Source organism: Clostridium sp. KNHs205 (genome assembly GCF_000702945.1).
Taxonomy (GTDB): domain Bacteria; phylum Bacillota; class Clostridia; order Lachnospirales; family Lachnospiraceae; genus Anaerocolumna.
In genome coordinates, this window is record NZ_JNLE01000003.1 from 535,172 (window position 1) to 592,842 (window position 57,671).

Genomic DNA, 57,671 nt, shown 5'->3' on the forward strand with positions numbered 1-57,671 from the left:
CAAACGGGTTAGGTGGGTACTCCTCTTTAACAGCCATTGGTTCTAATGCTCGTAATGACCATGCATTGTTAATGGCATGCACCATAGCTCCCAATCACAGATATCATCTGGTTACAAGGCTGGATGAGCAGCTTGAAATTGGAGAAGAAGGTAAAATAGAGTTATCCAGTCAGACATATGTTAATCAAGCGAAAGACCAGACTGGGTTTAAATATCTGAATCAGTTTTCCTTTGAGCATTATCCTACCTGGACATATCAGGTAGATGCAGTTGAAATAAAAAAGTCAGCGGTAATGGCTTATGGGGAAAATACAATCGGTATTCGCTATTTCATTACTAACAGTGGCAGTAAAAACGTTAAATTAAGCCTTACACCTATGCTCCAATTTGTTCAAAAGGGTGAAATCCTGAATAAGAATCAGAGCTTTACCTTAAAAGAGAATGAAATTTATAGCAATGGAATCACTCTCAAATATACTACCAATGGTAAGGTGAGCAGCTATGGTACAGAATATATCAGTGATCTGTATTATGGCTATGATGCAAGGGATGGCAGAGATGCAATTGGCGTAACCGCCCATAATCATAATATTTCCATGATAGTGAGTGGAAATGAAGAGAAGGTTCTTGATTTAATATATAGCCTGGAAAATACGAACCATTCCATAGACGAATTAATTCATGCAGAGACTGCAAGGCAAAACAGTCTGGTAGAGCAAGCTCAGATGAAAGACGAGTTAGGGAAACAGCTGGTAAAAAGTGCTGATCAATATCTGGTAGACCGGGCATCTACCAAGGGTAAAACCCTCATGGCAGGTTATCCTTTCTTTGCTGACTGGGGACGGGATACCATGATATCTATGGTGGGATGCTGTATTTCTACTAAACGGTTTGAGGAAGCCAAGAGCATTTTCCGAACCTTTATGTTATACAGTAAAAATGGTTTAATGCCAAATATGTTTCCGGAAGGCGGAAATGATCCCTTATATAATACGGTGGATGCGTCTCTCTTATTTATTGGTGCTGTATATGAGTACTATCAGGAGAGCGGTGATCTTGACTTTGTAAAAGAAGCATACCCTGTTATGGAAGACATCATAAAGTGGTATAAACAAGGTACGGATTATCATATAAAGATGGATACGGATGGACTGATTATGGCAGGCAGTGGCTTGGAACAAGTAACCTGGATGGATGTACGTTTTGGTGAAATTCTGCCTACCCCAAGGCATGGTAAACCTGTTGAAATCAATGCCTATTGGTATAATGACTTAAGGATTATGGGTGTTTTTGCTAGACTTTTAGAGAAGGAAGACAGACCGTATGAGGAACTTGCCGAACTGGTAAGCAGGAGTTTTACGGAACAGTTCTGGAATAAGGATGAGAATTGCCTGAAAGATCTTGTATCAGGTGAAGCAGCGGATTATCAAATACGTTGTAATCAGATATGGGCCGTATCACAGCCCTTTTCTATCTTGGAGAAGGAGAAGGAGAAACAGGTAGTAAATAAAGTCTATGAAACCCTTTATACTCCTTATGGGTTAAGAAGCTTAAGCAAATATGATAAGGACTTTAAACCGGTTTACGGTGGGTCGCATTTTAACAGGGATATGGCTTATCATCAGGGTACAGTTTGGGCATTTCCTCTGGGAGCATATTACCTGGCCTATCTAAAAGTAAATGAGTATAGCGACAGTTCGGTGACAAGAGTAAGAGAGCAGCTGGAGGTCTTAGAGCCTTGTATGAGAGAGGGCTGTGTCGGACAAATAGCTGAAATCTATGATGGTTTAAACCCCACGATTTCACAGGGGTGTTTTGCACAAGCTTGGAGTGTAAGTGAACTTTTAAGAGTCTTTGCCAAACTTGAAAGATGTAAATAAAAAACTATAAATAGAAAGCTGTCAGTTGTAGAGAATATAAGAATAATTACAGGGAATTTATGAAGACTCTTTCACTTTTTACTTCCGTATAAGGGGAAACAAGTATGGCATAAAAAGTTGTCTTATATGCCCAAAATAAAAGAATAACTATAAATAATATAAATCGAAACAGTATGAGGAATTCAGCATGAATAAAAAATGGTGGCACAGTTCAGTTGTTTATCAAATATATCCAAGAAGCTTCTATGATACCAATGGTGATGGAATAGGAGATTTACAAGGTATCATAGAAAAATTGGACTATTTATCTGATTTGGGAATTGATGTTATATGGTTAAGCCCTGTGTTTAAATCCCCCAATGATGATAACGGCTATGATATCAGTGATTATGAGGATATCATGGAGGACTTCGGCACACTTTCGGATATGGAAAGGCTGCTGGAGGAAGGAAATAAAAGAAATATCAAGATTCTTATGGATCTGGTGGCGAATCATACCTCTGATGAGCATAAATGGTTTATAGAGTCAAAGAAATCAAAGGATAATGCCTACAGAGACTATTATGTATGGAGAGATGCAGTAGCTGGTGGTGTCCCTAACGATTTAGGGTCCATCTTCTCCGGAAGTGCGTGGGAATGGGATGAGTCCACGAAGCAATATTATTTACATTTATTCAGTAAAAAGCAACCGGACTTAAATTGGGAGAATCCCAAGGTAAGACAAGAACTATATAGCTTTATGAATTTCTGGATTGATAAAGGAATTGGCGGTTTCCGTATGGATGTAATTGACCTTATCGGAAAGATTCCTGATGAGAAAATCACCGGAAATGGGCCAAAGCTCCATGAGTATATTCGTGAAATGAATGAGAATACCTTTGGAAATAAAGACCTGTTAACAGTAGGAGAATGCTGGGGAGCCACCCCTGAGATTGCCAAGATGTACTCGAATCCTGAGAATAAGGAATTGAGTATGGTATTCCAATTTGAGCATATTGGACTTGATCAGCAGCCCGGTAGGGATAAGTGGGATCTGAAACCTCTTGAATTAACAGACTTAAAAAAGGTATTTCATAAGTGGCAGACCTGCTTTGATAAGGACGGCTGGAACAGTTTGTTCTGGAATAATCACGACCTGCCAAGAATTGTTTCCAGATGGGGAAATGATAAAGAAGGCAGAGTTGAGAGTGCGAAAATGCTTGCAACCTTACTGCATGGTCTTTCCGGAACTCCCTACATCTTTCAGGGGGAAGAGCTGGGTATGACGAATATCAGATTTACGGATATCCAGGATTATAAAGATATTGAGACCTTGAATATGTATAAAGACCGTATAGCAAAAGGGTATTCTCATGAAGAAATCATGGAGTCTGTTTATGCAAAAGGCAGGGATAATGCCAGAACGCCTATGCAGTGGACAGAGGAAGAAAACGGCGGATTTACAACAGGCACGCCATGGATTGCGGTAAATCCTAATTACAGCCTGGTGAATGCCTCCGCTCAGGTAAATGATCCTAAATCAATCTATCATCATTACAAGAAACTGATCAGGCTTAGAAAAGATAACGAAGTGATTGTATATGGAGATTTCCTGATGCTGTTGCCGGAGGATACGAATATCTTTGCATATGCCAGAACTCTGAACGAGGATAAAATAGTAGTTTTGTGCAACTTTTATGGTGAAGAAACAGACTATCAGCTGCCAAAAGAGTATGAATACACCGGTGAAATTTTAATATCCAATTATGAGGACACTGTCAGTAATAAATTACGACCCTACGAAGCTCTTATGTATAAGGTGATATAGGGAAAGGCAATCAGATGGCTGCAGACAGCTATTCCAGGATTTCATGATATTTCACAATATGAAAAGGCGCTTAAAACAGGCAGAAGTAAGGCTGCATTAAATTAAAAGAAAGCCTGCAGCCCTTATCTATGTGAATACGGAAGTCCTGGGATTACCTTACACAGATTTCTCTTAAATTTGTATCTGATCTCTGCTTTGATTCTGTGCAGGTGTCAATCAGTGCAGCAAATATACAATAAATATCCACCACATTTTCACTCAGGGTTGGGCGTTATCAGGTACAGGTATTAAGTGTATTTTACAAAACGGCACGGAGGTATGTTTGAAAATTAAACTGCACCGCGCTGAATACCCTGAATTATTTATAATTAAGGTGCAAAAAAACAGCGAGCCTCTAAGTTGCGCGCTGTTGTGTAATGTTTATCTTAGATTTTCTCTTAGGTTCTTAAATTGCGGAGCAGTCATCCTCCAGCAACTTTGCTTGTTTTAGAAGAAATTTATACCTTTTTTGAACAGCATTTACTTCATAAATATAGCAGTCAATTAAATCGGGATCTACCACATTCTCAAAATTGGAATAAGCTGATTCCAGAGCAAGCTTTGTTTTTTGGATTTCATACAGCAAGGCTTCATTGTTCTGCCTTTTTCTTTTTGCAAACAGTTTCATACATGCTCCATTCCGCCTGACTAAGGCTTATACAAGAAATAGGTTATTTATAGTATAGTCTGCTAATTACCAGAATATACTACATTATATAGAAAAAATTGTTAATTGGGAGAAAGGGATTGCATGGAAACGAAATGGTATTTTCTTGGAGCAATATTACTGGTATGTGTGTTTCTGCTGATTGTAGGATTTTTAAAGCAGCGATTTGATCTTATAGTAAACTTTATACTAAGAATTTGTGTGGGCTTATTAGGAATATATTTACTGAATACAATACTGGCCAGCAGTCATATTTCTTTGGGTGTAGGTACCAACAGCCTGAATGCTCTGGTAGTAGGAGTACTTGGATTGCCTGGTTTTCTAATGGTATATGGAGTAGCAGCCTATTTTTATTTTACATAAGGGATTTTAATAGTTCGTGCTTTTATAACCAAACAGACCTGAGACGGCTTTCATATACTTAGCTCTGGACTGGTATCTATAACTGTTAGTCTTCATACATTATCAATTGTTTATAAGTAAAAACCAACAAAAATATTTAGTAAAGTTATGTAATATAATGAAATTACAGATTAATGATATTCTTTGTTGACAAAATAATACATACTGGTGTAATATGGGAACATCTTACATAGCAAAGAGGTGAACCTATCGATTATAGATTTCTTTGCATTTTCTTGCTTCTTTTAGCAGCAGTAAAAGAAGATCTTAAGTCTTACAAGATACCAAACCGCCTGATAGCAGCAGGTTTAGTAGTAAGCCTGGTCCTCTTATCTTTTGAGCAGGGGTGGACAAGTATCCTTGGATGGATTCCGGGAGTACTTTTACCTGTGATAATCCTTTTTCCATTGTTTATGATAAGGGCTTTAGGAGCCGGAGATATTAAACTCTATTCAGTTATTGGCGGATTCTATGGAATTACGTTCTGTATTCAATCAATTTTATTTTCATTTCTTGCAGCAGCCATATTTTCTCTATTTCATATTATTCCAAATAAACAATTCCACAACAAATTTAAGTTACTGATAAACTATATGCAGCGGATATACTGGAGCAGCCGGTTTAAGGAGAAAGAAGAAGACTGGTATCGTTATTTCAACAGGGATGATGATAAGAGTAAAGTTGGAGTACATTTTTCAGTGTATATATTGATGGGTGTTACTATTAGCTTAGGAATTAAGAAGCTGTATCCGGAGTTTTCTCTGAAATCATTGCTGTTATAGAAATTGTACAGTTAATTCTGTCAAGTCTTTTGTAATACCATATATTTCAGTTTGCAGCTCAAAGGGAGGAAAATTGTTTAAAACACTGGCTATCTACGATAAGGACGGAGAGTATGCGGCACACCTGTCCGAGTACATAAAGAGCAAGGCTCGGGGATTCTTCCAGATAAGATTATTTACCGAAGAGAATGCATTAAAGGAATTCCTAAAAGAGGAAGTTGCAGATATTCTATTATGGGGAGAAGTGTCGGAGAATATTGACTTAAGTATTGGAAATTATAGGTGTTTGGTTATCCTGACACAAACACCGGATTCCATTATACCCCCAGGCTGTACCTCTATATACAAATATCAGCCTGGAGAAGCGATTCTAAATGGATTAAAGGAGCTGCTACCGGAGGAATCAGGTGATTTAAGAAAAAGGGAAGGTAAAAAGGAGCTTATCACGGTATTTTCTCTTAATAACGCACACTTTAGCAGGGGGTTCGGCCTGGATTTGTGGAAAGAGAAGGCTAGGTTAAAGAATACTTTATTTTTTATGCTGGATCCGTTTAACGGAGTAAAAGAATTGGAAACCAGAGAGAATGAAAGCGGACTTTCAGAATTCATCTATTATCTTAAGCAGAACACTCAGAGCATGAATAAAAAACTTATAAACCTGATACAGAAAAAAGGTGAACTTCATTTTATGAAAGGAGCAGCCTTTGGAACAGATCTTTATGAAATTACACCGGAGGATATGGAGAACTGGCTTCAGTTAATCTATCAATCAGAATATGATACCATTATATTCGAGACAGGTATATTTTCACCGGCTGTTATTAAGCTTCTTAAGGCTAGTACAAAGATTTATTTATCTGCTGAAGAAGGCGGATATGGGGAGGAGCAATTAAACAGTTTTCTTTCCCAGCTTAAGTGGGCGGGTTATGAGGATGTTCTTACTCAAATCTCTGTGGTAAGAATAGGGAAGGAAAGCAGCTTCTTAGGATTGGAGGCAGAGAATTGTTAAAACAGGAGATCATAGATGAAGTCAGAAGCCGTATAGATCTTACAAAGGATATCGAAGATGAAGAAATTCTGGATACAGTAGACGAGCTGCTTCTGCAAAAGGGAAAGGAGAACTTCTTAAGTCTTAGGGAAAAGAAGAATTTAAGGAATGATATCTTTAACTCTATCAGGAGACTGGATATCCTGCAGGAATTAATTGAAGATAATCAGATAACGGAAATTATGATAAACGGCTATAACAATATATTCATAGAAAAGGCAGGAAGGGTTTACCCCATTGAGAAACACTTCGATTCAGAGAAAAAACTGGAAGATATAATTCAGCAGATTGTTGCCAAGACAAACCGCATCGTTAACGAGGCAAACCCAATAGTGGATACCCGTCTGATGGATGGTTCCAGGGTTAATATCGTTCTTCCTCCGGTATCTCTTACCGGACCAGCTATAACCATCCGAAAGTTTCCCCACAAACCAATTACCATGGAACACCTGATACAGATTGGGTCTATAACCAGAGAAGCCTCTGACTTTTTAAAGAATCTGGTACAGGCAGGTTACAACATATTCATAAGCGGAGGTACAGGTTCCGGTAAGACAACTTTCTTAAATGTCCTGTCTAATTATATACCTTCCGATGAGCGGGTCATTACCATAGAGGATTCCGCAGAACTTCAGATAAAGAACATTCCAAATCTCGTGAGTCTTGAGGTAAGAAATGCAAATGTAGAAGGTAAAAATGAGGTCAGCATCAGGCAACTGATAAAAGCAAGCTTACGTATGAGACCAAGCAGAATTATCCTTGGAGAAGTCAGAGACGGAGCTGCGCTGGATTTGCTGCAGGCCATGAACAGCGGACATGATGGTTCACTATCCACAGGACATGCTAATTCTACAGGAGATATGCTAAAACGGTTGGAGACCCTGGTACTTATGGGAGCAGATATTCCGCTTATGGCAGTAAGACAGCAGGTGGCTTCAGCCATAGATATACTAATTCATCTTGGAAGGCTTAGGGATAAATCCAGAAAAGTCCTGGAGATTACAGAAGTTCGAGGTATAGAGGAAGGGGAAATAAAGCTTAACAGACTTTATTCTTTTATGGAAACCGGTGAGGATGGGAAAGGAAGAGTATTAGGAGCCCTGAAAGCGACAGGGGCTTTGCTGGAGCATAGGGATAAACTGATAGCTGCCGGTTTTATGAAACGGGAGGTAGGGTTTGATCGAAAATTATGATATCTATCATTATAGTAAACAGGAAATTTTTCTACTAATTCTTAAAGGTACTGCCTTTTGTATAATCTTTGGAGTTTTATTCTATAACAGCTTTTTAGGGGTACTCCTATTACTCTTCTTTCTTCCGGTATATATAAAAAGAGAAAAAATGAAATATATAAAAAAGCGCAAATGGCAGTTAAATATTGAGTTCGGTGATGGGCTGTCAGGGTTAAGCGCAGCGTTAAATGCCGGTTATTCAGTGGAAAATGCTTTTTACCAGGCAATTTCAGACTTGAAGCAGATATATGGGGAAGAGTCCCTTATAATAAACGAATTCAGAACCATATTAAAAAAACTAAAAGTGAATCAGAACCTGGAAGATATTCTGAATGATTTAGGGGAACGAAGCAGAGTGGAGGATATTAAGAATTTTTCAGAGGTCTTCCAGACAGCTAAACGCACAGGTGGTGATATAATCCGGGTTATACGATCTACGGAGAAAACAATCAGGGATAAACTAGAGGTGGAGAGGGAAATTCAGACAATGATTACCGGAAAGCGATTGGAATCACGTATCATGAATATAATGCCCTGCGGTATTATTGGATATCTTCGGCTCTCCTCTCCTCATTTTCTAGACCCTCTCTATGGTAATATTATGGGGGTGATTGTTATGACGGCAATGTTAATCTGCTATTATGCGGTTACGCAGTTAACTAATAAATTAATAGATATTAAAGTATAAGGAAGCGGAGGTGAGTATAGTGGCTGTATTGTTCGGTGCTATTTTTATATTTCTTGTGCTATTTACAGCTGTTACCGGAAGATATGAAAAAGATTTTATCAATACACTGCCAGCTAAGGAACATCCGCTTATTTTTTTATATCCCTTTATATTATTTATATCAGCAGAAATAGAACACATTTTAGAAAAAAGCAGAGGCAGATTAACAGGTGATATAAATAAAAGTAAAGATACAAAGAAGATTATGGCAGACAGTATGGAGATTGCTCCTGGAAATAATAAATTAAAGGAATTTAAGAAACAAAAGGAAGATAAGAGTTTAAAGGAATATAAGAGTCAGAAGGAATATAAGAGCCTAAAGGGAGATAAGAGTCTAAAGAAAGAAAAGAACCAAAAGGGAGATAAAAACCAAAAAGTAGATATTATTCAAAATAAAAGTAGTAATCCCCAAAAAGGTATTAACCCAATTAATAAAGAGAAACGTTTTCTGAAATTGCAGGAACTCCCTTATGAAGAAACAGTAAAAGATAATCTTAAAGGAATTTATATCGGCAATGATCTGGTATCCACTCTTAAAATATATCATTTAAGGAAATGGTCTCTTGCATTATTTTTATTCCTGGTATTTGATGCGTTAGCATTTTTTGGAGCTTTCAAGGAAGCAGACAGTAATTACCTGTTTGGCGGAAATTATCTGGGTAGACCTGCGGCCAATGAAGAGGGTATAAATATCAGCCTTACTGCGATATTAAAAGATATAAGCGGCAAGATATTTCATAAAGAAATAGACGTACAGGTTTCTAAAAAAAAGTATTCTGCAAAAGAAGCGGAAGAAGAATTTGCTAAAGGGATAAAGTATCTGGATGAGGTTACATTGGGGAATAACACTTCGGCGGATCAGATATACACTTCCCTGTTATTTAAAGAGAAGATACCAGAGTCCCATGTAAAGGTCAGCTGGACCAGCAGTGATACAAAACTTCTTGAGGATAACGGTACGATTCACAATGAGGAGCTTAAGGAGAAGACGCTTATTCAGGTAACAGCAATATTAACATTGGAGGACAGGAGTGCCAGCTATTCCAGAGCATATGTTATCTGCCCCAGGATTTTCACAGAAGAAGAACTTGCATTGCAGGAACTGGAAACAGAGCTTAAGACAGCCGATGAGGACTATATAGAGGAACCTAAACTTACTTTGCCAAAAGAGCTTAAGAAATACAAAATTACCTGGTTGGAAAAGAGGGACTCAGAAGGTTTGAAACTATTTCTTCTGGGGGTGGCGGCAGCATTTCTTAGTATACCGCTTACCAATATGGAAGTTTCCTCAAAAGCTGAGAAGAGAAAAAAGGAACTTTTAATGGATTACCCGGAGCTAATTAACAAATTTATGATGTTAATAAATGCGGGTATGTCAGTGTCAAATGCCTGGAAGAAGCTTGCAGCAGATTATAAGAAAAAAGGCGGTGATAAAAGATATGCCTACGAAGAACTGGCACTTACTGCAAAGGAACTTCAAATGGGAATAGCAGAAAGCAAAGCTTATGAAGAGTTTGGAAGAAGGGTAAAACTGATACCTTATCTTCGTTTTGCAGCTCTTCTTTCCCAGAATATACAAAAAGGGTCCCCAGATTTTATCAGCAAATTGGAGGATGAAGCTTTAAAAGCCTTTGAAGAAAGGAAAGAAAGAGCTAAAAAAGCGGGAGAAGAAGCTGGAACTAAACTCCTAATGCCCATGATGGTAATGTTGGTGCTGGTTATTATAATTATCCTAATACCGGCAATGAGTTCCTTTCAGCTGTAAATTATTTTATTATAGAAGAATGTCTATTGATGTAAGCTAAGAAATTGCGTAAAAAAAGGAGCAAACCTATATTGAAAGGCTGAAAAATAAAAATTAAGCTCCAGGAAAGAGTTATTTTTTATTCATTATTAGTGAGTATAAGGTATTAGTAATTATCTCAGGAATTTTCTATAAAAATTTTTCTTTAAGGAATTTACTGTAAAATAATAATACTGAAAAGGAGATAATATGAAATTTATAAAGGACTTTATAAAGGAAGAAGACGGTATAGGGGTCGTGGAAATAATATTGATACTGGTTATATTGATTGGTATTGCAGTTATTTTCAGAGAAACCATAATGGACATTGTAAATGGAGCTATAAGTAAGATAAAAGAGGATGCGACCCCGCTCTATGAGGATTAATATGAAGGAAAAGAAAAGTGGCGTGATAACCGTATTCTTAAGTCTGATACTGTTAAGTGTATTAGCTTTTCTGCTAGTTCTTCTTGAAGCTGCCAGAATAAAAGGCGGTGGTGTTATGGCAAAAAGGTCATTTGAGGTTGCCGCTGATTCTCTGTTTGCAGAATATTATGCACCTCTGTTTGAGGAGTACCATGTGTTTGGGCTGGATGCAGGGTATGGTGAAAAGGAAGCTGATTATGGAATCTTGGAAAATAAGCTGAAGAATTATATGGAATATACTTTTAACTCAAGAAAAGATCTGGAGGATTATGAATATCTAATACCTGATTTTTTCGAACCATATGGGCTAAGGACAGAAGAGGTCAATATAACTGGAACAGAAACACTGCTGGACTATAAAGGGGAGATTTTTATAAAACAGGTTTCTGAATATATGAAATATAAGGTAACGGAAGATGTTATAAGTAATTTGTTGTCAGAGCTGAAGGTTATAAATGATACCAAAGAAACCGGAGAGATATTAAGTAAAAAGCAAAAAGCCCAGGAGGCAGCAGCCGGGCTTGAGAGTAAGGTACTAAAGCTTATGGAAGCAATAGATGGTTTTACCATGAAGAAGAAAAGTATTAAAGCTGAAGGCGGAATGGCTATGATACAGGATAATTTCGTTAAGAAGCTCTGGATTAAAACTGTGGATAGGAACAGTCTTGGTATTGACAATGACTGGTTGTTTCAGTCAGTAAAATCCCAATACTTGAACCCTTTGTTATCTCTTAATACAGGGCGTTCGGAAATAGACAGCCTCTATGATTTAAAAGACAGAGAGGAGACACTTGCCACAGAACTATCAGAACTTCTCTCAACGGATACAGCAGATTACACACCTAAAGAGAAAGAAGAATATAGAGAGACTGTCTTAAGGAAACAGGATGCTGTAAAGAATTGCAAAGACGAACAGAGAAACAGGATAGAAAGCCTAAACCAAAGAGGAATCAAGCTAAAAGAATTGATCAGCAATGAAGTAAGTGCCATAAACAGGGCGATTAAACTGTTGGAGGAAATTACACCCCTTAATAACCAGGCAAATGAAGAAATGGAGCAATATCAACAGGCATTAGAAGCGTATAAGTCAAAAACTGACAATGAACAGTCAGGAGGGCTGTTTGATGAGCTTGATTCGGTTAGACCTGGCACTGAAGGAGTCCATCAGTATGACTTTGAAGGAATGCTTAAATGCCTGCAAAGTAATAAAGGAATCTTAGAGAAGCAGTTAAATAATTTAAGTCTGTCCTTATCATCTGACAGCACCTCCTGGAAAACTTACAATGAGGAACTAAAGGCTTATGAGATTAACATAAAAAGCCTGGATTTTAACCCTCTTCGTTTTCAATACTCTGACTGCAGGAAGCCAGAAGAAAGCAGTTCTTTCTTTTCTGGTATCAACGGTATCTTAAGAAACGGACTTATGGAGCTTGTTATAGAAGCAACCGATGAGGTCTCGCAAAACCAACTGGACGTCTCAGAACTCCCTGCAACTATTATGAATGTGCCAAAAGAAAAAAGGGGATATGAGGCTCAGAAGAACGAGCTAGCTCTTGATAACAGTGAAGATTTATACACTCCTGTATTTTCATCCCTGGAGGGAGAAGGTAATACTGAGGATAGAGGACTTACCTTCTTAAATGATATCTTATTTCTCCAATATATAGAGGAGCATTTCGGAGATTATGTAAATGGGCCGGCAGCAGGAGAAAAAGTACTTGCTTATGAAAAAGAGTATATCATAGAAGGGAATGAAAAAGACGCCGATAACTTAGCCGGAATGGTAAACAGAATCGTGGCGGTTCGAAGCCTGACCAATACCATAACTCTGTTAACGGATACGAAAAGCAGAGAGGAGGCAGGCGCATTAGCAGCAGCTTTTGTAGGATTTACAGGTATGCCGGCATTAGTTGAAGCAGTAAAGTATGTAGTGATAGTTACCTGGGGATTTGGAGAGGGGCTAGTTGATACAGCAGCTATATTTTCAGGTAAAAGCGTACCGTATCTAAAACAGAAAAAAGAGTTTTCCTTAAGTCTTACAGATATATTCGGACTTACAAAAGCCAAGATAAAAGAAAAGGCATCTCATTATAAGAAAGATAGCGGACCGGGAAAGGGTGATTATAATAGTTACCTGAAAATCTTCCTTCTGATGAAAAACAGAGAGGCTAAGACTTACCATAGCATGGATCTTATCCAGGAGAATCTAAGAGCAGAGTATGATAACGGCTTCTCCATAAAGAACTGCCTGGCAGGCTTTCGTGCAGAGGGTAAGTTTCAGATGAAAACAAAGCTCATAAACTTTCCATTTATAACAAAGGCTACCGATGACAAGGGAATATATACATATAAGTATAAGCAGGAATATGCCTACTAATTTCATTATGGAAACTAAAAGGGACAGGGATATCCGTCTATACTATATTTTAAAGCAATCTCTCTCCGGGAAGCATCATCCAATAATTTTACAAGACGGATATCCTTGTCCCCTTTAAGAAAGGAATGGTAATTGAAAGCCAGAAAAGGTCTAACAATAAAAGGCTCCCTGACAGTGGAATGCAGCCTTATACTTCCTGTTTTTATTTTTACCATAGTGGCTTTTTTGTACCTGTTCCAGATATTTATCCTGCATGATATGCTGCAGCAGGCGATTACGAAAGAAGGACTGGAGCTATCAAAATACGGATATGCATACCAGTATATAACAGACTATGAAGGAACCGATGAAAGTATTAAAAATGAAAGTATAGAAGCTGAAAAAAATACATCATCCGAAGAAAGTACATCATCCGAAGAAAATACATCACCCGAAGAAAATACATCAGCCGAAGAAAATACATCAGCCGAGGAAAGTACATCAACTGAGGAAAGTACATCAACTGAAGAAAGTACATCAGCCGAAAATTTACTAAAGGAATTGCTGATAACCAAAAACATTAACAATGTTTTTTTTCGATATAAATTAGGAGAATACATTGATAAGGATTATATAAACCGTTCAGTGATCAAAGGTGGAATGGAAGGTTTGTCCTTTTACTTATCAGATTTTATGGGAAAGGAGGATCAGGTAGACCTTGTTCTGAGCTATTATATCAGGCCACCCATTATTCTGCTTCCCGTGGATGATTTCTTTATGATGCAGAGAGTTACTTTAAGGGGATGGAATGGCTATCGGCCTGATAAAGCAAGTGGCAGTGAAGCAGATGAGGACGAAGAGGAATCCACCTATGTCTATATTACGGAAACTGGAAATGTCTATCATGTAAGTGAAAGCTGTTCTCATTTAACTAGGACCATAAGGCAGATTTCTTTTTCTATGGCAAAGGTAGAATCCAATATATATGGTGGTAAATATTATGCCTGTGAGCTGTGTGGTGATAAGGCGGATACCCAGGGAAAGGTGTATATCACTGATACCGGTGACAGATATCATAGCAGTATAAGCTGCAGCGGACTAAAAAGGACCATCCTTAAAATACCCTTGTCTGATGTAGGCGGGAGAAGTTTATGCAAACGCTGCGGCGGCAAGAAGTAGAAGAAAAGCGGGCGTAATTTTTTGATAGATATTATTAAGAAACAGAGAGGAAGAGTCTGTCTGTATTGTATGGAGGAGTAAGAATGAAAATTACAGCAGAGGTGTTAATGGGGATATGGCTGCTCCTGTGCAGCTTTCAGGATATGAAAGAGAAGAAGATATCCATTTTTTTCATAGCTTCAGGAGGCTTGCTGTTGTCTGTAGCTTTTCTTATTATCGGCGGGGTACCTGTTATTAGCCGTTTGAGTGGTTTGTTTTTAGGTCTATTACTGTTTGTAAGCGGGAGACTGCTTAAAGGGCAGATTGGTGACGGTGACGGTATGATTATCTGTATAACCGGAATATGCCTGGGATTTGTTAAGAATTTAAATCTTATGCTGTTAGGGCTAAGTCTTGCTGCGCTGGTATCATTGTTTTTACTGATCTTTAAAAAAGCAGGACGAAAAGATACCATTCCCTTTGTACCTTTTCTGTTTCTTTCATATCTGGGGGGAATATTTTTATCATGAACAAAAAGGCGGAGGGAAATTATACCCTGGAAGCGGCTATATTGCTGCCCCTGATTCTGTTTATCATAACTGCGCTTCTCTATACGGCTTTGCTGCTTCATGACTGGAAGAGTGCCATGGGTGCGGTACACCTTATAACAATGGAAGGTGAAGCGGTAGCTAGAAAGAGCATGGAGCCGGTAACAGGAAGTATAGATTACGAAAAGTATCTGAGTAGAGGAATATTTGAAGGCACCAGAGACTACACCAGGGACTACACCAGGGAAGAAACAGAACTGGAAGACGTTCTTACGAAATATATAGAGGATAAAGGATTAATTACGTCCATTGAGGATTTGAAGGTTGAGCTTACCAGTAAGGGAATCAGAATTAATCTAGACCTTGAATTTAATTTACCAATTACTGGCATGGGAAAGCTCTTTAAAAAAAGCGGAACAGATTACAAATATGAAGACTATAAAAGCTTCGATAATCAGCCAGAGTTTATCCGGGTATTTCGTGTAATGATGGACACAGGCGAAAATCTACCCGGAGCAGACACCATTTTAAGTTCCCTTAAGAAAGCATTTAATTTCGTAATTGATTAACGAACTATATCCGGACAATGATTATTTATCTAAAGCGGTGTGACATTAAGCTCATATCACAATTCTTATTGGATAGTACTGCAAGGGTAATGCAGTATAGATGAGTGTAAGTAAGAAGTATCAAAAAGTTTAATTCGTACCCTTATTTTTGGCAGTGTCACATCTGCAAGAAGTAAGGAAGGATATTACTACGTGGCACGAATTTGTCTTAGTGCGGCACCAGCTATTTACGTTAATGCTGCGTTGACGACAATTAACGTAGCATACTTGCTAATGAGACTGCTATGTCTCATTCCTCCACTTTGCCTTAGTGTAAATATAAGATGCCATATTAAACAATTTTATGCAAGATAGTACTAGAGTAATAAGCTATAAGGTGTTTTTCAACATACTGATTTGTATGTGTACTATGGCACATGGTAGATGGGAGTTAATATGGAAAGTAAGCTGAAAAAAGAATTTATAAGAGATATGAAAAGCAGTTATTTAGTGCTAAAAGGAGACAGCAGAGAACAAAATTATAAGAATAAAATGCTATCCCAGTATAGTATTCCAGGCTTTTTACGTATTGATATAAAGAGCATCAATAATATGGAGCTTTATTATTATGACATTACAAATCTTAATACCCTTGAAGAAACATATGATACCAGAGTATTTCATTTCAAGGATATAAAGGAACTGTTGGAGGGAATATTTGATGCGATTGATAACAGCAGGGAATATTTCCTGGAGCAGGATGATTTTATACTATATCCGGACTGCCTTTATATGAAAGAAAATACTGACAACCTCAAACTCTGCTATTATCCAGGGTTTCGGGAAAGTATTATCAGCCAGCTGTCCATATTATTTGAGTATATAATGAACAAAGCTGATTATAAAGAAGAATCGGCCGTTCTTCTCATATATGCGCTCTATAAGGAAAGCCGTGAGAAGAATACAACCCTTTATCGCCTTCGGGATATATTAAAGGAAGCTGCTCCAAAAGATATTAAGGTAAAAAAGCTTAAAGCTCCTCAGCAAATAATAGAAAATGCGGCAGAGGATAACATACTTGCAAAGGATAAATTAATATCTGATATAAATACCGTTAAACAACCTGCAGCAGAGGAAAATGGTTATCAAATTAATCTCAATGGGGAGTATGAGAAGCAGGAGGAAGTAAGTTTTTATGAAACCTCAACCTTCATAATGGGAGGGGCTATCGTGGCAGGGGCCTTGGGTTTTCTTTTTGTTCTGTTTAGAGCCGGTGTCTTATCCGATGAGTTAGGACATCCGGATATTATAAAAGTAACAGCTGGACTGGCTATTGTAATATGCCTTTCAGGATATGCCCTGACCAAGGTGCTTGACCCCAAAAAGAAAAGTACCAGATTAATTACAAAACTAGTATATGAAGATGTAACAGAAGAGCCTTTAAGAACTGATCAAACAGCATATAGACAGAGTGAAGAGCTTACAGAAGCTTCCCAGATACTGCAAGAAGATAATAGTGTTACCATTATTTTATCCGAGACAGAAGACAAGACAGAAATTCTGTTTACACAGCTATCCCTGACTTGTCATTATTTGGTTGAAAAGAATAGCTGCAACCCTGCTGAAATACCTGTGGAGACCTTCCCTTATTATGTTGGAAAAGACAAGAACCGTAATCAGTTAGTACTTACAGAAGGCAGCGTCAGCAGGCTCCATGCTGTAATAACGAAACGGGATAATACGGTATTTCTTACTGATTTGGGATCGACTAATGGAACTTATGTCAATGGACAGAGGCTTGAGAAGAATCAGCCTGTACAGGTTGATAATTCAGATGAACTTGCTTTTTCCAGAGAGATATATCTCTTTAAGATTAAAGAGTAACAGCAGCTTTCTGCAATGATCTTTTAGCCAAAACAAAATGCAGAAAGCTTGTATAAGTCAGTAATTAATAGTATAATCTACCATTATAGGTCGGCGCAGGCAGGTTAATAAAGTCTAAGCCCAAGCCTTTTTTGGAGGTTGTATGAAGAACTATATTATGGCCCTTGATCAGGGAACCACCAGTTCAAGGTGTATTCTTTTTAACAGACAAGGACAGGCTGTAAGCAAAGCGCAGAAGGAATTCAAACAGATATACCCGGTAGCAGGCTGGGTAGAGCAGGACCCGAAGGAGATATGGTCCTCTCAGATCAGTGTAGCAGCAGAAGCCATGGCAAAGCTTGGAATAAGTGCAGAAGATATCGCATCTATTGGAATTACCAACCAGAGAGAGACAACAATTCTATGGAATAAATTTACGGGAGAGCCCGTATATAATGCCATTGTATGGCAGTGCAGAAGAACTTCAGATATGATACAGAACATTAAGGCAAGCGGACTTGACCGGGTGATCAAAGAACACACGGGGCTTATTCCGGATGCCTATTTTTCTGCCACTAAAATCAAATGGATATTTGACAATGTAGAAGGCGTAAAGGAAGAAGCCGAGAAGGGAAATATCCTCTTTGGAACGGTGGATACCTGGCTTATCTGGAAACTGACAGGGGGCAAGGTATTCGCGACAGATTACACTAATGCCTCCAGGACCATGCTTTTTGACATTAAGAGATTAATATGGGATGAAGAGATATTAAATGCTCTGGATATACCAATGTCCATATTGCCTGAGGTCAAACCCTCCAGCCATATCTTTGGACTTACGGAGAAAGGTCTGCTAGGTGGAAAGATAACCATCGGCGGTGTTGCAGGAGACCAGCAGGCAGCTCTTTTCGGGCAGGGCTGCTATGAAAAGGGTGAAGTAAAAAATACCTACGGAACAGGCTGCTTTTTATTAATGAATACAGGTGATACTCCTATTACCTCTGATAACGGACTCCTCACGACCATCGCAGCCTCCTCAGAAAAAGGAAAAGTTCAATATGCTCTGGAAGGCAGTGTATTTGTTGCAGGTGCGGCAATACAATGGCTAAGAGATGAACTGCAGATAATAAGAGCTGCAGCAGAGACGGAAGAAGCGGCACTATCTGTAAAGGATACCAACGGGGTATATGTAGTTCCGGCTTTTTCGGGTCTTGGAGCACCTTATTGGGATCAATATGCCAGAGGCACCATTGTAGGTATGACCAGAGGATTTAATAAAAACCATTTAATCCGCGCAACGCTGGAATCCATTGCTTATCAGAACTATGCAGTTTTAAAAGCCATGGAACAGGATGCCGGTGTGGAAATTAAACGGTTAAAAGCTGACGGAGGTGCCTCCTCCAATAACTTTCTGATGAAATTTCAGGCAGATATTCTGGGTATAGAAGTTATAAGACCCTCCTATGTAGAAACTACTGCTTTGGGAGCTGCCTATCTTGCAGGTCTGGCAGCAGGTTTCTGGAAAGACAGAGAGGAGATCAAAAGTAACGGAATCGCACCGGAAATATTTAGCCCTGATATGGAGGAAACTATAAGAGCGAATAAGCTTCAGGGCTGGAACAAAGCTGTGAAACGTTCTTTTGAATGGGAAAAAGAATCAGATTAATTGTTAGGATTAGGCAGAAATGAGGTTTGATAATGCTTATTGATGATATCACAAGTCTCCTTGGTAATAGGAGCTTCAAGACCATTGGTGTGAATGCCAGAGACATACGTGTCTTTTATCTTGATAAAGAAGACGGACTGTATACTGTCATGGTGCTTGATTGCCCCAATGGCAATGAGTTCACATCCATGCAGTATAATAATATTAAGAGACAAGTTACGCAGAACCTGTTACAGAACACAGGAAAACAGGTACATTTCCAGACTCTTGTAGTAACAGGTAATGTAGCTGGGGCAGCTGAAATCTGTCAGAGGGAAGAACAGGCCTGGATCGTGGACACAAGAAACAACCGGTTGGTGATATATGAAAATCAGCGGAATGACTTTCTTGGGATTAAGAAGGAGTTAGAAGAGCTTCTTTTTTCTGCCGGTGAACCGGATTCCTTTGTTCACAGAAACTTAGAACAGGAGGCATACAACAGAAAAAGTGAAAGCAGAAATAATATCTCAAAGTTTATCTCACCGTGCAATACGATTATCGTAATAATAAACGTGCTTGTTTTTCTGATGATAGAAATTATACTGCCGGCCAGAACAGGGACCCAGCTCTTTAAAGATGGAGCGCTGTCATGGATGGAGGTTATAGATAATAAAGAATATTACCGCCTGATAACCTATATGTTTTTACACTCAGGGGTCAGCCATTTGGGAAACAATATGATTCTGCTGCTTTTTATAGGTGACAATCTGGAGAGAGCCGTAGGTAAATGGAGGTATATAGTTATTTATACCCTTTCGGGAATCCTTGCAGGCGGAACTTCTATCCTATATAATTTATTTGAATATAACCTGATTGTTTCCGTTGGTGCTTCAGGAGCTATTTTTGGTGTAGTTGGCGCTATGGCCTACATTGTTGCGGTAAACAAAGGACGATTAGAAAACATTAGTTCAAGACAGATTATATTCTTTGCCATATTAAGCCTTTATGGAGGAATGACCAGTCAGGGAGTTGATAATTCAGCCCATATCGGTGGACTTATAAGCGGTGTATTGCTGGCAGTTCTATTATATAGAAAGTCAAAATCAGAAAAAACGCACCCTAATGTTTAAGAGTATAATATTAGTATGGAGTTTCAGGAAGAGTGAAGTGATGTTAGCTCATTCATGGTTCTGACGCTCTGCCATGGGTTTTCATTCATACCCTGAATAGGAACTTAATATAGGCGAGAAAGTACGCCAAAAGGTAAGCCAATTAGTAATTATTCATTAATTATAGGAAGCTGTAAGGCGACAGAATGGAGGATAAGATGAATATAAATATTTATTATGGGGGAAGAGGATTGATTGAGGATCCTTCCATATATGTGATTCATAAACTAACGGAAGTCCTGGAGGAACTCAGAGTAAAGGTTACCCGTTTTAATCTCTATGAAGAAAAGAATGGAATCACAATGCTTCCCAAAACCTTAAAAGAAGCAGACGGTGTCATTCTGGCTGTTAATGTGGAATGGCTTGGAATCGGTGGATTTATGCAGCAGTTTCTGGACGCCTGCTGGCTCTATGGAGACAAGGAACAGCTCAGTAAGCTCTATATGCTTCCTGTAGTTACGGCTACAGCCGGTGGAGAAAGAGATGCGGAAGGGTACCTGGTGAAGGCCTGGGAAGTTCTTGGAGGAACGGTCCTTGATGGTATAAGAGCCTATGTGGAAGATCACGTGGACTTTGAAACCAATAAGGATTACGGTCTGTTGATTGAAAAATATGCTGAGAAACTCTACAAATCCGTTAACCAGAAGGCGAAGAACTTCCCTGCAAGTGATTCTTATATCAGGCATCGGTTTATAAAAGGTACTTTAAATGACCTAACACCCCAGGAGAGCGAACAGCTGTCCGTGTATGTATCCGATGATACTTATGTAAAGAAGCAAAAGGAAGATATTGAAGAGTTAACACAGATATTTAAAGGCATGTTAAATAACAAAGACGATGAAGGCCAGGAATTTCTGCCCAAGCTAATTGAGAACTATCATATTATCAAAGAGGAAGATGTAATATATGAAATTGGATTTACAGATATTGAAACAACAATAACAGTAGAAATAAAACAGGGAAAGCTAAACTGCTATCATGGCAAGGGGAATATGGCTGATGTAGAAATCAAGCTTCCAACGGCTGTAATGAAAAAGATAGTATCAGGGCATATTACCATGCAGATGGCTTTTATGTCAGGTGAGCTTACTGCAAAAGGTAATTTCAGCCTTATAAGAATATTTGATCAGGCATTTCCGTTTAAAAAATCCCTATAAATGAGTCAAAGGATTACCGGGGCAGGTAATCCTTTGAAGTAAAGCAAAAGTTTTGGTAGGTTATAATTCTTTACAATGGGAGTCTGATGTAAAAAGATGTTTCTTCTTCTGTGGAAGTTGCTGAAAGAGTTCCGCCATGAGCCATGATAATATTGGATGAGATTGCCAGGCCTAATCCGGAACCATTTGTTTTATAAGTTACAAAAGGAGTAAAGATAGTGGGAAGGATATCCCCGGGTATTGGGCTGCCGTCATTTTTAATCGTAATCAGAAGATTGGATGAGTCTTCTGTACTGCAGACAATCTGGATGTGATCGCCTTTATCCGTAGCCTCTAAAGCATTTTTCAAAATATTTGTAACTACCTGCTTAATCTTGATGCGGTCAAAAGAATACAAGGTATAGCAGGGGATATCTTTGTCATCAATGATTAGTGATATATCCACGTCTTTCTGGCTGGCTGCAGGTTGAAAACCTGCTAATATGGATTTTAACAACAGCAGGATATTCTGGCTTTGCCTGTTCACAGACTCGCTGTGATTATATGTACTGAATTCCTCTAGCAGCAGTTCTAATTCATGAATATCCTCTTTAAGCTGTTCCCAGTATTTGATATTGTGTACTTCCGGATTACTGCTTTCAATCAGCTGGGAGGTACTCTTTATCAGGGTCAGCGGGTTACGTAATTCATGGCATATCTGTGAGGAGAGGTTTTTACATCCGTCAAGGCTTTTTGTCATAAAGTAAGCAAAATCATCATTGGAACGCATTAAATCCTTTAATTTATGTTGCTCTTCGTTGGAAAATAACATATTGTCCACCTCCTGAGATTATCTTATCAGAATATGTTATTTTTTACAATAAAATCTAATTTACAGAAAACGACAGTTAATACATTGAAAAATGTTATAAAATAATCACTATTTACCAAATAAAGTCTACAGTTGTAGGTAGAAAAGAAAAGGAGAGAGAAATATGATTAATAATTGTGTATTTTGTAGTATTATTGGGCACGAAATCCCTTCAGCCACTATATATGAGGATGATTTGGTGAAAGCTATACTTGATATAGCACCCTCTGCAAAAGGACATACAGTAATAATTCCCAAGAATCACTGCAGTGATATATTTGAATTAACCGAAGAAGAAGCCTCCCATGTCTTTGTGGTTGCAAAGAAGATTGCAGGTGTTTTAAAGGAAGAGCTTGGTTGTGACGGTATTAATATCCTGCAGAACAATGGCAGGGCTGCAGGACAGACAGTGTTCCATTTCCATATGCATATCATCCCCAGATATGAAAATGATACCGTTGACATCCACTGGGATAGCAAGAGTTATGAAGAAGGAGAAATGCAGAAACTGGCTGACAGCATTACCCATAAACTACATGTCTGAAAAACAGATAAAAGGATAAGAATATACAAAATTTGGAAATATACAAAAACAGAATTAATGAAGGAAAATAAGAAAAAAAATAAAAGGCCGTCGACGGCCTTTTATTTTGTCAGTTCCTTGATCAATTTAACAATTGTATCAATGGAATTGTTTAATTTACTGGAACTCATAGCTTTCACATATTCAGAGCGTTTTTCATATACTTCCTGAATACCCTTTAGCAGAGCTTCCGTAGATACATCTTCTTCTTTTATTACATAGCTGAACCCCTGACGTTTAAAAGACTCAGCATTTAATATCTGGTCACCTCTGCTGGAGGCTGCAGATAAGGGAATTAAAAGGTTTGGTTTTCTAAGGGCCAGGAGTTCACAGATTGCATTAGCACCTGCTCTTGAAATAACAACATCCGCAGCAGCCAAAAGATCACTTAATTCCTTTTTGATATATTCATATTGAACATATCCTTTTGTACCTTTAAAACTTTGATCCACCTTATCCTTACCGCACAGATGAATTACCTGAAAGGTCTTTAAGAGTTCAGGAAGAGCTTTGCGGACTGCTTCATTTACGGCGGCTGATCCGGTACTTCCGCCCACTACCAAAAGAATAGGTTTATCTGTGGTAAAACCACAGAAATCAATGCCTAAAAGTTTATTACCGGCAAAGAGCTCCTGACGGATGGGGGTACCAGTAAGTACAGCTTTCCCCTCCGGAAGGTATTTAACCGTCTCCGGAAAATTGGCACATATCTTGCTGGCAGATGATATACTAAGTTTATTGGCTAAGCCGGGAGTGATGTCTGATTCATGGATAATCACCGGAATACCCCGTCTTTTTGCCGCAAATACTACAGGGACTGAAACAAAACCGCCTTTCGAGAAAACCACATCGGGTTTTAACCTCTTCATCAGGCTGACTGCTTCAAAAAATCCTTTCATTACCTTAAAAGGATCGCTGAAATTCTTGGGATCGAAATAACGTCTTAACTTACCGGAGGAAATACCATAATAGGGAATCTTTAGTTCTTCTATCAGAGAGCGTTCGATACCTTTGTGAGAGCCGATATAATGAATATCGTAACCTGCTTCCTTTAGGGCAGGCATCAGAGCAATATTGGGTGTCACATGCCCTGCCGTACCGCCGCCGGTTAAGACAATTCGTTTCATTCTTATTTCCTCCATTCTTTTAATGCTTTGGAAAGCTGATCGGGACATGAAGTAGCCTTACGTCCGCAGGTGGTACCCTCCAGTCGCTCAATAACATCCTCAACTTTCATACCGGCAAGCAGTTTGGACAGACCGGAGGCATTTCCTGCACAGCCTCCCTTAAAGCTAACCTGTTTGATGATATCGTCTTCTATTTCGAATTCAATTTCGCTGCTGCATACGCCATTGGTTTTATATATCATATGTAATTTAATCCTTTCTAATAATATTTCATACATTCATTTTATAACGTACTTATTTATTATAGCATTTTTTGTGAGCAGTGCAAGGTATAATTGCTTTACCGAAGGTAGTGTTCATCCTGACCTTGCGGAGTGTTTATGCTGACCTTGCGGAGTGTTCAAGCTAACCTTGCGGAGTATTCATGCTGACCTTGCGGAGTGTTCAAGCTGACCCTGCGGAGCGTTCATCCTGACCTTGCAGAGTGTTCTTTCTGCCCAACTCTTGCAGGAAACTGCAATGTCGTATATAATATTTCTAATTATGAAATTATGATATGAATTGAGAATTACAAAAAACAGTTGTATGCAAAAGACACAGAGGGGAGCAAAAATGAAAAAAATTGGTATTATCGGAGCAATGGAAGAGGAAGTAAATCAGCTGAAAGACTGTATGGCAGATGTTAAAATTGTAAAAAAAGCCGGTATGGAATTCCTCGAAGGAACTTTGGAGGGAAAAGCTTGTGTGGTGGTACGCTCCGGTATCGGTAAAGTTAATGCGGCAGTATGTACACAGATACTGATAGACGATTACCGTATCGATCTTGTGATAAACACCGGAGTTGCAGGTTCTTTAAAGGCTGAGATCAATATTGGAGATCTGGTTATATCAGAAGATGCCCTTCAGCATGATATGGATGCCACAGGTTTTGGTTATGGTTACGGCGTGATACCAAGAATGGAGACCTCCGTATTTAAAGCAGATGAAAATATTACCTCACTGGCGGTGAAGGTATGTAAGGAAGTTAATCCTGATATTGGTGTATTTAAAGGAAGAGTAGTTAGCGGAGATCAGTTCATCAGTGGAAGAGAGAAAAAGGACTGGTTATCGGAACAGTTCCAGGGCTTATGCACAGAAATGGAGGGGGGAGCCATTGCACAGGCAGCTTATTTAAATAATACCCCTTTTCTGATTATCAGGGCAATATCTGACAAGGCTGATGACAGTGCGCATATGGACTACGGTGCATTTGAAGAAAAGGCCATTGAACATACTGTTAAATTAGTAAAAGCATTCTTAAAGGAGCTGTAGAATAATAGCTTGTCCGATTTTTTGATATACAAAGGACGACATATTACCTCTATAGTGAATAAAATAACAAGGGAAACGGTAAAATTTTTCGGGAAATTTTAAGCTTTTTACCAAAGCGAGGCTTTCCCTGTCAATGAAAAGTAAGAGTCCCCGCCTTTTCAAAGCAGTAATTATTCGTTATAATAACTGTTAATAAATGGAAAGGCGGGGAATTTTGTGATTCGGACTTTATTTGATAACCATGTATTTATTTACATACTGCTGGCGTTGGCAGGACTGGGAATGCTGATGAAGCTGGTGGTACAGATACTGTATACAAAGCTTCTGAGAGCTTCTGAATCTATGGGTACCTCAAAGTGTAAGCTGGCGCAGAATATGAAAAAGAAATTCGAAGCGTACTACAAATTAAAGCTGGGTGTGAATAATGTGGATATCTTTGTGGATAAACACTTTTTTCACTATAAATTCTGTGGAATTTTTTTATCAACCTGGGAAACCTTATGTGGACAAGTTCTGGTTCTGACCTTGTTAACAGGCGCTATCAGCACTATTTTAGGGCTAATTTACGAATGTGGAAAAAATCAAATATTAAGCACATTCTCTGTGGGTATTCTCTCCTGCGGTGTGTTGATATTTTTAGAAGGTGTGATTAATCCTGGTGGAAAAAAGGAAATGATCAGGCTGAACATGAAGGATTACCTGGAGAATTCACTAAAAGCCAGACTCGTACAAGAAGAGAATCAGCCGGAACTAATGGAGCAGTATAAAAAGGTTTATCAACCGGATTCCTATCTGGCAACTGCCAGTGAGCCAAAGGCTTTTGTAAACAAACAGAAGAAAAAAAGCAAGAGCAGAGAAGCAAAACGGCTGGAGAAGCTTGGTGCAAAAGCCAGGAAGAAGCAAGAAATCGAGAATAGGAAAAGAAATAAAGAGCTTATAAAATCGGACAAGCTGGAGCAGAAAAATAACCTTAAATCAAGTAAGAAAAACCTCAGGTTAGAAAAGAAACTGAATGCAAAAAAATTAAAAGCGGATAAGCTTGCTGAAAGAAAACTGCTCAAAGCACAAGCCTTGGAAGAAAAACAGCAATTGAAAGCTGATAAGCTTCATCAGATAGAAATTAAAAAGGCATTAAAGCTTGAAAAGAAGACAATGAAGAAACCTAAGAATCAGACCGTAGCCCAGACGAAAAAGGAAACACTTTTACGTGAAGTACAAGGCAGGAGAGGTTTTGAGGGGAATCAGGCAAATTATGAAAAAGAGGATACAGCAAAGGCAAGTACCATAGAGAACAAAGCTGGAACAACAGAGGCTATAGTTCAAAAAGCAGCTGTGAAATCAAATGAGCAGGAAACCTTGAAAACATTCCAAGAGGAAAATCCAGCAAAAGCTATCCTAAAGACAGCTTCAGAAAAAATGGAAGAAGTTTCAGAAAAGAAAACTGCCACAGCTGATAAAACAGCAGTAAAAGAAGCAACAGTAACGGATATTAATACCAGAGGAGTAAAATCTGCAAGCATTAAAGAAGCACAGCCTAGAAAAGCTGATGTTAACGCTGTGCATGCAGGCATTGATAAAGGTAAGAAGGAAACTTTATATGATGATAAGACCGCTGTAGCTCTGGAAACCGGCAGAAGCTACAAGGGTGACGCCATGGCTGTAAAGCCTACCTCCGAAGAGGAAGAAAAGATAATAGCAGAGATTCTAAAGGATTTGTTTGCATAAAAGAGAAAAATCTGTTGTAATACTGGTTCTGGCAGATTATGAAGTGCTGATAAGAGGACTTCGTACAGCAATTAAAGCAGCACAGGATATTGAAGACGAAGTTACTGCAGATCTGCTGATTGGATTACTGGCAAAATATGAAAAGAATGTTTGGATGCTGGAAGCCTACCTAAAATAAGAAAAAGTTATAGGCAATAAGCACAAGTTTGTACGAATTAATGTACTTTGAAATATACTTCTATAAAAATAGCACAAGCAGGGCAGCAATGCCCTGCTTTTTTTGTCTCTCCAGTAATAAAAACTGTATTGAATAACCTGCTTCACTCTGATAAAATAAAAACGAATGAAATGGTTAATAGTAAGATTACAAAACAAAGGAGTGTAGAACATGAGCGCAAAAGTTACATTCGATTATTCGGCAGCAAAAAGCTTCCTAGCTGATACGGAAATAGAAATGATTGAAAAAGCAGTAGAAGGTGCCAAAGAAGTACTGTTAAACAAGACCGGCGCCGGAAATGATTTCTTAGGCTGGATTGATCTGCCTGTAAACTATGACAAAGAAGAGTTTGCACGCATCAAAAAAGCGGCAGAGAAGATTCAGGGCGATACAGAAGTACTGTTAGTTATCGGTATTGGAGGTTCTTACTTAGGAGCACGTGCGGCAATAGAATTCTTAAGACACAGCTTTTATAATTCTGTTTCCAAAGAAGTAAGAAAAACACCTGAAATTTATTACGTAGGAAACAATATCAGCAGCACCTACATCAGTAGCCTCATTGATGTAATCGGTAACAGAGACTTCTCAATTAATATCATCAGCAAGTCCGGTACGACCACAGAGCCTGCCATTGCTTTCCGAGTATTTAAGAAGCTGTTGATAGAGAAATACGGAAAAGCAGAAGCTGCGAAACGTATCTATGCTACAACAGATAAAGCAAAGGGTGCACTAAAGAATCTGGCGACAGAAGAAGGTTATGAAAGCTTTGTAGTGCCTGATGATGTAGGCGGTCGTTTCTCTGTACTTACAGCAGTTGGTTTATTGCCTATAGCAGTAAGCGGTGCTGACATTACCAGCCTTATGGAAGGTGCGGCTGCAATGAGAGAGAGATGCTTAAAGGAGGCCTTTGCTTCTAATGATGCCTTATTGTATGCAGCTGTCAGAAATATATTATTAAGAAAAGGCAAGAGCATTGAAATTCTTGCAAACTATGAGCCTGCCCTTCACTTTGTATCTGAATGGTGGAAACAGTTATTTGGTGAGAGCGAAGGAAAAGATCAGAAGGGTATATTCCCGGCTTCCGTTGACTTAACAACAGATCTTCACTCAATGGGTCAGTTTATCCAGGACGGACAGAGAACAATGTTTGAGACTGTTATCAATCTGGAAACCCCTACCCGTGAAATTTACCTGGAGGAGGAAGAGGTTGACTTAGACGGACTTAACTACCTTGCCGGCAAGAGCGTAGATTTCATCAACAAGAGTGCTATGAAAGGAACACTTTTAGCACATACTGACGGAGATGTACCCAATCTCATTGTAAATCTTCCTGACCAGAGCGAGAAATCCCTTGGAGAGCTGTTCTACTTCTTTGAGTTTGCCTGCGGAATCAGCGGATATCTCTTAGGAGTAAATCCTTTCGATCAACCCGGTGTTGAAAGCTATAAGGCCAACATGTTCGCACTTCTTGGAAAACCCGGCTTTGAAAAGCAGCGGGAAGAATTATTAAAGAGACTGTAAGCACAAGTATAAAATTGAATAAAAAAGGCTCTGTGTAAAAGATGTGGAGAGATTCATCGAATACCACCTGACAACTTTGATCCAGAGCCTTTTATTTATTTAATTTTCTGAAAATGCTGATAATCCTTTAAGGAATTCCAGGAACCACCCCAGGTAAAGCCCCTTTTGGTAAAGGCTTTGTAGCAGATATCATTTTTCTTGATATAATATTCATTGGCAAGGCTTCTGTCTGTATATTTCTTTCCGGAAGCCGGTGCCACTACAGTCTTGCCGTTTATTTTCTCAACACAGGGATTATAAAGGGGATTAATATCCACTGCAAGACCCATAGCATGTTTGGAAAGAGCCTTTGAGCCGGCAATGGTACGGTAATTAAAGGCAGAGGTATTGTTATCTTCCATGGAGGCTTCATCCTCCGCATCATATTCATCAATTAATACCATTTTTTCAATGGGATATTTGGCTTTGTAAAGCTCCTTAAAAATTGCCAGTATATCCTTAGAAATGGATTTGTTTACAATAAGCTCACCGATATGTGTCTTTTTATCAAAGCCATAATATAAAACCCTGATATATCTTAAATCTGACAAGGGAATCTCTTTATTTTCTTTATAGGAATTCCCGGTAATACGTTTCTTTACTGCTTTATTGATCTGACTGGAGTAAAAGCCGGTATTAATACCGCCTTTCACCTGTGAAGTATTGATTACTGTTCCTGCCGGCAAGGCATTCAGAGCGCTTTTGTTCAAAAGACTCTCAGCAGCGGCTTCTGAGCTATCCGAGGCGGCGGAAGAGGGATGGATGTCCATTGATATAATAAGCAGTATAATAAGCAGCGAACAGCTTAAAAACAGCTTATTTCCGGAACGAAATATATCGCTTGTTTTCTTGTTCTTCATTTTTAAACCCAATGCATACCCCAGGTCAGACTGTGGTACTGCCACTTATAATGCAGGTTGCATCCGTAAATTGTGGCATCCTTTCAATAATAATTTTTATCAAGTTTATTCAGTTCAAAGACTGGATATAACCGGATGTTGCCATAAATAAAGTGCAATACTTAATCTTCTTCTATTACATGAATTTCCAGGAAATCAAAATCAATATGGTCGATAAAGTTATCCTGGTAAAATCTTGCCTTATCGTGTTTTTTAAAGTCAGCGATGGTATTATCCAACCATAAGGGCTTGGACAAATCGAATTTCAAACATATTTCATCCACTGCGGCAAAAACCTTTTTTGTACGGTTTAAAGCAGGGTCCTCATTTATTATAACCACGTCTGACAGCATTCTGTTGTCTTTAAATATTTTGGCCCATAAGCGAAACATGATATACTCCTTCCTGATAAAACAGTTAAATTACGTTTAATTATACTTGCCATGACAGTTATATTCAAGCAATTTAGCAGGGAATGTTTATCGGCAACAGCAACTGTGTGACGAAATATTCATAAAAACCTTCTAAATAGGTCATCCTAGCATTAGAAACATAGGATATATTCAAAGGAGAATGAGAATGAGCGAGTATAATTTAATTAAAGGACCCAAAGAGCCAATCGATGACGAGGATAAGAAGGAGATGCCTTATGTATTCCCGTCCTTTATTCCAACACCGGGTGGTGACAGGATTGAAAATCGACCCGAAAGAGAAGAATATCCGCCCTACAAGGAACCCATTCAAACGGATAGACCTTTGGAAATGGGAGATACAGGTGTAAAGGAATTTTAATTAGTATTAGCAGATACAGCAAGGTCTATGTAAATAAAGATTGAATCTCATAACTCAAAAAGGCAAAAGCAACGGACAGTATGTTTTATAAGGCAGTGTTCTGTTGCTTTTGTTGTATTTAAATTTTCTATTTCTTTACTCATCTGTAGCTGTTTATAGATGTGGCAGGCTGTATAATGGGATTGAATTATATATTAATAAAAAGTAAAATAATGAATGATATGTGTTTGAGAAAGGCTACTTGAGAGGCTGTTTATATTTTATATAAGAAGAGGGGATTATTTTTTTATCAGACTGCCCCAAGGTTAAACTGCTGGATTAACCTCAAAGCCGCCTTATTTTAGCTGAATGAAGAAAGAATATTATTAATTGCAAGAAAGTGATATAATGGTAAAAAACTTAGAGCGTTAATTTTGTAGATTCAGAAGATGTATTGGATAGGTATCTTAATCGTTATTATCTTCCTATATAACTTATATTCAAACTATTATAATATAGAAATATTCAAGTCTTTCGCATCAGATAACATAAAGTTTATATAGATAGCAGAACGTATAAATAGCAAATATATAGATAGCAGAGCGTATAAATAACAAAATGTATAGTTAGCAAAATATATAGATAGCAGAGCGTATAAATAGCAAAACGTATAGATAGCAAAATATATAGATAGCAAAGCGTATAAATAGCAAAACGTATAGATAGCAAAATATATAGATAGCAAAGCTTATAAAATAGCAAAACATATAGATAGTAAAACGTATAGATAGTAAAACGTATAGATAGCAAAAGCGCATATACATCGAATATAAGGAGTCCAGATATGTACAGATTGTTGGTTATCGAAGATAACAAGGATGTAAATGCCATGCTATCTGAAACCTTCCAAAATGCCGGATATGAAACCCAAGCCGCTTTTACCGGAATAGAGGGTATAAATAAAATAAAGTCAGAAGTCTATGATCTTATCCTTTTAGATATTATGCTTCCTTATAAAAGCGGGGATATGATTGTAAAGGAAGTCCGTGAGTTTTCCGAGGTACCGATTATCATAATTTCTGCAAAAGAAATGGTCAATACCAAAATTGACCTGCTAAAACTGGGAGCAGATGACTATATTACAAAACCCTTTGATTTAGGAGAAGTACAGGCTCGTGTGGAAACACTGCTTAGAAGAACACAGAGACAGAAGCTAAAAGAACAGGTTTATTCCTTTAAAGAACTGAGGATAGACTGTAATGCAAAACGCTTCTATATAAATGATGCTGAACTGGAACTTACTGCCAAGGAATATCTGATTATGGAACTTTTTCTAAAACATCAGGATAAGATATTTACCAAAGCCAGCTTGTATGAATCTATTTGGGAAGAGGAGTACATAGGTGATGATAATACGATAAAAACCCATATCAGTAACCTCCGAAATAAGATAAAAAGTAAAAAGTCCGGAACTGAGTATATTGAAACGGTATGGGGGCTGGGATATCGCTTAAAGAAAAGTAACTAAACATTGGGAACCAGCCTAATATAATTATCCCTTTCTTATCTGCAGAAGGTAATTCCTTAACCTTTTCTAAACCTTTGTGAGGTACAATCGTAACTATGAAAGGACAGGTGAGGACATGAAGGAAAAAAGCTATATCTTAAAAAGTGAAAATCTAACGAAAAGTTATCATGGAAATAAAGTTTTAAAGAATATCTCCATCAGTTTGGAGGCCGGTAAAATCTATGGATTAATCGGGCAGAACGGAGCCGGAAAAACAACACTTATGCGCATAATCACCGGCTTGACCTTTTCCGATGAAGGAACTCTTGAATTATTCGGACAAAGGGGCAGAAATATATCGGAGGAAAGAAAAAGAATTGGTTCCATGATAGAGTATCCAAGTATTATACCCTATATGACTGCTCAGGAGAATTTAAGGTATTACAGGACCTTAAGGGGAATTCCCGATAAGAAGCTGGAAGGGGAGCTGCTTCGCCTGGTTGGGTTAGCAGACACCGGAAAGAAAACTGCCGGTAATTTTTCTCTGGGCATGAAGCAGCGGTTAGGGATTGCAATTGCCTTAATCGGAAATCCGGAATTTCTGATACTGGACGAACCTATAAATGGTCTTGACCCGGTGGGAGTGATAGAAATTCGAGAATTGATTATCCGCCTTTGCGAAGAACGCAATATGACAATTCTAATATCAAGTCATAATTTACCGGAACTATATCAGACCGTAACGGATTATATAATAATTCACCAGGGAAGTATTAAGAAGAATATTACCCTGAAGGAACTGGAGGAGAGCTGTAAACATCATATTGCCATTGGCTGCCCCGATACAGAGAAGCTGGTAGGTATCCTGGAGACGGAACTGCATACGGATAAGTACAAGGTAATGCCGGATAAGACGGTAAAACTTTACGACTATCTTAACGACAAAGAAACTGTTGCGAAGAAACTGATGGATAATGGCATTGTCTTTACCGATTTTACGGTAAAGGGTGATACTCTGGAAAATTACTTTCTATCTGTAATCGGAGGTGAGCTGAATGATTAATATGATTCGTGCCGATATCTACAAAATGTTCAAAGCCTCTGCTTTTAAGATACTCCTGGCAATTACAGCGGTAGCAGCTGTTGCACTTGTAATTATCTCAAACTTTATGGCAGAAGGTAAGATTAATACCGAGATCAGCGGAGCGGTCTTTCTTATATCCGATGTCAGCCTGTTAAGTATACTTGGTGGTGTAGCAGCCGGTGTCTTTATCTGCAATGATTTTGAAAATAAGACAATTCACGAAGCAATTGCTTCCGGATTTGGCAGAAGCAAGGTAGTTATCAGTAAAGCGTTAGCGTTTTTTACTGGTATAGCGGTTCTATTATTGCCTTATGCTCTTGTAACAGGTATTGCCTTAAGCTCCCGCAAAGATTATAGTCTTGGAAATGCATCTTTAGGATTCTTGCATCTGCTGATTGAAGAATCAGGAACTGCTTTAAGCATCGGAGAGCTCCCGAAACTGCTGGTTGTCATGCTGGTACTTACACTTATCCTCACGGCCCAGCTTAGTATCTGTGTATTTCTTGCGCTGGTATTAAAGAAAACCGTTGCAGTTATAGCTATTTATTATGGGATATCTATTACCAGCGGACAGTTACTTGGTCTGGCAGAAAAATCAGAACTTTTTGATAAGATATACTCTTTGACACCCTTTGGCGGAACATATCTGTTTATGACCCTGGAGGCTGGTACCGGCGAAATAATAAAGGCTGTTCTGGTCAGTATTGGATTTACGGCAGTTATATTGGGACTGACCTGTATGGTCTTTCGAAAAAAAGAAATAAAATAGGAAGCTTATGAGGGAGGAGTATATGTTAACCGGTGTGCTTATTACAATAATAATATTATTGATCGTGTATATCCTCCTTCTCAAAGGGCAATTTCGGAGTATAAACAGGCAGCTGAGCAGAAGGCTTTATAAACACACCAGACAGCCTGTCAGTGTACAAATGATAGATCACCAATTAGATGAACTGGTCATCAATATTAACAACTGTTTGAAGGCGGAGGAAACCCTCCGCCTTGCAGGCATTAGAGAGGAAAAGAAATTCAGGGATTTAATTGCAAATATATCCCACGATTTAAGAACGCCCCTTACAGCTATTAACGGATATCTGCAAATGCTGGAGAATACCCAGTTAAATAAAGAGCAGCAAAGAAAAATAGCTGTTGCAAGAAAATATGCGGGAGAATTGGAGCAGCTGATAGCCCGTTTTTTTGAGTATTCCTATTTAGTTACGGCAGAACCCCAGCTTATCCAGGAAAGAGTTAATCTGACAAATCAGGTCACGGAATATCTGGCTGAGATGGTGCCTGCCTTTGAAGAAAGGAAGTTGAAGCTGCAGTTGGTGGAAGCGAAACCGGTCATTGTCTGGGGAGATAAGGAGAGCATTAAAAGAATCCTGCAAAATCTCATTCGCAATTGTCTTCAGCATGCCATAGAGTATATAAGTGTGAGTTGTTATGAAGAAAGGGATTACGCAGTTATAGCTTTTAGAAACCCGGTTGATAAAGATTTAGAGCTTGAAGCTGATAAACTCTTTGAGAGGTTCTATACCGGAGATAAAGCCAGGGAAAGGTCAACGGGACTGGGTTTGTCTATTGTAAAGCTTCTGGTGACACAGCTGGAGGGAACCGTACATGCCAATACAGGAAAAGGATGGCTTGAAATTCATGTAAAACTGCCGTTGTACACAGAAGATAAAGATACTTCTGCCAGGTAGCAGTGTTTTCCGTTGCTTTTGTTATTATAGTATAATACAATAGAAAAAGATAATAATGGAAACTATGAAAGATTATTAAAGTGAGGTATTTATAATGGAGGGGCAGGATAGAAGAAATGCGCTGACAAAAATACTGGAGGAAGCCAAGGAACCTGTATCCGGTACTGAGCTGTCAAAGAAACTGGGCGTTAGCCGTCAGGTTATCGTTCAAGATATTGCGCTGCTAAGAGCGGTTAACAAGAATATCATATCTACAACGAAGGGATACCTTATCTATCAGCAGGAGGAACAGAAGGTTAACCGATGCTTTGCTACAAAACACACCACAGATGAAATAGAAGAGGAACTGAACACCATTGTGGATAACGGAGGTAAAGTGCTGGATGTAATCGTCATGCATGAGCTTTACGGTGAGATCGCAGTGGATCTTATTATAAAGAACCGCATGGATGTGGCGGATTTTATGGAGAAGGTGAGAGCCAAGAAAACGGTGCCCCTAAAGGATTTAACGGATGGGATACATCTTCATACGGTGGAAGCGGATTCGGAGGAGATACTTGACCGGATTGAAAAGGCGTTGAAAGGGAAGGGGTATCTTGTCAGTAGTTCGGCTGCTGGGGGGAATTAGGTTTTTGGCTGAGGTGAAGGCTGTGGAGGCGGACGAAAACCTGACCTCCTCTTTGTACATTTTCGTTCGGACAAGATTCCTTATTCCACTAAAAGCTGTATTAATCGCTTAAGGCAGTTCAGAATATGCCAAACTGGCGATTTTTATGCTGAGGCTGTTGAGTGGGTTATAGATGCTCAGACAGTGGCATATTCTGAACTTGGCGCAATTCATACGGCTTAAGTGGAATATGGAATCTTTCTGAGACGAAAACTCTCAAAGAGGAAGTCTGGTTTTCTGCTTTTTACAGGGTTCAAAGTTACCGTAGTTGAGAGGTTATATAGGTACAAGTACAAGAATACCTTGACAAGTACAAGAATACTTTGACAAGTACAAGAATACTTTGACAAGTACAAGAATACTTTGACAAGTATTCTATACGTTGGTAAAATAAATATCAGTGAGGCTATATAAATTACTGGGAAGAGGTGTCTGGTTTTCTCAGGTTTATATATGTCGATATTAATAAAGTTTTTAATTTTAGCAAAGAGGAAGTGAGAGCATGTCATATACAGCGCTGTACAGAAAATTCCGGCCTTTGGATTTTACGGATGTTAAAGGGCAGGATCATATTGTTACAACACTGAAAAATCAGATTAAATCAGGGCGAATAGGGCATGCCTATTTATTTTGCGGAACCAGAGGTACAGGTAAGACTACCATTGCGAAGATTCTGGGTAAGGCAGTTAACTGTGAGCACCCTGTTGATGGCAGCCCCTGTAATGAATGTGCGGTTTGTAAATCGATTCAGAACAGTACATCAATGAATGTTATTGAGATTGATGCTGCCTCTAATAATGGTGTGGATAATATACGAGAAATCGTTGAGGAGGTTAGATACTCACCGACGGAAGGTAAGTATAAGGTCTATATCATTGATGAGGTCCATATGCTATCCACAGGAGCCTTTAATGCATTGTTAAAGACACTGGAGGAACCGCCTTCTTATGTTATCTTTATTCTGGCTACCACAGAGGCCCATAAGATTCCCATAACGATTCTTTCGAGATGTCAGAGATATGATTTTAAACGAATTACCATAGATACCATTGCTGCCAGATTGGAAGAACTGATTAAGGCAGAGGGGGTTGAAGCAGAGGATAAGGCCATACGATATGTTGCCCGAATGGGAGACGGTTCCTTAAGAGATGCCTTAAGTCTTCTGGATCAGTGTATTGCTTTTTATTACGGACAGACGCTTACCTATGACAAGGTGCTGGAGGTTCTGGGAGCTGTTGATATTGAAGTGTTTGCAAGGATGTTAAAGGCTATTTCTCAGAATAACGTAGGTGTATGTATGGGGATACTGGAGGAACTCATTGTCACTGGCAGGGAGCTAACCCAGTTCACAGTGGATTTTACCTGGTATTTGCGGAACCTGCTTCTGGTAAAGACCTCAGAGGATGCCAGCGAGGCAGTGGAGGTATCTACAGAGAACCTGGCGCTCTTAGAGGAACAGGCAAGAGAATGGGAGATGGATACCCTTATCCGTTATATCCGCATTTTTTCTGAGCTTTCAGGTCAGATCCGATACGCTTCCCAGAAGAGGGTTATGGTAGAGGTTGCCCTGATTAAGCTATGCAGACCCCAGATGGAAAAAAGCTATGAAGATATATTAGACCGTATCAGGCAGCTGGAAGCAAAGCTTGAGAATGGTGTTACAGTAACTGTCAGAGAAGGGGGAACATCCTCTGCAGGAAATGTTACTACAGAAGATAACCCTCAGGAACTACCCTCTGTTCAGGAGCTTCCAAAGGCGCTTCCCGAGGATTTGAAACAGGTTGCAAAGAACTGGAGTAATATTATCGCAGCAACTACCGGTATTACAAAGGTTTCTCTTATGAATGCCAGGCCAAGCCTAGGAGTGAATAATTCTCTTCTTCTGGCCTTTACCGATGGCTGGCATATGGAGGCTCTTATGAAAGAGCAGCATATAGCAGAGCTTAAAGGAGCTATAGCAAGATACGTTCCAAAGGATGTAGAGATAAAAACAAAGCTTTTAACAGCGAACCAGGAAAGTGCAGAAGAAGCTTTTGATTTACGCAAGATTATAAAAAATATTGATATAGAATATGAAGATTAAGAAAGAAAAGGAGATTTAATTATGGCAAAACGCGGAGGATTTCCGGGAGGCTCAATGCCCGGCAACATGAATAACTTAATGAAACAGGCTCAGAGAATGCAAAAGCAGATGGAGGAAAAGACCAAGGAAATAGAAGAAAAAGAGTGGGAAGCATCTGCAGGTGGCGGAGCAGTTACGGTTAAAGTATCCGGTAAGAAGGAGATAACCGGAGTAGTTCTGTCAAAAGAAGTAGTAGATCCCGATGATATTGAAATGCTTCAGGACCTTATAATGGCTGCAGCAAATGAAGCTCTTCGTAAAATGGAAGAAGAATCACAGGCTGTTATGGGTCAGATAACAGGCGGTCTTGGCGGCCTTGGTGGTGGTTTAGGTGGATTTCCTTTCTAATTGTAATTAATGAACTTTTGATAAATACTTTATATTTGAAAAAGAGATACCCAAGTTTCAAGGTGCTTTTCATAACTTAAACCAAAATTTAATTTATGAAAGAGCATTTCATTTAAACACATGTGGTATCTCTTTTATTTCTGTTTTTAAAAGGCAGAGCGGGCAATAACTTTTAATCTTTTATAATCGGCAACCCAGGAAGTACCATTCCATAGGTTTTCACGAACGTTCTCCAAAAGTTTTCTTAATATGAAATCTTGATCAGTGTCTGTTAATTCTTTTAAATCCGATTCAAAAAACTGCTCTGCCCAATTGTACAACCCCTTATCACCATCGTTTAAAGGTGTTGGGCGGTCATAAGCATAGATTTCCTCAATAATAAACCCGTTTTTTATTAAGAGAGAACCAAAGAACTCATCTGTGGGAAACGTAAACTTGGAATGATAGGTATGTCCAAGCTCCTCTAAAACTGCACAAAAACCCTGTTCTATAGTCTGAATATTGCCAAAAGCTCCAAACTCACAAATGAGTTTTCCTGAGGGTTTTAAGGAATTATGTATTTTCTGTAATAATAGATCCTGGTCTGCAATCCAGTGAAATACGGCATTTGAAAAAATAACATCCCATTTGTGATCAAAGGGTAATTCCAGAGCATCCATAACCTCAAATGTAAGTTGGGGATATTGCTTTCTTGCCTTCTCAATCATATCAGGAGATCCATCAATTCCTAAAACACAACCACTTAGTCTGGCAAGCTCTGCTGTGAGCAGGCCAGTCCCACAACCTAAATCCAGTATACTTTGTGACTTTACAGCTGGGACATATTCTAAAAGACCTTTTCCATATTCAGCTACAAAATTATGCTTGTTATCATATAGTCCGGAATCCCATTTCATAATTACCTCCATTATATTTGATATTTAATTGATTCGGTTCTCACCTGTGGCTTATTTATATAGCCGATTGCTAATGTTATTTAATATTATTCTATCATAAAGTAAAAAAACAGAAAAATCAAATTTATGGTTGTCACCAGCATTATGATTACTGTAATTCTTACAAAGGTGAATTGAAAAGTTAATTTCCAGTCCGTTCACCCTAAAACTGGAACTTAGTATTGCAAATTTACTGCCAGAAATTACTCTTGCAAACTATTCTGGTATGGTATATTTATGACTCAGCACCAGAGTCCGGATGGCGTGTTTCCAAGGAGAAAATACCATGGCAAAGAACACACATCTTACTCTTGATGAAAGAGCCACTATAGAAGTTTCCCTCAAACAAGGAGCTTCATTTACTGAGATTGGAAGAACACTAGAAAAAGATCCATCTACCATCTCAAAAGAAGTTAAGAACCATCGTCACACAGTTCGTAAAGATAGCTTTAATCCCTGTGCTAATCGCACAAACTGTTCTCATTTTGGGATGGCATGTAAACCATGCAAACACCCCTATAAAGGTTCTTGTAAGGGATGCCCCTATCGAAACTGTTATGAACATTGCCCTGACTTTATTGAACTCATTTGTCAGAAGTTGAATAAACCGCCCTACGTCTGCAACGGCTGCGATATCCGTATGCGCTGTAAACTGGAGCGCCATCTTTATGATGCCAAGAGTGCACAGAAAGAGTATGAAGCAACTCGTTCTGAGAGCCGTCAAGGGATAGCTGTTACTCCTTCAGAACTCAAGCGTATTGATGATATCATCTCACCTCTTATTAAGCAAGGGCAGTCTATACATATGATCTGCGTTAATAACGCCGATGACATCATGCTTGATGAAAAGACCATCTATAACTACATTGACGCAGGCCTCTTTTCAGTGGATAACATAGACCTTCCCAGAAAGGTTCGTTATCGCAGTCGCTCTCATAAGAAACATGTAAGGGTGGATAAGCAATGCCACTTAGGGCGTACTTATGAAGACTTTGAAGCCTACATTGCAGCGAATCCCGATGTCCCAATCGTTGAGATGGATTCGGTAGAAGGCCGTAAAGGTGGAAAAGTACTTCTTACCATCTACTTTAGAAACTGCAGTCTTATGCTTGCGTTTATCCGAGATACGAATACAGCCAGATCAGTAAGCGAAATATTTGATCAGTTATATAAGCTTCTTGGGCATGACACATTTACTAGCTTATTCCAGGTCATACTCACAGACCGGGGGAGTGAATTTACCAACCCTCTTGCGATTGAGTTTAATGCGAATAACGAACGTAGAACGCACGTATTCTACTGTGATCCCCAACGGTCTGACCAAAAAGGTGGATGCGAAGTAACGCACGAGATGATACGACGGGTACTGCCAAAGGGCACTTCATTTGATGGACTGGCTCAGGATGATATCACACTTATGATGAGTAATATCAATTCATACAATAGGAAAAAGCTGAACAACCAGTCCGCACACCAGCTGTTCAGCTTCCTTAATAGCGAGGAAACCCTTGAAAAGCTTAATATTAAGCTCATTCCCGCTAATGAGATTAATTTAACACCTCTGTTGCTGAAAAAGTAAAATAGCAGACGCCATTCGGATCAAATATGGAACCGTAGAGGGGTGGAATTTAATCTTGCGAAAAAGGAAGCTAAATTCGACCTCCGGTTAGCGTGAGCTCTTTTTCAAGAGGAAACAATCTCAAAAAAAGCATAACAGCTTTTGGAGTATAAAACAATTGGTTTGGCATAGTAAGTTCCAGTTATATAGATTTTTGCAATACTTACTTCCAAAATTTTAAAAACAATTTAGTTCTGCGGACTTTAGTATTGCAAGGAATATGATGAAACGGAAGTTAAATTTGCAAAATGGAACCTCGGATTCCAATTCAGCTAATTCTTACAAAAAAGGCTGGATAATCACATTCCCTGCAAAACATTCGGCTTTATAACAATATTTATATATTGATATACAATAAATATATATTGATGTATAATGTGTATAGTAGTACATCGAAGTAATACACCTACACCTACATCGATGATTAATACATCTCCAGGTTAATACAAAGCTAATTCTTAAGTAGAAAAAGAATACTAAAACATAAGAGGTATATCATGAAGAAAAAGATTCTGTTGATACAACCAGAAAACGAGGAAATTCATCGTTTTCGTAAGAGGCAGTTAAATAATTTTTCACAGATAACAATGCCGTACCTGGCTTCCTTTATTAACGAAGAATATTACGAAATCACCCTGATAGATGAATATAATCAAAAGGTACCCTATAAAAGATATTTTGATCTGGTAGCTATAACCGTGAATACGGCAAATGCACCCCACTGCTATGAAATAAGCAAGGCATTTCGTAAAAAAGGTTCAGCCGTAGTATTTGGCGGGCCACATGCGACTTTACTGCCGGAGGAAGCCGCTAAACACTGTGAGACTGTACTTATAGGGGAAGGGGAAGTGATATGGCCCAAATTTTTAGAAGACTTTTATAAGGGTGAGCATAAGAAGCAATATAAATCAGAAGCTGCACCGATTCTTGCAAATACGCCCAAACCAAGATGGGATTTACTGCATAAGCGAACAGCCCTTATGAAAGGAGCGGTGTTTGCCACAAGGGGATGCCCTTATCACTGCCGTTATTGCAACTTAAAACAGATTTATCACGATTGTTTTCGAACCCGTCCGGTAAAAGAAGTAATAGATGAAATTAAGGCTATAAAATCCCGCCATTTTGTATTCTGGGATGATAACTTTTTTGCCGATTCAAAGTATGCACTGGAACTTATGAAAGAGTTAAAACCTTTGCGTAAAAAATGGGCCGCACAGGTTACTATGGCCGATTGCGGAAACGAGGAGCTGCTGGCCGCTGCAAGAGCCGCAGGTTGCCTCTACTTCTTTGTAGGTCTTGAATCCTTTAGTACAAAGTCGCTGGAGGAAGCGGGTAAGAAAATAAATCGAATAGAAGATTATGAAAGAACCATTCATAAGCTGCATGAATACGGCATAATGATTCAGGCTGGAATTATCTTTGGCTTTGACAGCGATGACATGAGTATATTTGAGGACACCTTGAAAGCATGTGAAAAATTAGGGATAGATGGAGCTACCGTTAGTATCCTGACGCCCTTACCGGGTACACCGATTTATGAGGACTTGCAAAGGGAGGGAAGACTGCTAACTGATGACTGGAGCTGGTATAACGGAAAAACCAAAGTAGCATATAAGCCAAAACATATGACTTCCGACCAGCTGTATAAAGGCTATATGGATTTTCGCCGGAAATTTTACTCCCTGCCCTCCTTTTTTAAACGTATGCAAGTCTCAAAGACTCACTTAGTCTATAATCTGTTTATAAACCTGGGTTACCGCATTTCCATTCATTGATAATGCAAAGATATTTATTTGTTAGACAAATGGCAAAATAAAGGGTATGGTTACTCTAATGTATAGTTAATTAAGAAGTTCTTAGATAGTAATAGAAGTTTTTAGTTAGAAATAAAAAGTTTTAGCCCAAAATATAAGTTTCTAGTTGGAATATAAATTCTTATTCAGTAGCATAAACGCTTAGTTAGTAGCATAAACACTTAGTTAGTAGTATAAGTTCATAGTTAGTACTAAAAGTTCTTAGCTAGTGATAGAAATTCTTAACGGGTAATAGAAGTTATTAGTCTGCAATAGAAGTTAAACTTGAAAACAGAAATGTAATAAAGTATGATTAGAAAAGAGGCTGTCGCAAGACTAAAACAAATCAAGCTTAAAGTTAAGAGAAAGAGGATTTATGAACTATTACAGCAGTCAAATCAGCAAACTGATTGAGGAATTATCAAGACTTCCGGGCATTGGTGCCAAAACCGCCCAAAGACTTGCCTTTTATATAATCAACATGCCCCAGGACCAGGTAAACAATCTGTCACAGGCAATTACCTCAGCAAAAGCTAATGTAAGGTATTGCAAGGAATGTTATACCTTAACGGATAATGAATTCTGCCCCATTTGTGCCAGTGATAAAAGGGATCATCACACTATAATGGTGGTTGAAAACCCCAGAGACTTAGCAGCTTATGAAAAAACCGGACGATATGAAGGAGTTTATCATGTGCTTCATGGGGCCATCTCTCCCATGCTTGGTATCGGACCAGATGAGATTAAACTGAAGGAATTGATCGTAAGGCTTGAAGGAGAGATCAAAGAAGTTATCATAGCCACCAACTCCAGTCTGGAAGGTGAGACAACAGCAATGTATATCAGTAAACTGATCAAACCCTCGGGAATCAAGGTTAGCCGTATCGCAAGCGGTGTACCGGTGGGGGGAGATTTAGAGTATATTGATGAAGTAACTCTGCTTAGAGCATTAGAAGGAAGAGTGGAGTTGTAGGAATAATGGGATATTTATAAGTCCTGATACTATTTTATAGGACTTCATTAGTCATGCCTATTATATGATGTCATTACATCAATGAAAACAGACCTAAATCGGAATTTTATCCTCTGCTTTAGGTCTGTTTTTATTTTTCTTTAGCAAATAAACAAATGAATACCTTGGAGGAAAGCAGTATATGGTGCCATTTTTAATAAATTTATTCCGGACTTGCATAAGGTATTTCATTATTCTGTTTAAGAGCAGAAAGATAAAATATAGATCATTTTGAGAAATGAATTTTCTGTATTTATTAAACAATAAACTATTCATTTAATATGGACTCACCGATGGGTTTTACCGAGCATATGGTGAGTCTATTTTATATTGTTTTTATACAGATATATAATACATAATTATGAAAAACTAAAAAATTAATGAACCACATGCTGGTGAAATACATCTAATCATTGTACAGTACAAAAAGCAGCTGCAGATTATCTGAAAGGTATCATATATGGAAAAAGAAGAGTTTTCAACAAGGATTCTTGAAATAGAATCAAGTTTATATCATGTTTCAAAAGGAATTCTGATTAATGAAGCGGATTGTGAAGATGTTGTTCAAAGTGCAATTTTAAAAGCCTTTGTAAAAAGAAATTCACTTAGAGAAGTGAATTATTTTAAGACATGGTTGACTCGAATTCTGATCAATGAATGTTATCAGTTTTTACGATCACAAAGACAGGAGGTATCTTATGAGGACTATATGTCGGACAAATCAACTGAACAAATAAAGCATCCGGAGCTTTACGGCATAATTAAGAAGCTGGATATTAAGCATAGGTTACCTATTATTCTTTGCTATATTGAAGGCTATTCTGTAAACGAAACTGCAAAAATATTAAGAATACCGTCAGGAACTGTTAAAAGCAGGCTTTCTAAAGGGCGAAAACAAATAAAAAAATTATTGGAAGAAGAGGTGTAATAATATGAGTGATGATATTGATTGGAAGAATGCCATGCCAAAAGAAACAGAACATTTTCATCAGAAAATATGTGAAGTGATTCAATCATTACCAGAGGATAGAACCTATCATAGATTTACAAGTAAGAGATTAATACCGGTTTTCGCGCTTACAATGTTTCTACTGAGTTCAGTAACAGTATTTGCAGCAATCAAATGGAATGACAGGGCAGTTGATCATTTCACTGCGAATGAGAAGATACAGCACAATCTTTCAGAAGAAGGTTATTCAAGGCAGGATTTACAGTCTGTTATGGATAATACTATTACAGTAACTTTAAAACAGACAATACAGGATGAAAATCTGATTTACCTGTTATTCGATATAACTACGGATAATATAGAGTTGTCAGAAAATAATTCACTGAGTTATGATATGAAGGTAAATGGTAGTTCTAACTTTTATACAAGTATTAGTTCAGGATTTGTTGATAGATTTACAGAGACAAAAGTAAGTAATAGTAGAGAATATGAAATATGGATACAGAAAAATATGTCATATGATTTTAGTAATGCCGTATTAAACTGTAATTTCAACGCATTGCAGGAAATAACAGATAAAGGAGGAACGGTAGTAGATCTTGCCAGAGGACAGTGGGATTTTAATATTAATTTAAAGGTAAAAGATTCTATTACAATGGATTTAAATAAAATCGTCTCCATAGATGGGTGTAATGTTTTAGTCCGCAGACTAAAAATATCTCCATTATCGTATACACTTATCTGTAGTGGTCAGGATGTTAAGGCTCTGCAAAAAGCGAATAATATAGATCTTAATAAACTCGATAGTACCTATCCTCTAATAATATCAGGTATAAAGTATGAAGATGGTAGTATAATACATCAAATGGATGGTTTAATGAGTGAAGGATTCGATAGTAAAAGCGGAGATTATATAGCAATAGGGAGATTTTCAAATGCAATTGATGTAGAACAGATTCAATCAATTTTATTTGGTGAAAAGAAAGACGAACTATTTATTAAATGAAATAAGCTAACTATAACAGAGAAATAACTTCAATTATAGAGTCTTTTTTAGTTGGTGTTTTTAATGGCTCTGTGTAAATTGTTGGGATGGGATTCTTTGAATCCTGCCCTAGCTATTTACACAGAGCCATTTTAATGTACGAGGTCGGTAAATTGTAATCTATATATAGTTTGTGTATGGATAATAGAAAGTAATATAATGTTGTGTTAGTATAATTAAAGAATCTTTATCTTTTCTGCTAAAGCTATCTCAGGTAAAAGAAAGAAGCTTTTTTTAAAGAGCGATTTAATCTGTATAAAGGAGAGTTGGGAAGCACATGAAAATATATATTGTTGGTGCAGTGGCAAGTGGGAAATCCACTCTTGCAAGAGAGTTATCAGGAGTAACAGGAATTCCATACACCTCTCTTGATGAAGTCGTTCATATTCCTGATAAATCAAATGTTTGGGGAAATCGAAAAAGACAAGTCGATGAAAGGGACAGGCTATTTAATACAATTATTAGTCAAAAGGATTGGTTAATAGAGGATACGGGCAGGGCATGCTTTGAGGAAGCCTTTAAAGCAGCAGATTCCATTGTACTGATAGAACTGCCCCCTGGCGTAAGAAATTATCGGATTATGAAACGATGGATAAAGCAGAGGATAGGAATTGAAAAATGCAGTTATACACCAAGTGTTCAAATGCTTAAGAGTATGTTTAAATGGTCTAAGGAGTATGAGATAGGAAGAGATGGATTAAAGCTCAGATTATCTTCATACAAAAACAAAGTAATCCTATTAAGAAGTAATAAAGATATAAAAGAATTCCTTAATAGTCATAAATATGCTTAATTTATCAGAAACCAAATTACTTCTAAATAAAATACACCATCCCTTATATTAAAATATAATTATCTATGCTATAATGAACGCATAAAGATGAATATGAAGCTTTCTTCATTATACGGATAGCAGCAATAATTATATGAATTCCCTTAATTCGGATATATGAAGCTAGAAAAGGTTAATTGTTACAGGGGCGAATAAAAACAGTATTTCTTTGGGAAATCTTGAAAATATAGACTGGTTTAAGGAACAGGATCAGATATATGATACCGTTCCTTGTATTTTATAGGAGAAATCAATATGGAAGTAAAAGTGTGTAAAAACTGTAAGAAATTATTTAATTATATTTATGGTCCGGAGATCTGTCCAAACTGCTCCAAAGCCCTTGAGAAAGAAAAAGAAGATCCAGAGAAAAAAGAATCATCTTCAATCCTGCGACCTATGGTAAAGGAGGAGGAAGAGAAGTATGAACAGGTCAAGGACTACATTATTACCCATCCAAAGGCAACAATTGTACAGATAGCGGAAGCTAACGATGTTATACCTACAAAATTACTGGACTGGGTGAGGGAGGAAAGACTTGAATTCTCTGATGATTCTGTTCACGCTTGGTTTACCTGTGAAAAATGCGGTGCTAAAATAAAAAGCGGAAGGTTATGTAACATATGTAAGCCCAGACGGTTAGCCAGGTAAAAGCACGCCTTTCTGTCTCAGTAAATTCCCCTCATAAGTGGAAGCCCTGCCCGGCATAATATATTCTACAATAACACCGGGAGAATTGAAAGAACATACTAAACTGTTATAACTATGAGAGAAGGATTCTACATATGAACTGGATAAATTGGTTTAACCTGTGTTTGCTGGTATTAATCCTGATGCCGAATATCCTATTTGCCGGCAGAATAAAAACACAGCAGAATAAAAGCATTCATAAGATAATACTTCTGTTAGAGCAGATTGGACGATATGGCTCCATGTTTTTTATGGTAGTACCGGCAGGTATTAATAAGCTGGGCTTCTCTTCAAATGAAAAATTTGCTTTCTGGCTGATAGGCACAGTTGTTTTGGTTCTTATGTATTGGCTGTTCTGGGTTGTATATTTAAGAAAGAATAAACTGTTACCTGCCATGTTTCTTGCAATAATACCCTGTATGCTCTTTCTCTTTGCAGGAGCTTTACAGGGGAACTGGATTGTTTTGCTTACTGGCAGTATATTTGGTGCAGCACACAGCTATATTACTTATCAGAATAATAAGAGTTCATAAAAAAGCCCTCTGAAACTCCTTCTATAGCAGCAGGAATTTCAAAGGGCTTTTTTTATGGCTCTGTGTTAACGTTTCTATTGACTCTTTGCATTCTTAATACCGTTCTCCAGGAAAGCGAGGAAAGCTTCATAGCCTCCTTCAAAGCCATCTTTTCTTAAATAGAAGGCTTTATCAGGACCGGTATAAATATAGATAAAATCTTTATGCTGTTTCACTTCCGTCACCTGTAGATATGGATAGGTGGATATATACTGAATACCGGACAAAGTGAAATAATCATCATAAAAGGTAAAGATTGCTTCCATTCCCTTACTCTTGTCAAAACCCTTCATCATCCTGACTACAAGCTTCTCCACACTGATGCCCTGATAATAAACAAATACAAACATAAGGACTGCAGCAATAATCACACCCAGTATTCCAATTGAAGAGGTATAGAGGACATACAGTACCAGAATAAATAATAAAGCTGTTAAAATCCACATTCTGATTCGTTTTAAGAAACGGTTGTAGTAACAGAAGTCTTTCATAACTTCTTCTGAGTATTTGGTGCGATTAACGAACCGGATTTCATCCCGGATATTATCCTCATCTTTCTTTTTCTTGGCGGTATAGAATCTGGTTAAGGCATCTGCTTTATCATCTTTCTTAAGTTTTTGCTTTTGATTACGTTTCTTACGTAATGTTATCCATACAATAATAATAACAATTAATAAAGCAAATTCCACTAACAAACGGATAAGGGAATTTTTCATTTCCTTGTCCACTTCTGCCTTGTCCAGGAATTCAGTAAAATGAGTTCCGGCAACCAGCTCCTTAACAAAGGTTTCGTCTATAGGGACTGTTTTGGTATTCTGAAAAATATCATAGGATATGGTATATCCGTTTACAATAGTGCCATAAATCAGCTCAGTCATGGTATTTCCGTCTTTGGTAATCTCAATGTTATAACGGAAGAAGACTGCGTCCGGATGGGAGATCTCTTCGATGGTTGCCTTTGTATTCTCATCTTCTGATTCCACCAGCCCGTTAAAGAACTCTGTTTTCTTCTCGTCAGAAAGAAGGCTTAGATTGAAAATATTGCTTGTCTGGGTGGATTGCTTCTGAAGCAGCCTTACCAGAGCTTTTGTTTCCGGATCAAATAACAGGACTTTCACGCCCATTTTTTTCATTGTCTCTTTTTCAGACTTTACATCAGATATCCCTGCTGTAACCCACTGCTCGTCCGTATCGGGAGTGTCCTGTGTCAATACGATGGTATCATCCGGCATGGACAATTCCATATACATATCAGAGAACTCCTGAACCTTGGCCTGTGCTTTACTTGCAGGCAATACAGCCAGTGAGAAAAGTACTGCCAAGAGAAGACAGCTTATTAACTTATTTTTCATGAAACCTATCTCCTTGTATTGAAAGTAATAAATCAATCTTACCACAAATAATTACAAACTTCTACGGTTCTAAGCTCCAGAGTATAAAAAAAGCATAAAAATTCAATGAATAAAATTAAATTTGCAGTTAGGATTACTGATTTGATAGAATAATAGAGTGATAAGTCTGACAGAAAAGAAAAAATGTACCGGTGGTTCATGATTTGGTATTCAAGAAAGGGGTTAAGATGGAACGAATAATAGGGATAACAGCCTGCTCTGATGGACAGTCGGAAAGGGAGAGAGAACGAAACCAGCAGTTAATTGCAGAATTGGATAAAATGCATATAAGGACAAGGTTCAGCCCATTTATCTACGGTGCAAACTCAAAACCGGCTGGTACCGGAGAGGAGAGAGGGTTAGCCCTCATGAACCTATTTACCGACGAAAGAACAGAGGCAATATTTGATATCTCAGGAGGAGATGCGGCTAATGAGATACTGGAGCACCTGGATTACAAGGTAATAGAGGAGAATTATAAACCCTTCTTTGGTTACAGTGATTTGACAACAGTGTTAAATGCCATATATGCCAGAACAGGCAGAGAGACATATCTGTATCAACTGAAAAATCTGATCTATGATAAAGCAGGCATTCAAAGAGAACGTTTGATATCATTAGCTGACGGAAGCAGCAGGGAGCTGTTTTCCTTTCAGTATTCCTTCCTTAGAGGAGAGTCAATGGAGGGAGAGATAATAGGCGGCAATATAAGATGTTTCCTGAAACTATCAGGGACACCTTTTATGCCGGACTTTAAAGGGAAGATACTTTTTCTTGAGAGCCTTGGCGGAGGAGTCTCTAAAATGATAACCTATATAAGTCAGCTGAAGCAAACAGGTGCATTCAATAAGATCAGGGGAATATTGCTGGGAACCTTTACGGAAATGGAGCGGGAGCAGTTAAAGCCTTCCATGGAAGAATTGATTTTATCTTATACCAGGGACTTAAACCTCCCTATTGCCAAAACGGGGGAAATAGGTCATGGAAATCTGTCGAAAGGTCTGATTATAGGAAAAAGAATTTATCTGAGTAAAAACAGTGATATATTTATATACAGTAGTAAGACAAAATAGAGCCTTATAAAAGGGGGATGCCGCAGTATACATTCGAGGGGGGAAGTACACTGCGGCTTTATGAAAAAGCATCATCTATGTAAACAAGGGAGAGGGGTCCCTTGATTTATATATTTATGATAAACTTTAAATGTGTCGTAAATTTGTAGAGTTTATTAAAAATCAATGAAAAAATCTTACAGTAATAAAAGAATTCTTAAGATTATGAAAAGAAAGCATCTTTTTCAAAGGAAAAGGGTGCTTATCTTAACCCTTTTAATAAAGATTGATTTTTAGTTCATTCCATAGAAAGGAACTTAATTATCTGGACTTCGTTTCATGATAGGTGCCGTTTTATGAATAAATCTAAAAAAGTAACGAAAGTTTACCTGGATTATTAGGTACTATGACATTGCAAATACATTTCACCAATGGTAAAATGTTGAATATTGATGCATTTTGGAGAATTTAGGCAGAATTATATGCTCCCATGCACAGTAAAAATATCTCAAGAGAGAGGATAAGTGGATGAAAAGTATTAAGACAAAGATGTTGGTAAGCTTTCTTCTTACACTAATTTTGACAACGGGGATTTTACAGGCAGTTTCTATCTATACAGCAAGAAAGAATTTAAAGGAACAGGTTGAACAGGGAGTTACTGCTCTGGTAGGTGACAATGCGAAGCTGATAGAAAGCAGAATGGAAACGGAAAAACTCATTGTTGAGAATATAGCCGATAACATGGAAATACAAAGCATGGATTATACGAGACAAAAGTCAGCTATGATAGATTATTTGGAGAAAACAGATTTTATTGGACTTGGCATAGTAGATATGAAAGGTCAGGTAAAATATTCCGATGACACGGAAGCAGATCTCTCAGACAGAGGATATATACAGGAAGCCCTTACCGGCAAAACCGTAATATCTGACGTGCTTATCAGTAAGGTAACCAATGAGCCGGTACTGATGATTGCGGCACCTATTTTTTCAGACGGAACCTTAACGGGACTTGTACTTGCAAGAAGTGATGCCAATAAGATGAGTAAACTGATACAGGACATGGGGTATGGTGAAGGGGGTTACGGTTATATCATAAACAGCCAGGGAACAGTGGTAGCCCATCGTGATAAATCCCTTGTAGTTAATATGTATAATCCCATTGAAGCAGAAAAGGAAGATAAAAGTGCAGCTTCTGTTGCAGGTTTGTTCAAGACAATTTTGCAGCAAAAGCAGGGAACTTATGAATATACCTTTGATGGTAAGAAGCTATATTCTGCCTATGCGCCTATTCCCGACTCCAACTGGTATTATATAGTGACGGCAGATGAGAGTGAAGTGATGGGAAGAATCGCGGATTTCAGCAAGATCATCGGTCTGTCCTTTGCTGCAGCACTGATAGTAAGTATTATTGTTACGGTAGGTCTTGGCAACAGTATAACGAAGCCTATTGTTAAGACCGTAAGACAGGCGGAAAGAATAGCAAACCTTGACATAACCATCGATATTGATGCTAACTTAAGAAAGAAAAAGGATGAAATAGGATTGCTGGCCAATGCGCTGCAGAATATCACAGAAAGCTTTCGAGGTATTATAGAAGAACTAAAGAATGCCTCTGCCAGATTGACGACTACAGCAGGCCGAATGAGCGAAATGTCAGAAGATACAGCAATATCCTCCGGAGAAATTGCCACTACTATTGGAGAACTGGCAAGAGCAGCCATGAACCATGCGGAACATACCCAGGAGGGAAGCATAAGAACCCAGGAACTTGGAGAGGCTATTGAACATAATCAGCACAGTTTTATGGTATTAGAAAAAGCCACGGAGAAGGTATTGGAAATCCTTAATGAAGGGGCAGCAGCCATGGATATCCTGCGTATAAAGACCGAAGAGAATAATGCAGAGGCAGCAGAAATAAAGGAAGTAACCGAAAAGACAAATGAAAGTGCACTGCTTATTGGCCAGGCAAGCGAAGTAATCTCCCAAATAGCAGAGCAGACCAATCTTTTATCCTTAAATGCAGCGATTGAAGCCGCTAGAGCAGGAGAGGCCGGCAAAGGTTTTGCTGTAGTAGCAGAAGAAATCAGAAAACTGGCAGAACAATCCACAGCATCCACTGGAGAGATTGATACTATAGTTGCAGAACTGCAGAGGAATACGGGTAGAGCGGTAACTGCAATTGAAAGAATGGATACAGCCATGAGAGAGCAGACTGTAAGTGCCAACAACAGCCAGGAAAGCTTTGAAGGTATATCCGCAGCAATTAAGAAAGCAAGTGATGCCGTAGAAGAACTGAGTAAGAGCGGAGAGGCAATGGAGAAGGTAAAAGGCGGAATTATCGAAACCATGGAGAACCTTTCTGCAATTGCAGAAGAAGATTCGGCTTCTACCCAGGAAATATCAGCTTCCCTGGAAGAACAGACCGCTTCTCTTGAGGAGCTGGCAGCCTCAAGTAAAACCATGGATGAACTGGCAATCCAATTAGAGGTTATTGTAGAGAGATTTAAAATATAAAGTGAGTTCTGATTCTAAAAAATTTATATTTGCATCAAATACTTATTTAATTGATACATAATTTGATAAGCTGGATTTTTCTATCATTTAAAGGTGTTACGGGTATATTTGCACCGGTGTATTTTGTCTAAAAGGATTGACCTTTGTAGAGTAATCAGTTAAAATCAAAAATAAACGAATCGTCATAAGGGAGGGAAATTGATGCAGGGCAATATATTATCCGGCGGCGTAAAAGAGCTGGAGGCTGTCAGGCAGAAAATAACAGAGCTGAATACCTGCCAGAATCAATATGATGAACTTGGAAAGCAGGAAAGCAGGCTTGAAAAGAGTATTAAGGGGAAAGAAAAAGATATTGCTGATGAAATAGGAACTGCACTCAGACAAAGAAAAGAAGAGATAGAAAAGACCTATGACGAACAGCTTGACCTTACCAGGCAGCAGATTAAGAAGATTAAGAATCGTAAGATGAAATCAAAAAATGAGAAGGTTAATGAAAGAATAGACAATGAAACAGCCGGAATCAGGGAAGAATACCGTATAATGAAGCTTGAGATAAGAGATTTGTTTAAAAGTAACAGAATTCCTCTGGTATTGAATAACAGATTGTTTTATTCCATCTTTTTTCCTGCAAGGGTAATGGACCTTCTGATAATTGCTGTAGTTGTTGCATTTCTATTATTAGCTCTGCCTTATTTACTGTACACCTTGGTGCTGCCTCAGGAGAAAATGATATTCTTATTTCTGATTTATGCTTTTATAGTGTTAATCTTTGGCGGCGGTTTTCTCCTTATAGAAAATAATATAAAAGCAAAAAATAGAAGTACCTTCGTTCAGATTCATAAAAAAAGAAAACAGATGAATTTGACACGCAGGGGTATTGATAATATACGCAGCGGCATATTAAAAGATAAAGATGAGAGTATCTATGAGCTGGAAGATTTCGACCGGGAACTGGAAGAGTTAGAAGAAGAACTGAATAATATCAATGCCGGTAAAAAAGAAGCCTTGAGTAACTTTGAGAATACCACCCGTAATGTAATCAGAGAAGAGATAACCCAGCAGAATCAGGAAGAGCTCTTGCGTCTTAAGAAAGAGTACACCAAGGTTCACGGGGATATCAAGACCACACAGGATAATATTAAGAATCTTTCACTTGAAATTGCCTCCGGATATGAAGCATATATCGGCAAGGAGCTGTTGACAGCAGAAAATCTGGAAGCATTGATACGGCTTATGTATGATAAGAATATAGCAACGGTTTCGGAAGCTATTGCAGAATATAAATCCGGTGTTGCTGAGGTTAAGGCGAAAGAGGAAAATTACTAATGATAAGTGAAAACAGATGGAGGAAGACGCTGTCTGCTAAATAAGAACAAAAAAGCACGAAATAATGTTTCGTGCTTTTTTGTTGCCCTGTAATAGGTGCGTTGCATCTGTTTTTATCAAATAAATAAACAGTTTTAGATTCTGTGTATCCCTTTTGTTAAGCTTTTGATAGCTGATAGAAACAATAATTAACTCCGGCACAAATATAATCTGCAAGCACCATAACAACATTCAGCCTGGTAGTCTGCAGTAGCATATGATCAAGCATTCCTGAAAAATTTACGATTCCTGTTATGAAAATATCTCCGACGGGAGGAAGGTTCTTATCGACACCGGCACCAGGAAGGAGAGGACCTTCACCAAGGGTAATATAGCCGATATGACTGGATTTTCCGAGAGAAGCATCTACTGCGATGACAAAGGCGTTGGGGTGATGAAGCTGAATGTGATTAATAGTGTCGCTTAGATTCTTTGCATGAACCGGTTGGTCCAAAGTACCGTAAAGTATCATATCATACTGCTTCATTTTCGATAACTTATATCCAACAATCGGACCAAGACAGTCCCCTGTGGCACGGTCAGAGCCAATGCAAAGAAAAACAATCGGGCGGCCTTTAACAGGTTTGTTTTGTAATAAATTCTGCAGCCGGCTGCTGAATTCATAAACGGAATATCGTTCTTTTGTATTGAAATAATATAATTTCCTCTCTATATCCAATTCTTTATTCATCGGAACCTCCTACTAATACTCGTACTATACCTTATTCTTACTTAACAAAAGTATTACCGTAAAAAATTAAATTAGTCACAAATTAGAAATAATTAACAGGTCATATTTCAACAAAGTATCCGCAAATACCGTATTTACATGTAAAGTTAAGGAGGAGTAACAGACATGAGATAAAATTTACGAGAAATAAAACTAATAAAAAGGATAATATTTACAAAATTACGGGTATAATTTGACATAAATATCACCCACCGTGTGCTAGCATAAAAGGTAAAAAGAGGAACTTGTACTAAAGGTATAGGTTCTAACGGAAGTTTCCGGAACATTCCGGAAGCAAATGAAATGAGTGAAGGGAAAAATTGATTAAGAAAGGAAGCCACATGCAGATTCTTTCACTCTTTATCTAAATGTGGCAGTATCCCAGCTAACGATGGGGTATATAGTGGGTTGTATAATGGAAAATTCATCTTTAAAAGGACAGAATAGCGGTAATACCGTAACAATAAAGATGCCTAAGAATATAAGACAGGTAGGAAATGTCTTATATCATGGAAGGGTAATTTATGTGGAAGATTATGTAATGACCTTCTTGAAGCAGCTGGCAGATACCGATCCAGGAGAATTAAGAGCGGCAGTATTTCTGGGCTACAGTGTTAAAACCGAAGAAGCAAAGAATGTGTTCATCAAGGGAGCCGTGGAAATGAGAAATACGGATTTTTCCACAGGTATTACTCTTTCTGATGATGGGTGGACAAGTGTTTATGAAAATATTAAAAAATATTTTACAGATGTGGAAATAATGGGCTGGGCCCTTATTGGTCCGGGGTTTTACTTAGAAAGCAATGATAAGATCAGGAAAGTCCATACGGATAACTTTTCGGGAAATGAAAAATTGCTGCTGAAAATGGACAGTATGGAGAGGGATGAAGCCTTTTATTTCTGTGAAAGCAATCAGCTGGTAAAGCAGCCCGGTTATTACATATATTACGAGAAAAATGAAGAAATGCAGAACTACATGATAGAGAACAAAGAAGAACAGGCCATAAGGGAAGAGGCAGTCTACAGCGATAACACTACGAAAAAAATCCGAAGCATTATTCAGGAGAAGAAAGAAGTAAAGGAAGACCGCAGTGTTGTACGGCTTCTCTATGCTGCCAGTTCATTGCTGGCTATAATAGTTCTGGTCATAGCGGCTACGATGTTAGACAATTATGACAGGATGAAGAAAATGGAGTCTGCCCTTAGTACTATCTCACAAAATATCAATACAGCCTCAAATAACGGCACAGAGAATGGGGGTAAGAATACAGATACCCAGACAGCCGGTAAAGATGATGAAACGAATATAAAAGATGAAAATGCTAAAAATGAGGATGAAGGCATTATAGTAGATACGGTAGAAGGTAAAGTCACACCGGAGCCGGAGGAAACGAAGCCAACGGAAGTTGCGGATAATGCAGAAACTGAGACAACAAAGAATCAGGAGGATGAAAAAGACGCAGAAAAAGATACGGAGAAAAATACAGGGAAAGATAATACCCAAAAAGATACAGAAAAAAACACAGATAAGAATACCGATACATCAGTAGCCGATAATTCTGGTGATAAAGATACTGACAATGAGGAGGACAGCGAGCCCGCTTCTTCCAATGCCACTGTAAAATATTATACGGTAAAAGCAGGAGATTCCCTTGCCAGCATCAGCTTTAAGCTTTATAACACCTATAAATATATGGATAAAATTAAAGATTTAAATAACATAGAGGATGAAAACAAAATTATGGCCGGACAGAAGCTTATAGTACCTTGATACAATTGCCGCTTAGGATAGCAATCTTAAGCGGCAGCTCTTTTTTTAATAGAATATTATAAGTGAATATTATAAGAAGAGAATATTGTAAGAAGAGAATATTGTAAGAAGAGAATATTATAAGAAGTGAATATTGTAAGTGAGTATCAAAAGCGAATATCAAAAGAGAAGATCAAAAGCGAATATCAAAAGAGAAGATCAAAAGAGAACATCAAAAGCAAATATCAAAGAGAACATCAAAAGAGAACATTAAAAGAGAACATTAAAGAGAACATCATAAGAGAATATTAAAAGAGAAGAATAATAAAAAGAAGAAGTTAAAAATTGGGAAATATATAGATTGTAAATTGCCATAGCCAAGGAGGAATGTTATAATTATTAAAATAGCAGCGCCATAAGTCTTATGGATTACTTAAGCTTACAAAAATGTAGTGTTAATATAAAATAAAATACGTTATAATAGTACAAGCACTAGTAATTGTGATATCCGGACGAAAGAGAACGGTGAGTGGGAAAGGTACATATATGGCAGTAATTTTGGAAAAACCGGAGTTAAGAATTTATGAAATCAGAAAACGCCAGCATAGAAAAAGAGTAATAACATTGATTATACTCGCCGCAATAGCTGCGGTTATCGCTTTAGGCGGCATATTTTATACAATCAGCAATAAAAGATATACAGATTATGAGGTATTAAAGTCTGTACAGAAAAGTGATACAGGCTCTGCCAGATATTATACCTATGGCAGTGGATATATCCGTGTGAGCAGGGATGGAATTATGGCAGCTAACAGCAGTGGAAGCCAATTATGGAATGACACCTATCAGATGAAGGACCCACAGGTATCTGTCAATGGCGATTATGTATCCGTAAGTGACAGGGGCAGCAAACAGCTTAATATTTATGGTCCGAAGGGTCTGGAGTCTTCGAATGAAATGAATTATCCCATAATAAAAAGTGTAATAGCCTCTCAGGGTGTTACGGCAGTCTTGTTAAGTGGAAAAGGAGAAAACCATATTAACTATTACGTCAAAGAAGGCGGGAAAGAAATTGTCAATAGAAGGACCACGGAAAAAGAAGACGGTTTTCCTGTTGATATAAGCATTTCAAAGGATGGAACCAAACTGGTAACAAGCTATGTATTTTTCTCAAAAGGCGAACTAGCGAATAAAATCACCTTTTTTAATTTTGGAGGTGTAGGAGATAGTTATATTGATAAAGTGGTTGGAGCTGATGATTATGATACAACACTGATTCCTGATGTAGAATTCGTAAACAATAATACTGTCTGTGCTTTCGGTGATGATAAGTTCACAATATATTCAATGGAGGAAACACCGGAAGCTAAAGTTAAAAAGGAATTGGACAGTAAGATAAAAACCTTATTTTATAATGAGAGTTACATAGGGTTTGTACTGGAGGATGCTGATAATGCAGACAGCAGCAGGATTGTAGTCTACGATCTTGACGGCAATATAGTATTTCGTAAAAATACAGATTTCTCTTACAGTACAATAAGCTTAAATGGAGAAGAGATTGTCTTAACTTCCAGCCGTGACTGGCTGATCTATCAGTTAAATGGTAAAGTTAGGATGACCAGTCATTTTGAAAAAGAAATAGCGCAGATATTGCCTGCGCCCGGACGTAACAGATACATAATGATTAATGATGAAACAATTGATGAGGTGAA

52 protein-coding genes and 1 pseudogene (2 of these 53 running past the window's edge) are annotated in these 57,671 nt (G+C 38.2%); 44 read left to right on the forward strand and 9 right to left on the reverse strand.

The window, feature by feature from the left end; genetic code table 11:
• Both BR73_RS0102310 and BR73_RS0102315 read left to right on the forward strand, forming a co-directional pair.
• Positions 1 to 1,880: the 3' portion of an amylo-alpha-1,6-glucosidase gene (locus tag BR73_RS0102310; protein ID WP_033164234.1), read on the forward strand. Its footprint begins 70 nt before the window's first position; only the last 1,880 of its 1,950 coding nucleotides appear in the window; its start codon lies off the left edge, out of view; the stop codon is at positions 1,878 to 1,880.
• Between the two features lie 187 nt (positions 1,881 to 2,067).
• Entirely contained in the window at positions 2,068 to 3,687 is a 1,620-nt protein-coding gene (locus BR73_RS0102315) for an alpha-glucosidase (RefSeq protein WP_033164235.1), read from the forward strand.
• 445 nt (positions 3,688 to 4,132) lie between these two features.
• Here BR73_RS0102315 and BR73_RS0102320 read toward each other — a convergent pair whose 3' ends face one another.
• Entirely contained in the window at positions 4,133 to 4,354 is a 222-nt protein-coding gene (locus tag BR73_RS0102320; protein WP_033164236.1) for a YaaL family protein, read from the reverse strand.
• A 123-nt stretch (positions 4,355 to 4,477) separates the two neighbouring features.
• On the opposite strand from BR73_RS0102320, the gene BR73_RS0102325 reads away from it, so the two are divergent.
• From BR73_RS0102325 to BR73_RS0102395, 15 genes are all read left to right on the forward strand, one after another.
• Positions 4,478 to 4,756 carry a pro-sigmaK processing inhibitor BofA family protein gene (locus tag BR73_RS0102325; RefSeq protein ID WP_051684913.1) on the forward strand — a complete coding sequence of 93 codons (279 nt, stop codon included), beginning with the start codon at positions 4,478 to 4,480 and terminating at the stop codon, positions 4,754 to 4,756.
• A 275-nt stretch (positions 4,757 to 5,031) separates the two neighbouring features.
• On the forward strand, positions 5,032 to 5,577 hold the full coding sequence (locus tag BR73_RS27035; protein ID WP_051684914.1) for a prepilin peptidase: 546 nt from the start codon (positions 5,032 to 5,034) through the stop codon (positions 5,575 to 5,577).
• A gap of 73 nt (positions 5,578 to 5,650) precedes the next feature.
• Positions 5,651 to 6,586 carry a hypothetical protein gene (locus tag BR73_RS0102335; RefSeq protein WP_033164237.1) on the forward strand — a complete coding sequence of 312 codons (936 nt, stop codon included), beginning with the start codon at positions 5,651 to 5,653 and terminating at the stop codon, positions 6,584 to 6,586.
• On the forward strand, positions 6,580 to 7,818 hold the full coding sequence (locus BR73_RS0102340) for a CpaF family protein (protein WP_081848507.1): 1,239 nt from the start codon (positions 6,580 to 6,582) through the stop codon (positions 7,816 to 7,818). Before BR73_RS0102335 ends, BR73_RS0102340 begins: the two co-directional genes overlap by 7 nt.
• A gap of 148 nt (positions 7,819 to 7,966) precedes the next feature.
• Positions 7,967 to 8,545: a type II secretion system F family protein gene (locus tag BR73_RS0102345; RefSeq protein WP_156034571.1), complete on the forward strand. Its 579-nt coding sequence runs from the start codon at positions 7,967 to 7,969 to the stop codon at positions 8,543 to 8,545.
• Positions 8,546 to 8,564: 19 nt separating this feature from the next.
• Positions 8,565 to 10,349 (forward strand): type II secretion system F family protein, encoded by a 1,785-nt coding sequence (locus BR73_RS0102350; protein ID WP_033164240.1) that lies wholly within the window; start codon positions 8,565 to 8,567, stop codon positions 10,347 to 10,349.
• 228 nt (positions 10,350 to 10,577) lie between these two features.
• Positions 10,578 to 10,754 (forward strand): Flp1 family type IVb pilin, encoded by a 177-nt coding sequence (locus BR73_RS0102355; RefSeq protein WP_033164241.1) that lies wholly within the window; start codon positions 10,578 to 10,580, stop codon positions 10,752 to 10,754.
• Between the two features lies 1 nt (position 10,755).
• The gene (locus BR73_RS0102360) at positions 10,756 to 13,170 is read left to right on the forward strand and encodes a DUF5702 domain-containing protein (RefSeq protein ID WP_033164242.1); all 2,415 of its coding nucleotides are present in this window, start codon (positions 10,756 to 10,758) and stop codon (positions 13,168 to 13,170) included.
• Positions 13,171 to 13,302: 132 nt separating this feature from the next.
• On the forward strand, positions 13,303 to 14,328 hold the full coding sequence (locus BR73_RS27040; RefSeq protein WP_051684915.1) for a hypothetical protein: 1,026 nt from the start codon (positions 13,303 to 13,305) through the stop codon (positions 14,326 to 14,328).
• Between the two features lie 83 nt (positions 14,329 to 14,411).
• Positions 14,412 to 14,837, forward strand: coding sequence for a hypothetical protein (locus BR73_RS0102370; protein ID WP_033164243.1), 426 nt, complete (start codon positions 14,412 to 14,414; stop codon positions 14,835 to 14,837).
• Positions 14,834 to 15,424, forward strand: a complete 591-nt coding sequence (locus BR73_RS0102375; protein ID WP_033164244.1) for a TadE/TadG family type IV pilus assembly protein — start codon at positions 14,834 to 14,836, stop codon at positions 15,422 to 15,424. Before BR73_RS0102370 ends, BR73_RS0102375 begins: the two co-directional genes overlap by 4 nt.
• A 435-nt stretch (positions 15,425 to 15,859) precedes the next feature.
• Entirely contained in the window at positions 15,860 to 17,287 is a 1,428-nt protein-coding gene (locus tag BR73_RS0102380) for a DUF6382 domain-containing protein (RefSeq protein ID WP_033164245.1), read from the forward strand.
• A gap of 142 nt (positions 17,288 to 17,429) precedes the next feature.
• Positions 17,430 to 18,932 (forward strand): glycerol kinase GlpK, encoded by a 1,503-nt coding sequence (gene glpK, locus BR73_RS0102385; RefSeq protein ID WP_033164246.1) that lies wholly within the window; start codon positions 17,430 to 17,432, stop codon positions 18,930 to 18,932.
• Between the two features lie 32 nt (positions 18,933 to 18,964).
• A complete protein-coding gene (locus BR73_RS29280; protein ID WP_242860608.1) occupies positions 18,965 to 20,041 on the forward strand; it encodes a rhomboid family intramembrane serine protease in 1,077 nt (358 codons plus the stop codon).
• Positions 20,042 to 20,238: 197 nt separating this feature from the next.
• Complete coding sequence (locus BR73_RS0102395; protein ID WP_033164247.1) at positions 20,239 to 21,237, forward strand: SCP2 sterol-binding domain-containing protein; 999 nt, start codon at positions 20,239 to 20,241, stop codon at positions 21,235 to 21,237.
• Positions 21,238 to 21,307: 70 nt separating this feature from the next.
• Here BR73_RS0102395 and BR73_RS0102400 read toward each other — a convergent pair whose 3' ends face one another.
• Positions 21,308 to 22,048 carry a HAMP domain-containing sensor histidine kinase gene (locus tag BR73_RS0102400; protein WP_051684916.1) on the reverse strand — a complete coding sequence of 247 codons (741 nt, stop codon included), beginning with the start codon at positions 22,046 to 22,048 and terminating at the stop codon, positions 21,308 to 21,310.
• Between the two features lie 163 nt (positions 22,049 to 22,211).
• On the opposite strand from BR73_RS0102400, the gene BR73_RS0102405 reads away from it, so the two are divergent.
• Positions 22,212 to 22,631, forward strand: a complete 420-nt coding sequence (locus BR73_RS0102405) for an HIT family protein (protein WP_033164248.1) — start codon at positions 22,212 to 22,214, stop codon at positions 22,629 to 22,631.
• 101 nt (positions 22,632 to 22,732) lie between these two features.
• Here the strand turns inward: BR73_RS0102405 and BR73_RS0102410 are convergent, their stop codons facing one another.
• Positions 22,733 to 23,797 (reverse strand): undecaprenyldiphospho-muramoylpentapeptide beta-N-acetylglucosaminyltransferase, encoded by a 1,065-nt coding sequence (locus BR73_RS0102410; RefSeq protein WP_033164249.1) that lies wholly within the window; start codon positions 23,795 to 23,797, stop codon positions 22,733 to 22,735.
• A 2-nt stretch (positions 23,798 to 23,799) separates the two neighbouring features.
• A complete protein-coding gene (locus tag BR73_RS0102415; protein ID WP_033164250.1) occupies positions 23,800 to 24,039 on the reverse strand; it encodes a TIGR03905 family TSCPD domain-containing protein in 240 nt (79 codons plus the stop codon).
• A gap of 370 nt (positions 24,040 to 24,409) precedes the next feature.
• On the opposite strand from BR73_RS0102415, the gene BR73_RS0102420 reads away from it, so the two are divergent.
• The 4 genes from BR73_RS0102420 (at position 24,410) to BR73_RS0102435 (ending at position 28,571) form a co-directional block, all read left to right on the forward strand.
• Entirely contained in the window at positions 24,410 to 25,108 is a 699-nt protein-coding gene (locus BR73_RS0102420; RefSeq protein WP_033164251.1) for a 5'-methylthioadenosine/adenosylhomocysteine nucleosidase, read from the forward strand.
• A gap of 216 nt (positions 25,109 to 25,324) precedes the next feature.
• A complete protein-coding gene (locus BR73_RS0102425) occupies positions 25,325 to 26,833 on the forward strand; it encodes a hypothetical protein (protein WP_033164252.1) in 1,509 nt (502 codons plus the stop codon).
• Entirely contained in the window at positions 26,826 to 27,011 is a 186-nt protein-coding gene (locus BR73_RS0102430) for a ferritin-like domain-containing protein (protein WP_033164253.1), read from the forward strand. The genes BR73_RS0102425 and BR73_RS0102430 overlap by 8 nt, the downstream gene beginning before the upstream one ends.
• A 210-nt stretch (positions 27,012 to 27,221) precedes the next feature.
• Positions 27,222 to 28,571, forward strand: a complete 1,350-nt coding sequence (locus tag BR73_RS0102435) for a glucose-6-phosphate isomerase (RefSeq protein ID WP_033164254.1) — start codon at positions 27,222 to 27,224, stop codon at positions 28,569 to 28,571.
• A gap of 95 nt (positions 28,572 to 28,666) precedes the next feature.
• Here BR73_RS0102435 and BR73_RS0102440 read toward each other — a convergent pair whose 3' ends face one another.
• Together BR73_RS0102440 and BR73_RS0102445 are read right to left on the reverse strand one after the other, a co-directional pair.
• Positions 28,667 to 29,470, reverse strand: coding sequence for a M15 family metallopeptidase (locus BR73_RS0102440; protein WP_242860609.1), 804 nt, complete (start codon positions 29,468 to 29,470; stop codon positions 28,667 to 28,669).
• A 161-nt stretch (positions 29,471 to 29,631) separates the two neighbouring features.
• Positions 29,632 to 29,901 (reverse strand): hypothetical protein, encoded by a 270-nt coding sequence (locus tag BR73_RS0102445; protein WP_033164255.1) that lies wholly within the window; start codon positions 29,899 to 29,901, stop codon positions 29,632 to 29,634.
• 187 nt (positions 29,902 to 30,088) lie between these two features.
• Here BR73_RS0102445 and BR73_RS0102450 point away from each other — a divergent pair, with 187 nt between their 5' ends.
• From BR73_RS0102450 to BR73_RS0102485, 8 genes are all read left to right on the forward strand, one after another.
• A complete protein-coding gene (locus BR73_RS0102450) occupies positions 30,089 to 30,301 on the forward strand; it encodes a hypothetical protein (RefSeq protein ID WP_033164256.1) in 213 nt (70 codons plus the stop codon).
• An 823-nt stretch (positions 30,302 to 31,124) separates the two neighbouring features.
• Complete coding sequence (locus tag BR73_RS0102455; RefSeq protein WP_033164257.1) at positions 31,125 to 31,808, forward strand: response regulator transcription factor; 684 nt, start codon at positions 31,125 to 31,127, stop codon at positions 31,806 to 31,808.
• 115 nt (positions 31,809 to 31,923) lie between these two features.
• Positions 31,924 to 32,850: an ATP-binding cassette domain-containing protein gene (locus BR73_RS0102460; RefSeq protein ID WP_033164258.1), complete on the forward strand. Its 927-nt coding sequence runs from the start codon at positions 31,924 to 31,926 to the stop codon at positions 32,848 to 32,850.
• Positions 32,843 to 33,640 (forward strand): ABC transporter permease, encoded by a 798-nt coding sequence (locus tag BR73_RS0102465; RefSeq protein WP_033164259.1) that lies wholly within the window; start codon positions 32,843 to 32,845, stop codon positions 33,638 to 33,640. The genes BR73_RS0102460 and BR73_RS0102465 overlap by 8 nt, the downstream gene beginning before the upstream one ends.
• A gap of 22 nt (positions 33,641 to 33,662) precedes the next feature.
• Positions 33,663 to 34,574, forward strand: a complete 912-nt coding sequence (locus BR73_RS0102470) for a HAMP domain-containing sensor histidine kinase (RefSeq protein WP_242860610.1) — start codon at positions 33,663 to 33,665, stop codon at positions 34,572 to 34,574.
• A gap of 94 nt (positions 34,575 to 34,668) precedes the next feature.
• Positions 34,669 to 35,202, forward strand: coding sequence for a transcription repressor NadR (locus BR73_RS0102475; protein WP_033164261.1), 534 nt, complete (start codon positions 34,669 to 34,671; stop codon positions 35,200 to 35,202).
• A 541-nt stretch (positions 35,203 to 35,743) separates the two neighbouring features.
• Entirely contained in the window at positions 35,744 to 37,324 is a 1,581-nt protein-coding gene (gene dnaX / locus BR73_RS0102480) for a DNA polymerase III subunit gamma/tau (protein WP_033164262.1), read from the forward strand.
• Between the two features lie 21 nt (positions 37,325 to 37,345).
• Positions 37,346 to 37,711 (forward strand): YbaB/EbfC family nucleoid-associated protein, encoded by a 366-nt coding sequence (locus tag BR73_RS0102485; protein WP_033164263.1) that lies wholly within the window; start codon positions 37,346 to 37,348, stop codon positions 37,709 to 37,711.
• Positions 37,712 to 37,857: 146 nt separating this feature from the next.
• Here BR73_RS0102485 and BR73_RS0102490 read toward each other — a convergent pair whose 3' ends face one another.
• Positions 37,858 to 38,607, reverse strand: a complete 750-nt coding sequence (locus BR73_RS0102490; RefSeq protein ID WP_033164264.1) for a class I SAM-dependent methyltransferase — start codon at positions 38,605 to 38,607, stop codon at positions 37,858 to 37,860.
• Between the two features lie 325 nt (positions 38,608 to 38,932).
• On the opposite strand from BR73_RS0102490, the pseudogene BR73_RS29755 reads away from it, so the two are divergent.
• The 9 genes and pseudogenes from BR73_RS29755 to BR73_RS0102535 all read left to right on the forward strand — a co-directional run.
• Positions 38,933 to 39,052 (forward strand): annotated as a pseudogene (locus BR73_RS29755) (helix-turn-helix domain-containing protein); the annotation flags it as partial.
• A gap of 192 nt (positions 39,053 to 39,244) precedes the next feature.
• Positions 39,245 to 40,225 carry an IS30 family transposase gene (locus BR73_RS0102495; RefSeq protein WP_347463458.1) on the forward strand — a complete coding sequence of 327 codons (981 nt, stop codon included), beginning with the start codon at positions 39,245 to 39,247 and terminating at the stop codon, positions 40,223 to 40,225.
• A gap of 536 nt (positions 40,226 to 40,761) precedes the next feature.
• Complete coding sequence (locus BR73_RS0102500; RefSeq protein WP_033164265.1) at positions 40,762 to 42,039, forward strand: radical SAM protein; 1,278 nt, start codon at positions 40,762 to 40,764, stop codon at positions 42,037 to 42,039.
• 394 nt (positions 42,040 to 42,433) lie between these two features.
• The gene (gene recR, locus BR73_RS0102505) at positions 42,434 to 43,030 is read left to right on the forward strand and encodes a recombination mediator RecR (protein WP_033164266.1); all 597 of its coding nucleotides are present in this window, start codon (positions 42,434 to 42,436) and stop codon (positions 43,028 to 43,030) included.
• Positions 43,031 to 43,529: 499 nt separating this feature from the next.
• The gene (locus tag BR73_RS0102515; RefSeq protein ID WP_033164268.1) at positions 43,530 to 43,997 is read left to right on the forward strand and encodes an RNA polymerase sigma factor; all 468 of its coding nucleotides are present in this window, start codon (positions 43,530 to 43,532) and stop codon (positions 43,995 to 43,997) included.
• Between the two features lie 4 nt (positions 43,998 to 44,001).
• Positions 44,002 to 45,024: a DUF4179 domain-containing protein gene (locus tag BR73_RS0102520; RefSeq protein WP_033164269.1), complete on the forward strand. Its 1,023-nt coding sequence runs from the start codon at positions 44,002 to 44,004 to the stop codon at positions 45,022 to 45,024.
• Between the two features lie 316 nt (positions 45,025 to 45,340).
• Complete coding sequence (locus tag BR73_RS0102525) at positions 45,341 to 45,856, forward strand: hypothetical protein (protein WP_033164270.1); 516 nt, start codon at positions 45,341 to 45,343, stop codon at positions 45,854 to 45,856.
• A gap of 294 nt (positions 45,857 to 46,150) precedes the next feature.
• A complete protein-coding gene (locus BR73_RS0102530; RefSeq protein WP_081848510.1) occupies positions 46,151 to 46,543 on the forward strand; it encodes a hypothetical protein in 393 nt (130 codons plus the stop codon).
• Between the two features lie 134 nt (positions 46,544 to 46,677).
• Positions 46,678 to 47,115, forward strand: a complete 438-nt coding sequence (locus BR73_RS0102535) for a hypothetical protein (RefSeq protein WP_033164271.1) — start codon at positions 46,678 to 46,680, stop codon at positions 47,113 to 47,115.
• A gap of 74 nt (positions 47,116 to 47,189) precedes the next feature.
• On the opposite strand, the gene BR73_RS0102540 is transcribed toward BR73_RS0102535, so the two are convergent.
• Positions 47,190 to 48,506, reverse strand: coding sequence for a YcxB family protein (locus BR73_RS0102540; protein WP_033164272.1), 1,317 nt, complete (start codon positions 48,504 to 48,506; stop codon positions 47,190 to 47,192).
• A 227-nt stretch (positions 48,507 to 48,733) separates the two neighbouring features.
• Here BR73_RS0102540 and BR73_RS0102545 point away from each other — a divergent pair, with 227 nt between their 5' ends.
• The 3 genes from BR73_RS0102545 to BR73_RS0102555 all read left to right on the forward strand — a co-directional run bounded on the left by BR73_RS0102545 (position 48,734) and on the right by BR73_RS0102555 (position 53,440).
• Positions 48,734 to 49,618: an LD-carboxypeptidase gene (locus BR73_RS0102545; RefSeq protein WP_033164273.1), complete on the forward strand. Its 885-nt coding sequence runs from the start codon at positions 48,734 to 48,736 to the stop codon at positions 49,616 to 49,618.
• A 507-nt stretch (positions 49,619 to 50,125) separates the two neighbouring features.
• Positions 50,126 to 52,114, forward strand: a complete 1,989-nt coding sequence (locus BR73_RS0102550; RefSeq protein WP_033164274.1) for a methyl-accepting chemotaxis protein — start codon at positions 50,126 to 50,128, stop codon at positions 52,112 to 52,114.
• A gap of 201 nt (positions 52,115 to 52,315) precedes the next feature.
• Positions 52,316 to 53,440 carry a hypothetical protein gene (locus BR73_RS0102555; protein WP_033164275.1) on the forward strand — a complete coding sequence of 375 codons (1,125 nt, stop codon included), beginning with the start codon at positions 52,316 to 52,318 and terminating at the stop codon, positions 53,438 to 53,440.
• 157 nt (positions 53,441 to 53,597) lie between these two features.
• Here BR73_RS0102555 and yyaC read toward each other — a convergent pair whose 3' ends face one another.
• Complete coding sequence (gene yyaC, locus BR73_RS0102560; RefSeq protein ID WP_033164276.1) at positions 53,598 to 54,170, reverse strand: spore protease YyaC; 573 nt, start codon at positions 54,168 to 54,170, stop codon at positions 53,598 to 53,600.
• A gap of 454 nt (positions 54,171 to 54,624) precedes the next feature.
• Between yyaC and BR73_RS0102565 the strand changes: the two genes are divergently transcribed.
• Both BR73_RS0102565 and BR73_RS0102570 read left to right on the forward strand, forming a co-directional pair.
• A complete protein-coding gene (locus BR73_RS0102565; RefSeq protein ID WP_033164277.1) occupies positions 54,625 to 55,980 on the forward strand; it encodes a LysM domain-containing protein in 1,356 nt (451 codons plus the stop codon).
• Between the two features lie 525 nt (positions 55,981 to 56,505).
• Positions 56,506 to 57,671 carry the 5' portion of a DUF5711 family protein gene (locus BR73_RS0102570; protein ID WP_033164278.1) on the forward strand. 10 nt of this gene lie beyond the right edge of the window, so only the first 1,166 of its 1,176 coding nucleotides appear in the window; the start codon lies at positions 56,506 to 56,508; the stop codon falls past the right edge of the window.

Excerpts from the sequence above, each read along its gene's own strand:
- BR73_RS0102315 (WP_033164235.1), top strand. The coding sequence starts at position 2,068 with ATGAATAAAAAATGGTGGCACAGTTCAGTTGTTTATCAAATATATCCA.
- BR73_RS0102320 (WP_033164236.1), bottom strand. The coding sequence starts at position 4,354 with ATGAAACTGTTTGCAAAAAGAAAAAGGCAGAACAATGAAGCCTTGCTG.
- BR73_RS0102325 (WP_051684913.1), top strand. The coding sequence starts at position 4,478 with ATGGAAACGAAATGGTATTTTCTTGGAGCAATATTACTGGTATGTGTG.
- BR73_RS0102345 (WP_156034571.1), top strand. The coding sequence starts at position 7,967 with ATGAAATATATAAAAAAGCGCAAATGGCAGTTAAATATTGAGTTCGGT.
- BR73_RS0102355 (WP_033164241.1), top strand. The coding sequence starts at position 10,578 with ATGAAATTTATAAAGGACTTTATAAAGGAAGAAGACGGTATAGGGGTC.
- BR73_RS0102360 (WP_033164242.1), top strand. The coding sequence starts at position 10,756 with ATGAAGGAAAAGAAAAGTGGCGTGATAACCGTATTCTTAAGTCTGATA.
- BR73_RS0102370 (WP_033164243.1), top strand. The coding sequence starts at position 14,412 with ATGAAAATTACAGCAGAGGTGTTAATGGGGATATGGCTGCTCCTGTGC.
- BR73_RS0102375 (WP_033164244.1), top strand. The coding sequence starts at position 14,834 with ATGAACAAAAAGGCGGAGGGAAATTATACCCTGGAAGCGGCTATATTG.
- BR73_RS0102380 (WP_033164245.1), top strand. The coding sequence starts at position 15,860 with ATGGAAAGTAAGCTGAAAAAAGAATTTATAAGAGATATGAAAAGCAGT.
- glpK (WP_033164246.1), top strand. The coding sequence starts at position 17,430 with ATGAAGAACTATATTATGGCCCTTGATCAGGGAACCACCAGTTCAAGG.
- BR73_RS29280 (WP_242860608.1), top strand. The coding sequence starts at position 18,965 with ATGCTTATTGATGATATCACAAGTCTCCTTGGTAATAGGAGCTTCAAG.
- BR73_RS0102395 (WP_033164247.1), top strand. The coding sequence starts at position 20,239 with ATGAATATAAATATTTATTATGGGGGAAGAGGATTGATTGAGGATCCT.
- BR73_RS0102400 (WP_051684916.1), bottom strand. The coding sequence starts at position 22,048 with ATGTTATTTTCCAACGAAGAGCAACATAAATTAAAGGATTTAATGCGT.
- BR73_RS0102405 (WP_033164248.1), top strand. The coding sequence starts at position 22,212 with ATGATTAATAATTGTGTATTTTGTAGTATTATTGGGCACGAAATCCCT.
- BR73_RS0102410 (WP_033164249.1), bottom strand. The coding sequence starts at position 23,797 with ATGAAACGAATTGTCTTAACCGGCGGCGGTACGGCAGGGCATGTGACA.
- BR73_RS0102415 (WP_033164250.1), bottom strand. The coding sequence starts at position 24,039 with ATGATATATAAAACCAATGGCGTATGCAGCAGCGAAATTGAATTCGAA.
- BR73_RS0102420 (WP_033164251.1), top strand. The coding sequence starts at position 24,410 with ATGAAAAAAATTGGTATTATCGGAGCAATGGAAGAGGAAGTAAATCAG.
- BR73_RS0102435 (WP_033164254.1), top strand. The coding sequence starts at position 27,222 with ATGAGCGCAAAAGTTACATTCGATTATTCGGCAGCAAAAAGCTTCCTA.
- BR73_RS0102440 (WP_242860609.1), bottom strand. The coding sequence starts at position 29,470 with ATGAAGAACAAGAAAACAAGCGATATATTTCGTTCCGGAAATAAGCTG.
- BR73_RS0102445 (WP_033164255.1), bottom strand. The coding sequence starts at position 29,901 with ATGTTTCGCTTATGGGCCAAAATATTTAAAGACAACAGAATGCTGTCA.
- BR73_RS0102450 (WP_033164256.1), top strand. The coding sequence starts at position 30,089 with ATGAGCGAGTATAATTTAATTAAAGGACCCAAAGAGCCAATCGATGAC.
- BR73_RS0102455 (WP_033164257.1), top strand. The coding sequence starts at position 31,125 with ATGTACAGATTGTTGGTTATCGAAGATAACAAGGATGTAAATGCCATG.
- BR73_RS0102460 (WP_033164258.1), top strand. The coding sequence starts at position 31,924 with ATGAAGGAAAAAAGCTATATCTTAAAAAGTGAAAATCTAACGAAAAGT.
- BR73_RS0102465 (WP_033164259.1), top strand. The coding sequence starts at position 32,843 with ATGATTAATATGATTCGTGCCGATATCTACAAAATGTTCAAAGCCTCT.
- BR73_RS0102470 (WP_242860610.1), top strand. The coding sequence starts at position 33,663 with ATGTTAACCGGTGTGCTTATTACAATAATAATATTATTGATCGTGTAT.
- BR73_RS0102475 (WP_033164261.1), top strand. The coding sequence starts at position 34,669 with ATGGAGGGGCAGGATAGAAGAAATGCGCTGACAAAAATACTGGAGGAA.
- dnaX (WP_033164262.1), top strand. The coding sequence starts at position 35,744 with ATGTCATATACAGCGCTGTACAGAAAATTCCGGCCTTTGGATTTTACG.
- BR73_RS0102485 (WP_033164263.1), top strand. The coding sequence starts at position 37,346 with ATGGCAAAACGCGGAGGATTTCCGGGAGGCTCAATGCCCGGCAACATG.
- BR73_RS0102490 (WP_033164264.1), bottom strand. The coding sequence starts at position 38,607 with ATGAAATGGGATTCCGGACTATATGATAACAAGCATAATTTTGTAGCT.
- BR73_RS0102500 (WP_033164265.1), top strand. The coding sequence starts at position 40,762 with ATGAAGAAAAAGATTCTGTTGATACAACCAGAAAACGAGGAAATTCAT.
- recR (WP_033164266.1), top strand. The coding sequence starts at position 42,434 with ATGAACTATTACAGCAGTCAAATCAGCAAACTGATTGAGGAATTATCA.
- BR73_RS0102515 (WP_033164268.1), top strand. The coding sequence starts at position 43,530 with ATGGAAAAAGAAGAGTTTTCAACAAGGATTCTTGAAATAGAATCAAGT.
- BR73_RS0102520 (WP_033164269.1), top strand. The coding sequence starts at position 44,002 with ATGAGTGATGATATTGATTGGAAGAATGCCATGCCAAAAGAAACAGAA.
- BR73_RS0102525 (WP_033164270.1), top strand. The coding sequence starts at position 45,341 with ATGAAAATATATATTGTTGGTGCAGTGGCAAGTGGGAAATCCACTCTT.
- BR73_RS0102530 (WP_081848510.1), top strand. The coding sequence starts at position 46,151 with ATGGAAGTAAAAGTGTGTAAAAACTGTAAGAAATTATTTAATTATATT.
- BR73_RS0102535 (WP_033164271.1), top strand. The coding sequence starts at position 46,678 with ATGAACTGGATAAATTGGTTTAACCTGTGTTTGCTGGTATTAATCCTG.
- BR73_RS0102540 (WP_033164272.1), bottom strand. The coding sequence starts at position 48,506 with ATGAAAAATAAGTTAATAAGCTGTCTTCTCTTGGCAGTACTTTTCTCA.
- BR73_RS0102545 (WP_033164273.1), top strand. The coding sequence starts at position 48,734 with ATGGAACGAATAATAGGGATAACAGCCTGCTCTGATGGACAGTCGGAA.
- BR73_RS0102550 (WP_033164274.1), top strand. The coding sequence starts at position 50,126 with ATGAAAAGTATTAAGACAAAGATGTTGGTAAGCTTTCTTCTTACACTA.
- BR73_RS0102555 (WP_033164275.1), top strand. The coding sequence starts at position 52,316 with ATGCAGGGCAATATATTATCCGGCGGCGTAAAAGAGCTGGAGGCTGTC.
- yyaC (WP_033164276.1), bottom strand. The coding sequence starts at position 54,170 with ATGAATAAAGAATTGGATATAGAGAGGAAATTATATTATTTCAATACA.
- BR73_RS0102565 (WP_033164277.1), top strand. The coding sequence starts at position 54,625 with ATGGAAAATTCATCTTTAAAAGGACAGAATAGCGGTAATACCGTAACA.